Source organism: Enterococcus sp. DIV1307a (assembly GCF_050537425.1).
GTDB lineage: Bacteria > Bacillota > Bacilli > Lactobacillales > Enterococcaceae > Enterococcus > Enterococcus faecalis.
This window is the reverse complement of record NZ_CP172914.1, coordinates 1,356,542-1,414,212: the sequence shown is the minus strand read 5'-3', so window position 1 is coordinate 1,414,212 and position 57,671 is coordinate 1,356,542. Positions and strand designations below refer to the sequence as shown.

The window sequence follows — 57,671 nt, the reverse complement described above, 5'->3', positions numbered from 1 at the left end:
CCCATCAAAAAAATAATGGTCGTTATTCCCCAGCAGTCCTTAAAATTGCCCAAGAAAAAAAGATTGATTTAACACAAGTTACAGGGACAGGTCGTGATGGTCGGATTACTAGAAAAGATGTTACAAACTTTACACCAACACAGGCAAGAACACCTGATAAAACAGTGAGTCCAGGAACTAGCCCTTCAAATTCAGAGGAGCCAGTTGCTTCGCAAAATGAAAGCGCCGCAACAGCTAGTCCAACTGAAACAACCACAGATAAAATTGTCTCTGCAGATCCTGTACGTAAAGCGATTGCTAAAAAAATGGTCCAAAGTGTCAACGAAATCCCTCACGCTTGGTTAATGGTGGAAGCGGATGTGACCAACTTAGTCCAACTTAGAAATTCATTAAAAGATGAATTTAAACAACAAGAGGGCCTATCTCTAAGCTTCTTCCCATTTTTTGCCAAAGCAGTCATTCAAGCGTTAAAGAAAAATCCAAAAATCAATACATCTTGGGATGATGGCTCAATTATTTATCATAAAGATGTTAATTTATCCATAGCTGTAACGACAGACGAGCATCTTTACGTGCCAGTGATTCAACAAGCGGATAACTATTCGATTGCAGGGCTAGCTAAAGAAATCAATCGCTTGGCACAAGAAGTCCGACAAGGAACGCTAGCAAGCAAGGAAATGCAAGGAGGGACCTTTACTCTTAATAATACTGGAACACTAGGTTCCGTCCAATCGATGGGAATTATTAACCATCCACAAGCTGCGATATTACAAGTAGAGTCAATTAATAAACGCCTTGTGCCAACCGCAGATGGAGGCTTTAAAGTGGCAGATATGGTTAACTTATGTCTTTCTATTGATCATCGAATTTTAGATGGACAACAAGCAGGTAAGTTCTTGCGAGATGTTAAAGATAATTTAGCGAAATATAATGCGGATACGGATGTATATTAAAAATCGTTCCTTGCTTTAGTTAAATAAAAAGCGCCTCAAAGAAATAAGCGCTCTTCTTTGAGGCCGCTCTTTATCTAACAGAAAGTTCAATCATTCTCAAACTTGTTTTAAAAAAACAAAAATAATCAATAGGAGTGTTGAAAATGCCCACTGATAAACTGGATGCTCAATTAACCCCAAGAATATTTTTTAACAAAGTGTTAGCTGGAACAGCTTCCGGCACCATTATCGCCTTAATTCCCAATGCTGTATTAGGAGCCATTTTAAAATATTTTGCAGAATACAAGATTATCGAAATGATTATTCATGCGGCGCAAATTTTCCAACTAGCCACCCCTTTAATTATTGGTGGACTGATTGCTTTTCAATTTGGCTTAACGCCACAGAAAATGATGATTGCTGGCGGTGCAGCATTTGCTGGCTCTGGCGTGATTAAATTTAATTCAGAAGTGAAAGGCTTTATTGGTGCAGGTACTGGTGACATCATTAATATTATGATTACCGCTTCTGTTGCAGTCTTACTTTTATTAGTCATTGATAAAAAATTCGGTTCAGTGGAAATCATTGCTTTACCGATCGTTGTTGGAGTAGGTGCAGGCTTGTTTGGCATGTTGATTTACCCATATGTGACACAGATCACGGTTGCCATTGGGAAAGTGATTAACAATTTTACTGATTTCCAGCCAATTATCATGAGTATTTTAATTGCTTGTTCATTTGCTGCACTGATTATTTCACCAATCACTACTGTGGCAATCGGTTTGGCGATTCAGTTGAATGGCTTGTCTGCAGGTGCTGCCGCAATGGGAATTGCAGCCACAACTGTTGTTCTTGTGATTAATTCTTGGAATGTCAACCAATCGGGAGTGACACTGGCTGTCTCTTTGGGCGGTATGAAAATGATGATGCCTAACTTATTTAAATACCCAATTATTTTAATTCCTTGTTTATTTACAGCGACTATTTCAGCAATTCCTGTGGTTCTATTCAACATTTCAGGAACCCCACAATCGGCTGGATTTGGCTTGGTTGGACTCGTGGGGCCACTTGCTTCATTGGATGCGGGCTTAGGGATCTTACCTTTACTCTTTTCTTGGTTTGTTGTTCCAATTGTCGCGGGTTTATTCTCAAAATTCTTATTTGAAAAAGTGTTGAAACTTTATGATAGTAAAGTCGTCTTTGCTTATCAAGGCTAGGCTATCCATTAATTTTCTTTAATGATTTGGATAAAATCTCTAACATCTTCTGTCAGACTAAAATCGCGGCGCAAAGCAATGCCGATGGGGAAATAGTCAAACTTATCTTTTAAAGGAATCCATTTCAGTCCTTGACTTTTTCCCACTTCATAATATTCAATCGGCAGCAAACAAATCGAATTATTTTTTTGTAAACTATAAAGAAGTACTTGTAAATCATCGTTATGCAAAATGATATTCGGCTCATAACCGAAGCTCCGAGTCCGATCTAGTAGTAGGCGACCAATCATAAAATTATCACTTAACGATGAAAATCGTTGATCTTTCAAATCTTTAAAAGTTAATTTTTCATATTGGGAGAGAGGATTTGATTCTGGTACCACGACATAAACATGGTAGCCTTTGGTAGTCGTTTCTAAAGGTTCAATATGAATAATTTCAGGTAAGGTATTTGGGAAAGAAATTAGTCCCATATCAATTTCTTTATTTGCTAACATCGTTTGTAATTTTGGCGAGCCGTCTTGCTGTAATATTAAATTCACATGTGGATGGGTTGTTAAAAATCGTGAAATTTCTTTCATAAATTGTACAGCAAATAAAGTAGTTAACCCTAAACGCAATTGCTTTTTAACTGGTTTCTGGTTCATTTCACGAATATCTGTTACCAATTGATCGAATTGAAAAACAACTTCTTGGCCATGTTCATATAAATAAACACCAGTATCGGTCAATTGAAACGGTTGATCAGAATGATCAAACAACGCTGTGCCTAACTCAGATTCCATTTTTTTCAATGCTAAAGAAAGTGTTGGTTGGGTGACAAATAAATTGCGAGCGGCCGCCGATAAACTGCGGGTATTAACAATTTCAATGAAGTACTTTAAAAGCTGAATATTCATCAGAAACTCCCTTTCTTTTTAAAAGCGCTTACACAAATGTGCTTGGATAAAAAATAACAAATAGATCACTTATAATATAACATATGTTTTGCCTTTTTATTGCTATAAAAGTAAGAGATAGAGATTTTCTTAGCAGATTTTTACCTAAAAATAAAAAATTGAACGGAGGAAAAGAAATGAAGATTATTATCGCAGGTGCTGGCGCTATGGGCAGTCGCTTTGGACTAATGTTACATCAAGCAGGAAATGACGTTATTTTTGTTGATGGTTGGCCAGAACATATTGAAGCAATAAGAAAAAACGGGTTAGTTGCTGATTTTAATGGCGAAGTGATGACCGCTAAAATTCCTATTTATCCTCAGACAGAAGTAGCAAGCATCGATTTTACAGCAGACTTAGTTATCCTATTTACAAAAGCAATGCAACTGGAAGGAATGCTTGAAGCATTAGAACATTTCCTTAATAAAAATACGAAAGTTTTATGCTTGTTAAATGGAATTGGTCACGAAGATATTATCAAAAAATACGTGCCATACGAAAATATTTTATTAGGAAACACAATGTGGACCGCTGGGTTAGAAGGACCTGGCAAAGTAAAATTATTTGGCAATGGTTCGATTGATTTACAAAATTTAGGAGCGCAAAGTGAACAAGCGGCAGAAGCAGTCATTAAGGTATTAAATAACGCTGGCTTAAATGCACGTTATTCTGAGAATATTTTATCATCCATTTATAAGAAGGCCTGTGTGAATGGAACAATGAATGGTTTATGTACTTTGTTGGATTGTAATATGGCAGACTTTGGCGAAACAGAGCAAGCAGATCAAATTGTTCAACAAATAGTTAATGAATTTTTAGCAGTCGCTGAAGCGGAACAAGTTACGTTAGATAAACAAGCAGTCCTTCAACAAATCCGCTCGTGTTATAATCGAGAAACAATTGGTCTGCACCATCCATCGATGTATCAGGACTTAATAACCAATCATCGTTTAACCGAAATTGATTATATCAATGGAGCAATTGTTCGCAAAGGGAAAGTCTATGGGATTGCTACACCGTACTGTCAGTTTTTAACAGAGTTAATTCATTGTAAAGAAAATTTACTTCATGCTAAATAACAAGTAAAAACAGAAATATTTTTGAGTCAGTCTTGAGAAGAGCTTGACCTACTAATTTCTATACTTTGCCAGTGTACAAGGCTGAGACAAAATCCAAAGTGATTTTGTCTCAGCTTTTTTGTTTTTTTAAGAACACTGCAGAAAATAAATCAAATCCGTGAAAAATATGTTAAACTAGAGAAGGTGTTTTTTCGCAAGAATCTACGCGGAACACAGGACTCGTTGAAGAATTGAATCAAAGAAACAATGTGTTAAAGAAGGGATTTGAACAGATTATGACCATTCAATGGTTTCCCGGCCATATGGCCAAAGCAAGAAGAGAAGTTTCTGAAAAAATCAAATATGTCGATATTGTATTTGAACTAGTTGATGCGCGGTTACCGCTTTCTTCCCGTAACCCAATGATGGACCAAATTGTCCAACAAAAACCACGATTAGTCCTTTTAAATAAAGGGGACTTAGCAGATAACGACCAAAATAAAAAATGGCAACATTACTTTCAAAAGAAAGGGTACCAAACCCTAGTCATCAATGCCCAACAAAATAAAGGAATCAATAAAATTGTGCCAGCAGCCAAGGAAGCGTTAAAAGAAAAATTGGCTCGTGAACAGGCGAAAGGCTTGAAACCGCGTGCGATTCGCGCCATGTGTATTGGGATCCCCAATGTTGGTAAGTCAACCTTAATGAATCGTTTAGTCGGAAAAAAAATTGCGCAAACTGGGAACAAGCCAGGTGTGACAAAAGGACAACAATGGTTACGCTCTGGTTCCCAATTGGAATTACTGGATACACCAGGAATTCTTTGGCCAAAATTTGAAGATGAAGAAATTGGGAAAAAATTAGCTTTAACTGGCGCTATAAAAGATCAATTATTGCATTTAGATGATTTGGCGATTTATGGATTAGAATTTTTTGCACGTTTTTATCCGCAACGTTTGACGGAACGATATGGTTTAACAGAGGAAGAGCTATTTTTACCTGCCCCAGAACAATTGATGTTAATTAGCCAAAAACGTGGTTTTAGAGATGATTATAATCGAGCCAGCGAAATGATTATTTTAGAAATTCGCAGTGGAAAATTAGGTACGTATACTTTGGACCGCTGGGAAGAACTAGGAGACGAATAACATGGCAAAAGAGTCGATTCAGGCAATCAAAGAAGCGTTGCTAACTGTCACTGATGCAACCGATGAACGATTAGCAAGCTGGCGAGAAGATGAACGTTCAGGAGTGCAACAAGCGATCAAACAATGGGAACGTCGCCAGTTAGCCAAAGAAAAAGAATGGCAACTTTTTAAAGAAATGAGTCAATTTGAGGAAGCGGCCTATAAAAAAGGCCATCGTTTAATTGCGGGAATTGATGAAGTAGGCCGCGGACCATTAGCTGGCCCTGTTGTGACAGCTGCAGTTATTTTGCCGAAAGATTGTCAATTATTAGGCTTAAATGATTCAAAAAAACTATCTGCTAAAAAACGGGAAACGTTATATAACCAGATTCAAGAACAGGCTGTCGCTATCGGGTTAGGTATCGCTGATCAAGGAGTCATTGATCAAATTAATATTTATCAAGCAACTAAACAAGCGATGAAAATGGCAATTGACGATTTAGCTTTTGCACCAGATTATTTATTAATTGATGCAATGCAGTTAGACGTTCCCCAACCACAAGAAAGTTTGATTAAAGGGGATGCGCGCTCCATTTCGATTGCAGCAGCCAGTATTATTGCAAAAGTAACAAGAGATCGATTAATGGAAGAATATGATGAATTATATCCTGGATATGGATTTAAAAACAATGCAGGTTATGGAACAAAAGAACATCTTCTCGGGTTAGAAAAATACGGTGTAACACCCATTCATCGACGTACGTTTGCGCCAATAAAAGATATGATTTAAAAATAAAACACTTTTTTTACGTATTCTTATTTTAAGAAGATGTGAAAGAGGTGTTTTTTGTTGGAAATTTTACAACGACAATTATTATTTAAATTAGCGGTATGCCAAGGAATTGGCAATTTAGGGATCTTAAAAGTGTTACAAGAAGCTATCGCACAAAAGCGTGTTGATTTTTCCAGTACAGAAATTATTAGAATTGCTGAAATCAAGAAATATCGTGAATTATTTGAACAATCTTGGTTACACCATACGATTCATAGTGAAGCGTTATATATACGACAATGCCAACACCAATTTATGACAATTTTAGATGCCGTCTATCCTAAATTATTACGAGAAATTTATAATCCACCAGCAATTCTTTTTTATAGAGGAAATTTACAATTGTTAAGCAGAAGGAAAATTGGCATCGTCGGCGCTCGCTATGCCACTTCGTATGGGTTAAGAGTGACTGAAGCTCTGGTTCCTAAAATAGTCAAAGAAGGGTTCACAATCGTCAGTGGTCTTGCCAAAGGTATCGATAGTCGTAGCCATGAGATGGCCATCCAGAACGGGGGTCAGACAATTGGAATTTTAGGCACTGGATTAGATGTATATTATCCGTATGAAAAGAAAGAATTACAGCAAACTATGAAGCAGAATCAGCTTGTTTTAACAGAATATGTGAATGGGAGTGGGCCGAAAAAATATCATTTTCCTGCACGTAATCGCATTATTGCTGGATTATCTTTAGGGGTCTGCGTGATGGAAGCTCGTAAGAATAGTGGCTCTTTAATTACTGCACAAGCGGCGATGGATTACGGGCGCGAGGTATTTGCCGTACCGGGAAGTATTTTCCAGTCTTTTTCAACAGGCTGCCATGAATTAATTCAGGACGGCGCTAAATGTGTTCAGACAATAGATGATATTTGTGAAGAATTGTGACTTTTACTAATTGTGAATTGACAACCTACGTTCACTTCGGTACTATTTAATCAGATTTTAATCTTTTGGTTGTTAGTTAGGAGTGTCTAAATGGAAACGGTTGTTAGAAAAAGATGGTTGTTTGGTATGCAGCTACTGGGCTTTTTGGTTTTGGATCAAATTCCTTTGATGATGGTCTCAGTTGTTCAAGTTTCTACAGAAAACTTTTGGTTTCGCTTTGTTAGTGGATTAGTGGCTGTTGGACTTGGTGCCTATTTCGTCTATCTATTTGTTGCTTTTTTGAAAAAGAAAAAGCTCATAACTTGGACTTTTTTAGGAATCAAAGAAACCTTGCCAGTGGCCTTGTTAGGTTTGGTGATAATCTTTTGTGTGGGAATATTTGGTGATTTCTTATTACGTCTGGAAGGACTAGAGACGACCTCTAACCAACAAAGTGTTGAAGAAATTGTTCAAGCCATTCCTAAAGGGCTTATACTTATTTTTGCAGGTGTGATTGGGCCAATTTTCGAAGAGGGAATTTTTCGTGTCGGGATTCAAGCGTTTTTCAAGCCAGCTTCAAAAATAGGCATACTCGTTTCTTCTATTTTATTTGCACTTGTGCACACGCCCACAGATATAGGTAGTTTTATTATTTATTGGGGCATGGGTTTAGCGTTAAGTTGGGTCTATCTACGCACGGGTCGCTTTGAAGCTGCTGTCTTGACTCATTTTATTTGGAATGTTTTGGGTATTTTAATGCTTTAGGATAAAATCTATAAATCATAGGCATTTTTTATTTATAAATTCGGACAGTCAAACAGAAATGACAGAAATGTTAGAAAGCCTAGTCTTGACAAACCTGTTCTATATAGCATATGATGTATTACGATTTGTGCGTTTTTTACATATATTATATAGTAGGAAAGCGAACGCGAAAGGAGCTAATTGAATGGCCTATAAGTATCTCGTGATTGTAGAATCACCTGCCAAAGCCAAAACAATTGAAAAATATCTAGGAAGAAACTACAAGGTGGTTGCCAGTGTTGGTCACATTCGCGATTTACCAAAAAGTAAAATGGGGATTGATATTGAAAATAATTATGAACCTCATTATATTTCGATTCGCGGAAAAGGCGATGTCATCAAAAGTTTAAAAGCGGCTGCAAAAAAAGCTGAAAAAGTCTATCTCGCAGCCGATCCGGACCGAGAAGGTGAAGCAATTGCTTGGCATTTAGCTTATCTTCTTGGCCTTGATTTAAAAGATAAAAACCGTGTGGTATTCAATGAGATCACTAAAGAAGCGGTAAAAGCGGCATTTAAAGAACCTAGAACCATCAACGTTGATTTAGTTGATGCACAACAAGCACGGCGCATTTTAGACCGTTTAGTTGGATACTCGATTAGTCCTATTTTATGGCGTAAAGTAAAAAAAGGTTTGAGTGCTGGTCGTGTGCAATCTGTTGCTTTAAAAATGATTATTGATCGAGAAAATGAAATTCGAGAATTTAAACCTGAAGAATATTGGAGCATTGATGGGAATTTCCAAAAAGGTCGCAAGAAATTCAAAGCAAATTTTTGGGGCGTAGATGGTAAAAAGAAAAAATTACCAAATGCAGAAGCGGTGAAAGAAATCACTTCTCGAATTGACGGTAAAGATTACGATGTTACAAAAGTTGAGAAAAAAGAACGGAAACGTAATCCTGCATTACCTTTTACAACCAGTAGTTTACAACAAGAAGCGGCACGTAAATTAAATTTCCGTACCCGTAAAACCATGATGGTTGCGCAACAATTGTATGAGGGAATTGCTTTAGGGAAACAAGGCACTGTGGGGCTGATTACCTACATGCGTACAGACTCAACCAGAATTGCTGATTCCGCCAAAGCAGAAGCTGCTGAATTCATTGAAAAGACCTACGGAGATGAGTTCTCAGCACATGGCGGCCGCAAAGCAAAAAATACGCAAGGTGCACAAGATGCCCATGAAGCGGTTCGTCCGTCAAGCGTTTTAAGAACACCTGATGAAATGAAGAAGTATTTAGATAAAGATCAATTAAAATTATATACTCTTATTTGGTCGCGCTTTGTTGCTAGTCAAATGACACCAGCGATTTTAGATACCATGAAGGTCACGCTTCAACAGAACGGCGTAACGTTTATTGCCAATGGCTCCAAAGTGAAATTTAAAGGGTTTATGCAAGTATATGTTGAAGGACGCGATGATGGTAAAGAAGACAAGGAAAATATTTTACCTGAATTAGTAGAAGGTGACGTTGTTAAATCGGTCGATATCGAACCGAAACAACACTTTACTCAACCACCGGCTCGTTTTAGTGAAGCCACGTTAATCCGGACTTTAGAAGAAAATGGTGTGGGCCGACCATCAACATATGCGCCAACATTAGAAACCATTCAACGGCGTTATTACGTGAAGCTAACCAATAAACGGTTTGAACCAACGGAATTAGGTGAAATTGTGAATTCCCTAGTTTCAGAGTTTTTCCCACAAATTGTCGATACACATTTTACAGCGACAATGGAAACGGACTTAGATAAAGTCGGTGAAGGCCAAGAAAAATGGGTTGAAGTTGTCGATCGCTTCTACAAGCCCTTCGAAAAAGAATTAACAAATGCCGAAGAAAAAATTGAAAAAATCCAAATTAAAGATGAACCAGCAGGCTTTGACTGCGAACTATGTGGACATCCAATGGTGATTAAACTGGGTCGCTACGGAAAATTTTATGCATGTAGTAATTTCCCAGATTGTCGGAATACAAAAGCGATTGTCAAAGAAATTGGCGTGACGTGTCCTGTGTGTCACGAAGGGCAAGTTATCGAACGCAAATCAAAGAAAAATCGGATTTTCTATGGCTGTAGTCGGTACCCAGAGTGTGACTTCACTTCTTGGGACAAACCAGTAGGCCGACCATGTCCAAAATGTGGGCAATATTTAGTAGAGAAAAAAGTTAAAGGCGGCAAACAAGTCGTTTGTATCAATGGTGATTATGAAGAAAACGTCCAAAAATAAGAAAAATTGAGACCGAAGAATTTACTTCGGTCTTCTCTTTTAGTAAAATGAATTGAGTTTGTAAGAGACAGCTCTTAACTTCTTGACATAGAAAGGAATTTTTATACATGACAAAAAAAGTCACAATTATTGGTGCCGGTTTAGCTGGAAGTGAAGCGGCATGGCAAGTGGCCAATGCTGGCGTACCAGTTGATTTATATGAAATGCGCCCTGTCAAAAAGACACCAGCGCATCAAACAGAAAATTTTGCAGAGTTAGTTTGTTCTAATTCATTACGTGGAAATAGTTTAACCAATGCGGTAGGTGTTTTGAAAGAAGAAATGCGCCGTTTAAATTCAATCATTATTGGTAGTGCAGATCAAACCGCTGTACCAGCTGGCGGCGCCTTAGCAGTTGACCGTGATTCTTTTTCTGAAACAATCACTGAAAAAATTAAAAGTCATCCATTAATTACAATCAAAAATGAAGAGATCACCGATATTCCGGAAGGGATTGTAATTATTGCAACGGGTCCCTTAACCTCTGAAAGCTTATCTCAAAAAATTCAAGAATTTAATGGTTCTGAAGGCTTTTATTTTTACGATGCAGCAGCACCAATTATTGATAAATCAACAATTGACATGGATAAAGTTTATTTAAAATCTCGTTATAACAAGGGCGAAGCGGCTTACTTAAACTGTCCGATGACTGAAGAAGAATTCAATGCTTTTCATGAAGCACTAGTCAATGCAGAAGTGGTTCCTTTACGCACGTTTGAAAAAGAGAAGTTTTTCGAAGGCTGTATGCCCATCGAAGTAATGGCGCAACGTGGCATTAAAACCATGTTGTTTGGTCCGATGAAACCTGTCGGACTAGAAGACCCTAAAACAGGTAAACGCCCTTATGCTGTAATTCAATTACGTCAAGACAATGCTGCAGCTTCTTTATACAATATTGTTGGTTTCCAAACGCATTTAAAATGGGGTGAACAAAAACGAGTATTCCGTATGATTCCGGGATTAGAAAATGCTGAATTTGTTCGCTATGGCGTCATGCACCGTAATAGTTTTATGAATTCTCCAGAGTTGCTAAAACCAACCTACCAATCAAAAAAACGTGACGATCTGTTTTTTGCTGGACAAATGACTGGTGTTGAAGGATATGTTGAAAGCGCGGCAAGTGGTTTACTCGCAGGTATTAACGCAGCTCGTCTTGCCAAAGGGGAAGAGCCGATTGAATTCCCTCGCGAAACGACTTTAGGAAGTATGGCTTATTATATTACACATGCAGAAGGCAAACATTTCCAACCAATGAATGCAAACTTTGGGCTTTTCCCAGAGTTACCTGAACGAATTCGTGACAAAAAAGAACGCTATGAAGCAATTGCTAATCGGGCCTTAGATGTCCAAGCTCAAGTTATCCAATCTTTAGACTAAATTAGAAAAAATATGAGAAAAGACCGAGCATCATTGCTAAGAAATGCGATGATACTCAGTCTTTTAATTTTTAGAAAAAAATAACAAAAGCTAAAGAATAGTTAAAATTGTGAACATATTTAGAAATATTGATTAAATTCTGACAACTTAATTGTCTTTTGAAAAAGGTTATGCTAAAGTTACTTTGTAATCGAATGAGGAGGGCTATCACATGGAAGAAAAGAATTGGCCTGAGTTATTTGCTCGTTATCTTATTGTCGAAAGAGGCTATTCAGAAAAAACAAAAAAAGCATATCAAGAAGATATACAACATTTTTTTTCGTTTTTAAAGACTTCAGGTAATGACAATTATTTGACTGTGGAACATTTGGATGTTCGGGCTTATTTGAGCGAATTGTACGATCAGGAATATAGCCGTAATTCGATTAGTCGAAAAATTGCCAGTTTGCGTTCTTTTTATCAATTCTTATTAAAAAATGAAGCAATCCAAGAAAATCCTTTTTCCTATGTTCATATGAAAAAGAAACAGTTACGGTTGCCCCGTTTTTTTTATGAAAAAGAAATGGATGCATTATTTGAGAGCGCACAAGGGGAGCAACCGCTTGATTTGAGAAATCAAGCATTACTAGAAGTTCTGTATGGGACTGGTATTCGGGTCAGTGAATGTGCGAACTTAACGGTGGACGCAGTTGACTTTCAAGCTTCTGTTTTATTGGTTCACGGAAAAGGAAATAAAGACCGTTATGTGCCTTTTGGTTCATTTGCACAAGACGCCTTAAAGGATTACTTAGAGAATGGCCGCGCGCTATTAATGACAAAATATCAAAAAAAACATCCGTATGTCTTTGTTAATCATCATGGTGAACAAATCACGCCAACAGGGATTGAATATGTCTTAAACCAACTAATTAAAAAAAGTTCATTAAATGCGGAAATTCATCCCCACATGTTACGCCATACATTTGCGACACATTTATTAAATAATGGCGCCGATATGCGGACAGTTCAAGAATTATTAGGACATGCTAATTTATCAACAACTCAGATATATGCGCATGTGACAAAAGAAAGTTTACAAAAAAATTATCGAACGTTTCATCCTCGTGCATAATGGAGGGAAACGTCTAGGAGGAACAACAATGGTTGAATCACAATTTCACTCTACAACAATTTGTGCAGTCGAAAAAGATGGAAAATTTGCAATGGCTGGTGACGGCCAAGTAACAATGGGCGAATCTGTCGTTATGAAAGGTACAGCCAAAAAAGTGCGCCGTATTTACAATGATGAAGTCGTTGTCGGTTTTGCAGGAAGTGTGGCAGATGCCTTTACATTAGAAGAAAAGTTTGAAGGGAAATTAAATGAATACAACGGAAACTTAACGAGAGCTGCGGTTGAGTTAGCCCAAGAGTGGCGTACACAACAGTCTATGCAAAAATTAGAAGCTATGCTGATTGTGATGAATAAGGAAGAAATGCTCTTAGTTTCAGGAACTGGGGAAGTCATTACACCAGACGATGGTATTTTAGCAATTGGTTCTGGCGGTAATTTTGCTTTGTCCGCTGCAAGAGCCATGAAAAACTTTGGTGATAAAGAAATGCCAGCGAAAGAGATTGCTAAAAATGCCTTAAATATTGCTGCAGATATCTGTGTATTTACGAATCATAATATCATTGTAGAAGAATTATAAGCGAGGGAAAATCCATGAATGAATTAAACAAAACACCAAAAGAAATAGTCAAAGAACTAGATCAATATATTGTTGGACAGCAAGCTGCCAAAAAATCAGTGGCGGTAGCTTTACGTAACCGCTATCGTCGCTTGCAATTAGAAGAAAATATGCAACAAGATATTACGCCTAAAAACTTACTAATGATTGGACCAACAGGTGTTGGTAAAACTGAGATTGCTCGTCGTCTCGCAAAAATTGTCAATGCGCCTTTTGTAAAAGTTGAAGCAACCAAATTTACAGAAGTAGGGTATGTCGGTCGGGATGTCGAATCAATGGTTCGGGATTTAGTAGAAAATGCGATCCAAATTGTTGAAAAACAACAATACAGTCGCGTGTACGCGCAAGCGTTGAAAAAGGCCAATCAACGTTTAGTCAAAGTATTAGTGCCTGGAATTAAAAAAGAACAAAAACAGGCTGGCGGTAATCAATTTGAACAAATGATGAATATGTTTAACATGGCTCAGCAACAGCAAGAAGCACAAGAAGAAGTAACGGAAGATATTCGAACGAATCGCCGAACAATTTTGGAACAGCTGGAAAAAGGTCTATTAGATAATCGTGAAGTAACAATTGAAATTGAAGAACCGAAGAAAACGATGCCAGCTATGAACAATGGCCTAGAACAAATGGGCATCGACTTAAATGAAACGTTAGGCGCTCTGTCACCAAAGAAAAAAATCGAACGTACTGTAACGGTGAAAGAAGCACAAGAATTATTAGTGAAAGAAGAATCAGCAAAAATTGTCAATGACGCTGATATTCATAGTGAAGCGATTCGTTTAGCTGAATCAAGCGGAATTATTTTTATCGATGAGATTGATAAAATCACCTCTAAAAGTCAACAAAGTTCGGGCGAAGTCTCTCGTGAAGGAGTACAAAGAGACATTTTGCCGATTGTTGAAGGCTCTCAAGTTAACACGAAGTATGGTCCTTTACAAACGGATCACATTTTATTTATCGCTTCAGGTGCTTTTCACTTGTCAAAACCAAGTGACTTGATTCCAGAATTACAAGGCCGCTTCCCAATTCGAGTTGAATTAGATGATTTAACGGCGGATGACTTCGTAAGTATCTTAACTGAGCCAAATAATGCTTTAATTAAACAATATGTAGCATTAATTGGCACAGAAAATGTTTCAGTCATCTTTACCAAAGAAGCAATTGAACGGTTAGCACACATCGCTTATGATGTAAACCGTGATACAGATAATATTGGGGCGCGTCGTTTACACACAATTTTAGAACGTTTATTAGAAGATTTATTATATGAAGCACCAGATATGCAAATGGGTGAAATTACGATTACCGAAGCATATGTCAATGAAAAATTGAATGACATTGTTCAAAATGAAGATTTAAGTCGTTACATCTTATAAAAAAGGCTGGAGGAGAAAAGATGGCTACATTATTAGAAAAAACACGTCAAGTGAACGAGCTTTTGCAAAAAAATAATCTGTTTGACGTACAAGCAGAACTTCCGTACAACAAAATGGCAATGATTTTAGGGGATATTTTAGAAAGTAATGCGTATATTATTAGCAGTTCAGGAGATTTGTTGGGGTATACTGAAAAATTAGATGTTAATAATGCCCGTATCAAAAATATGTTTAAAGAGAAAAAATTTCCTCAAGGATACACCGAGGCCGTGGATATGCTCAAAGTAACCGAAGCCAATATTCCAATAGATAGTGATTTAACTGCATTTCCTTTTGAATCACGAGAGCTGTATCCGTTTGGTTTAACCACTATTGTGCCTTTGTACGGTGCCGGCAAACGCTTGGGTACGATTATTTTAGCGCGTGTTGAAAAATCCTTTAACGAGGATGATTTAGTGTTAGCTGAATATAGTGCGACCGTTGTCGGCATGCAAATTTTGTATCATCAATCCAGAACAATTGAAGCAGAAGTTCGCAGTGCGACTGCCGTGCAAATGGCCATCAACACTCTTTCCTATAGTGAATTAAAAGCCGTCCATGCCATTTTTGAAGCCTTAGATGGCGAAGAAGGTCGTTTAACTGCTTCAAGTATTGCAGACGAAATAGGCATTACTCGTTCCGTAATTGTGAATGCCTTAAGAAAATTAGAATCAGCTGGAATTATTGAATCACGTTCTCTTGGTATGAAAGGGACTTATTTAAAAGTGTTAAATCAACAATTTATTAAAGAGTTGGAAAAATAAGCAATTGCTCGTATCAACTAGGAGGACAACGCAATGACTGTACAAATTGAAAATGAATTTCTAATCGCAACATTTGCTGAAGAAGGAGCAGAATTAGTAAGTTTACAATCAAAAGAAACCGGCATTGAATATATTTGGCAAGGAAATCCTGAATTTTGGGCCCGCCATGCGCCCGTACTTTTTCCGATTGTCGGTCGTCTAAAAGAAGATACGTATATGTACCAAAATCAAGCGTATCATTTAACTCAACATGGTTTTGCTCGTGATCAAGTATTTGATGTGATTGAAAAGGGTGGAGAAGAAGTTTCTTTTTCACTAAAATCAACAAAAGAAACCAAGAAGAAGTATCCTTTTGATTTTGAACTAGTGATTACTTATACATTAGAACACCAAGAATTGACTGTAAACTACCAAGTAGAAAATACAGGGAAAGAAGAGATGTATTTTGGGATTGGTGGTCATCCAGCCTTTAATGTACCTTTAGAATCTTCACTAACGTTTGAAGATTATTATCTAAGTTTTTCACCTAAAAAATCACGGACACAAATTCCCTTAGCAGGCCCGTTTATTGATTTAGCGAATAAAACGCTAGCCCAAACGAATACCAGCTTTGACTTAACGCATCAATTATTTGAAAATGATGCAATGATTTTTGAAACAAAAGGTCAAACAGCAATTACGATTGCCACAGACGAAAGTGACCATCAAGTCACTTTGAGTTATCCAGAAATGCCTTTTGTGGGGATTTGGTCACCGACACCGAAAGAAGCGCCTTTTGTCTGTATCGAACCTTGGTGCGGGATTGCTGATGCTGTCGACGCAACTGGCCAACTTGCTGAAAAATTTGGCATCAATAAGTTACCAGCTAACGAACTATTTAAAACACAGTATATGATTAGTGTAAAATAAAGAAAAAGGCTGTGAACATTATTTGTTCACAGCCTTTTTCTTTATTTTTTTGCACGTAAGCCAAAAGAGAGGCGACTTTCTGTTCCATTTTTAATTCGCTGAATGTTTTCACGATGACGGACAAAGATAAAAGTAGTCAAAGCAATCGCAATCACGGTTAATAACCAGTTAAATGTTGGTAAAATAGCTGGGACAGTGAAAGGCAAAATAATAGTAGAAAGTGTAATTAGTACAGCGCTAATCATACTTGTTAAACTCACCATACTGGTTAGATACAGACAAATCACAAAAATAAGAGCAGAATAAATAAAAAATGTGGGGCTGTATGCTAATAACATGCCAGCGCTAGTGGCTACGGCTTTACCACCTTTGAAATTGGCAAAAATAGGGAAGGTATGCCCTAAAACAGCTGCTACCCCAAAGAAGAGCGGATTCACGCCTTGTAAACCAAACAAATAGGGTAATGAAGTGGCTAACGTTCCTTTCAAGATATCCATTAATAATACCGTAATTCCGGCAGGTTTCCCTAAGACACGAAATGTATTGGTTGTTCCTGTATTCCCACTCCCAAATTGGCGTATATCTTTTTTAAAGAAAAGTTTGCCAATCCAAACACCTGAGGGAATCGAACCTAATAAATAGGCAACAAGTAACAAAATGACGATTTTCATCAAGTTAACCTCTTTCTTATTCAAACTAGGATTTATTTTATCATGAATAGAAAAACGGAACAACGTCTAATAACTAAAACAAGAAAAGTTTTTCTTTTGCTTGAGGAAGCGTTGACAAATGGTTGATAACCGTTATAATAAATGTGTGTCATTAGACAAAGACGTCTAATCACTGGTTTGAAAATTAGTTATCAACGAAGATACAATATATATGTACTTATGAAGTGTCAGGGAAAGAGGTGCGAATCCTCTACAGACCTACCTACTGTATGGTGGATGAAACCAATAAGACCACAGATTATTCTGGAAGGATTGGGAGTAAGAAGAAGCTAAGTCAGGATACCGGCTTGATAAGTCTAATCATTCTTTTGTAGGAAAAAGAAGGGGCTTTGAAGATAACTGGCTGAGTATATCATTAGCATAGTTAAGTGACTGCTTTTTTTCTATTGGAGAAAAAAGTGGTTTTTTTGTATTGTTTTGACGTTGAGACAAAGGAGGTTCATTTCAGAAAATTTTCCCCAAAATAAAATAGACGAATGCGAGGATGAAAAAATGAAAAAATTTACTTTAACAATGATGACTTTAGGTTTAGTAGCAACACTTGGCTTAGCAGGATGTGGTAAACAGGAAAAGAAAGCAACTACCTCTTCTGAAAAAACAGAAGTAACGTTACCAACCAAAGACCGTAGCGGCAAAGAAATTACTTTACCCAAAGAAGCAACCAAAATTATTTCCCTAGTGCCATCAACAACAGAAGTGATTGAAGACTTAGGTAAAACCGACCAATTAATCGCAGTTGATACTCAAAGTAGTACAATGATGACTGATTTAAAAAAATTACCACAAATGGATATGATGGCTGTCGATGCAGAAAAATTGATTGCCTTGAAACCGCAAATTGTTTATGTGAATGACATCAATTTAGCTAGTTCAGAAAGTGTTTGGAAACAAGTGGAAGATGCTGGAATTACAGTCGTTAATATCCCCACTAGTACAAGTATCAAAGCAATCAAAGAAGACGTCCAATTCATCGCGGATAGCTTATCCGAACATGAAAAAGGACAAAAGTTAATCAAAACAATGGATCAAGAAATCGACGAAGTAGCCAAAATTGGGAAAACTATTAAAAAACCAAAAACTGTTTTGTTTGAAGTGGCTGCCTTACCAGACATTTATAGTTTTGGTAATGGGACATTTTTAAATGAAATGATTGAAACAATTGGGGCAAAAAATGTTTTGGCAAATGAAAAAGGCTGGTTACCAGTGACAGAAGAAGCGGCCATTGCTGCAAAACCAGAAGTCATTTTAACCAATGTTAACTATATGAAAGATCCCGCCAAAGAAATTTTAGCTCGTAAAAACTGGGAAAACGTTCCTGCAGTTCAAAACAAAGAAGTTTTCGAAATTGATAACATGTCTAGCTCTTTACCAAATAACCACATTACCAAAGCATTAAAACAAATGGCAAAAGCTGTTTATCCAGAGGAATACAAGGATTTAAAAGATGAGTAAAAAAACGTGTCTCATACTGATGCTCTTGATCAGTATGAGCATGCTCTTTTTGGGTATTAAAATTGGAAGTGTTCAGATTTCGTTAACGGATTTGCTTCAAATTTTAGTGAAAAAGACGGTTTCAGAAGACGGGATTTTAGAGGGAATCATCTGGAATGTTCGGTTACCGCGTGTCGTGATGGCCTATCTCGTGGGCGCAGGCTTAGCAGTAAGTGGCACGGTGATGCAATCACTCTTGGGTAATCCTTTAGCTTCTTCGTATACTTTGGGCGTATCAGCGGGAGCATCCTTAGGCGCTGCGTTAATCATGGTAACTGGAGTAACTGCTTCGATCTTAGGGGCATTTTTATTGCCTTTAACTGGTTTTATCTTTGGCTTAGCAACGGTCTTTTTAGTTTTGTTATTTACGCAAACAATGGATAGTCAAATGTCCAATCAAACAGTTGTTTTAGTAGGAATGATTATGACCTTGTTTGTCGGTGCTATTTTGACGTTGATTACAGCACTTTTCCAAGATTATTTGAAACAATTAGTCTTTTGGCAAATGGGTAGTTTTTCTGGCAGTAATTGGCAAAAAATTGCTATTTATTGTCCAATCTTGCTTGTCAGCAGTCTGTTTCTTTGGTTTGATGCCAACGCATTGGATGTTCTTGGCTTAGGAGAAGAACATGCGATGTTAGCGGGAGTAGAAGTCAAAACAGCAAAACTACGCATTATTCTTTTGGCTAGTTTATTAGCAGGAAGTGCGGTTTCATTTGTCGGTGTGATTGGTTTTGTTGATTTAATAGCACCACATATTGTCCGTCGCTATTTAGGGGCGACTCATCGCTGGCTGATTCCCGGTTCAGCAATCTTAGGTGGGACCATCATGGTAATAGGGGACACAATTGCCCGCACGATTTTATCACCAAGAGAAATTCCCATTGGGGCCGTAACAGCCTTGATTGGAGCGCCATTCTTCTTGTATATTTACTTTAAAAAAAGGGGCGTTGCTGCATGATTGAATTAAAAGAAACAGCTGTAACGCTCCAACAAACCCCCATTTTAAAAGATATTTCCCTCGTTTTTCCGACAGGTAGTAAAACTTGTATTTTAGGTCCAAATGGTTGCGGTAAAACGACACTTTTAAAAACGATTGCCGGACTTGTCCCTTATAGTGGTTCTGTTTTAATTGATGGTCAAGAAGTTCATGGACAAAAGCGGAAGGAATTGGCAACGAAAGTAGCGATGATGAGTCAATTCACGACAGTTGCTTTTGATTATACGGTTTACGAAACAGTTTTGATGGGGGCGTATCGACAACAAGCACAACGTTTTTTACCCATTGTTTCTAAACAAGAAAAAGAACGAGTCCTTTATTATTTAGAACGCACGGGTTTATTGCCTTTAAAAGATAAAGTTGTCAATCAGCTTTCAGGAGGACAACAACAACGAGTATTTTTGGCTAAATTATTTGTACAAGATCCAGAAATTATTTTATTGGATGAACCCAATAATCATTTGGATATTCGGTATCAACAAGAATTGATTCAGCAGTTAAATGAGTGGAGTGCGCAAGAAGGGAAAACGTTAATCGGGGTGTTTCATGATATCCGTTTAGCGTTAACGCTAAGTGAAAAAATTGTGTTTATGAAGCAAGGGAAAGTGGCCGCGCAAGGTGATTTTCAAACGTTGGCTTCCAAAGAATTTTTACAAACAATTTTTGAAACAGATATTGTCTCCTATTTTCAGAAACAACATAAAGTTTGGAAAACTATTCAATAATTTTGACAAGTTTTTTGGAAACAGGTAAGATAAAGGCAAAGAATCAGAAACACAATGGCGTGTTTTAACAAATCGGCAAAGGAGCCCAAGACTAAGTACGTGATGGTACTTGCTTTGGGCTCCTTTTTTATGGAGGTAGCGATGAAACGAATCATTTTAATGGGAGCTATCGGTTGTGGCAAAACCACGTTATGTCAAGCTCTGCAAGGCAAAGAATTAATTTATGATAAAACACAGGCGGTGGAATTTCATACAGAAATGATTGATACACCAGGCGAGTTTATTTTGCATCGGCAATATTATAATGCGTTAAACGTCACAGCGGCAGAAGCAGATGTGATCGGTTTGGTTCAAAGTGCTGTAGAAACACAACAAGTTTTTTCACCAGGATTTGGTAGTATTTTCCCGAAAGAAATCATTGGTATTTTAACCAAGATTGATTTAGCACAAGATTCTCAGCAGTTAGAGATTGTTCGGCAACAATTAAAAAGTGCGGGTGCAACAAGAATTTTTGAAATTTCTTCTGTTGAAAAAATTGGCTTGCAAGAATTAGTAGATTATTTAGAGGAGGATGAAGCAGAATGAAAATTTATACAAAAACTGGCGATAAGGGAATGACGAAATTAGTCGGCAGCTCAACCGTCGCTAAAGATTCTGATCGAGTTGAAAGTTATGGAACGATTGATGAATTGAATTCTTGGGTCGGCTATATTATCAGCCAACTTCCACAAGAAAATCAAGAAATTAAAGAAGAACTAGAAGCTTTACAACATTTACTTTTTGATGCGGGAACAGATTTGTCAACACCGATTGAAGCACAACGACCATTTAAATTACAAAAGGCAAGTGTGCATTGGCTAGAACAGCGGATTGATTTCTACACTGCACAATCACCAGATATTGATCGTTTTATTTTACCTGGCGGAACCCCAGCAGCCAGTATGGTTCATGTGGCTCGGACGATTGCACGGCGCGCAGAACGCATCATTGTTCGTTTAAATTGGACAGCCAAAATTAACGAAGAGGTATTAATTTTTACCAATCGTTTATCAGATTATTTTTATGCGTTGGCTCGCTATTTAAATGTTCAAGCACAACGACCTGATGTTTTTTATGAACGAAGCGAAAAAGTTTTCCACAAAATTAAAGAAGATGGATTGTAAACAGTTGCTTTTCTAAAAAACTTATGGTAAATTTCAGATAGATTAAACGAATATTTTATGAAAATATGAATGGAAGCCAGTGAGAATCTGGCACGGTCCCGCCACTGTGAAGAAGCAAGGTTGCTTTTAAGTCAGGTCTTTTCATTTTTTCATTATTGGGCATGCTGTTTCGAGGCAAAACAGGATGTTTCTTAACAACGCTTGTGTTGAAAATCCAGCCCAAGATATTTGTATTAATCCAATTAATGGCACGAGGAAGTGCTTTTGGGAATTTTGGGCTGGTCTTTCAATGTTGAAGGAGATTTCAGGTACAATGACGTACTGCTATATTCCCTTTTTTTATTGACAATTAATTAAAGGCGTTGTACTCTATGGATAAGGTTTCGTGTACAATGGCGTATACATAAGGAAGCAAAGACGCTTCAGACAGATGATTTTTCGTTTGTTTGAAGTGTCTTTTTGTATTTTATTAAGGAGGAATTGAGATGAAAACAATTCATTTCCCTACCGAACTATGGGTAGGAGAAGGCGCATTAGCCAATTTGGAAACACTTCATGATAGACGTGTTTTCATTGTCACAGATCCATTCATGGTTGACTCTGGATTTGTGAATGAAGTGACAAAGCATTTAACAAAAAGTGAATGGCAAATTTTTAGTGACATCATCCCCGATCCACCAATTGATAAGATTGCTGCGGGAATTAAGCAGTTAGCGACATTTCAAGGAGATACGATATTAGCTTTAGGTGGGGGATCCGCTATTGATGCGGCCAAAGCAATGAAATTTTTTGGCAAACGTACTTTGCAAACTCAGATTGCTGAGTTTATTGCGGTTCCTACAACTAGTGGGACTGGTTCAGAAGTTACGAATTTTTCAGTGATTACGGTTGCTGAAACTGGTACCAAAATCCCGCTTGTAACGGATGAAATTCAACCAGAAATTGCTATTTTAGATACAAATTTAGTGATGAGTGTGCCACCAAAAATCACAGCGGATACAGGAATGGACGTCTTAACGCATGTTATTGAAGCGTATGTTTCAACAGAAGCAAATCCGATTTCAGATGCGTTGTGCGAAAAAGTCGTTCGCTTAGTATTCGACAATTTAGAAATAGCCTTTAATCAGGGTAGCAACCAACAAGCCCGTGAAAATATGCATTTAGCTTCATGTATGGCAGGGATGGCGTTTAATGTTACTTCGTTAGGCTTGAATCACGGTATTGCTCATGCGGCCGGTGCGCGTTTACATGTGCCACATGGACGAATGAATGCAATGCTCTTACCTGAAGTCATTGCATATAACAGTGGCTTAGCGAATGGCAAAGTCACCAACGAACCAACAGCTAAACGTTATGCGCAGTTAGCAAATTGTCTAAATGATACACAGACAACCAATGCACGAATTGGTGTTCAACAATTTATTCGACAAATCAAGCAACTCCGTCAAAAATTAGACATGCCTGCCACTTTTAGTGATTATGGTTTACCAAAAGAAGAAGTCCAAGCTGCGATCCCAAAAATAGCTGAAGGCGCATTGATGGATGGCTGCACCAAAACAAATCCTGTCCAACCAACAGCAGCAGAAGTGACAAAAATTTTAAATTCTATCTTATAAGCGATTGACAGGATGAAATCGATAACATATAATGTGGGTAGCACAACGGCGTGCTTCAAAATTTAAGAGCAAAGAAGCTCCTTAGTAGAAAGCGAAAGTGGAACCTTTACGTTTTTTATTGAGGATTTTTTATTTGCTAAATTAAAGGAGCGAGTCTGGTTGGAAGAAAAACAACGAATGATTCAAGAATATGTTCCTGGGAAACAAGTAACGTTAGCGCACATCATTGCTAGTCCTAATAAAGAAATTTATACAAAATTAGGGTTGCCAGAAGGCACCAGCAATGCACTAGGTATTTTGACAATCACTCCGAGCGAAGCGGCAATTATCGCTGTTGATATTGCGACTAAAAGCGGAGATATCCAAATCGGTTTTATTGATCGTTTTTCTGGATCGGTGGTCATTTCTGGTGACGTAAGCTCAGTGGAAGCAGCCTTACAAGCGGTGATTGAAGGTTTACAACAGATTTTAAACTTTTCTGTAACTTGTAAAATTACCAGAACATAGCGTTGAAAGGACAAGGGCGTGAAGAAAATGGATGGACGAATTGTAATAGTCGATGATGAACCTATTACGAGACTTGATATTCGTGATATTGTGATAGAAGCAGGGTACGAAGTAGTCGGTGAAGCAGCTGATGGTTTTGAAGCAATTGAGGTATGTAAAAAAACACAACCTGACCTAGTATTAATGGACATTCAAATGCCAATTTTAGATGGTCTAAAAGCAGGTAAAAAAATTGTTCAAGACCAACTAGCCAGTAGTATTGTCTTTTTATCTGCATACAGTGACGTACAAAATACGGACAAAGCTAAAAAATTAGGCGCACTGGGTTATTTAGTTAAACCTCTAGATGAAAAATCATTAATACCTACAATTGAAATGAGCATTGAACGAGGCAAACAAACGCAGCTGTTACTAAATCAAATCGATAAATTAAGTTTAAAATTAGAAGAACGTAAAATTATCGAAAAAGCCAAAGGTATTCTTGTAAAAGAAAATCATATATCGGAAGAAGAAGCCTACCAAATGTTGCGTACGTTAAGCATGAACAAACGCGCACGTATGAGTGAAATTGCAGAATTGATTGTAATGGATGATGAATAAATGAAACGATTAGAGCAATTATGTCACCAATATACCAATCTTTCAGAATCAGACATTAAAGAATTACAACGTACAGCACGTTATCTTTCTTCGACGACACTCTATCAAAGTGCAGATGTTTTTATTGATGTGTATAAGGAAATGTCACAGCAAGCACTAGTCGTTTATCATAAGCCGCCTGCGAAGACAACTTCTTTATATAGCGGAGATGTCGTCGGGATGGAAGCTTTATTAAAAAATGAACCTGGTGTTCTGCGTACCATGCAAACTAGCTTAAATAGCATTGGTTTGTTAGCAGTGACTCAGGAAAATCGTTTGATTAAGCAAAATATCTATCCCATTCGCAATGAACATCGAACGATTGGTGTCATTATTGTCGAGATTGCGGCAGATGAAGAGATTCAAGCGGACTTACAAAAAGAGGAGCTAAATAACTGCCAGTTAGCAAAAGTAGCGAAATCAACTAGTCAAGTCGACGCATTATTTATTGATCAATTGGCAGAAGCCGTTTTGATTTTTGATGCGGCGGGTCACTTATTAATTACCAATCACAATGCACAAGAGCTTTATCGCAAACTTGGTTATCGGGACAATATCATTGGAATGAGTTATGACAATTTGTCCATCGATTATACAACTTTTGAATATGTGTTGTATCAAATGAAATATAAAATGAGTAATCAACCAATTGAAAGCAAAACGACCTACCTTAATTATTATTTTAAGGTTCGGAAAGTGTGGTTGGCATCAGAAGAACAACTGATTATGATTATTCAAGACAATACAGAATTTAAAGAAAAAGAAGCGGAAATTATTTCCAAATCTGTTGCGATTCGTGAAATTCATCATCGTGTTAAAAATAACTTGCAATCGGTGGTTTCCTTATTGCGTATTCAAGAAAGGCGAACGCAAAGCCCCGAAGCAAAGAAAGTCCTTCATGAAAGTGTCAATCGAATTATGGCGATTGCAGCCACCCATGAATTGCTGTCAAAACAAGTCAAAGATGACGTTGCTTTACGGCAAACATTGGAAGCAGTGATGTATAATTTTAGACATCTTTTTCAAGGCGCACAACCCATTGAGATGATGATGGATGTTGATCCAGCCATTATGGTTTCTAGCGAACAAATGGTCACCATTTCCCTTGTTGTCAACGAACTATTACAAAACATTTTTGATCATGCATTTGAGCCACAAACAAGTGGCGTTGTTAAACTTAGTGGAACATTAGATAATAAAATGATTACCATTACTGTTACAGATAATGGTAAAGGCTATGACGTTCATCAAAGTAACGAGACCAGTTTAGGTTTGATGATTGTCAAAAGCTACGTAAAAGATAAATTAAAAGGAAAAATTACAATTGAATCCAATAAACAGGGAACTAAAACCTGTTTCTATTTCGAACAGAACACCAGTGATGTTGTTCATTGATTAAGCAAAGGCGCTTAAAGAAAAGTAGAAAGAAATTTTCTAACGATTCTTTAAGTGCCTTTTTGTATGCAAAAGGAGGCGAGTCAGGCGATGTCGAAGGAAACACTTTTAACCGTAGGGATTGATTTAGGGACGTCTACAACCCAATTAGTCTTGTCAGAATTAACTGTTGAAAATTTTGCCTCTGCGTTTACAGTACCACGTATCAGCATTTCTGATAAAAAAGTCATTTACCGAAGTGACATTATCTTTACACCCTTACTTAACCAATCAGAAATTGATGCAGAACCTATCAAAGCGTTTGTAGCGGAGCAATATCGCCAAGCAGGTATTCATAAACAAGATATTCAAATGGGTGCGGTAATTATCACAGGTGAAACTGCTCGAAAAAGCAATGCCAACAATGTGCTACGAGCACTTAGTGGCTATGCAGGTGATTTTGTCGTTGCTACGGCTGGACCTGATTTAGAAAGTATCATTGCCGGGAAAGGCGCTGGGGCTCAAACCTATTCTGAAACGAAACGCAAACCAGTGGTTAATTTAGACATTGGTGGTGGAACGACAAATTTAGCTGTCTTTAAAGATGGCGAAGTGATTGACACGGCTTGTTTTGACATTGGCGGACGCTTAATTAAATTAGATCAACAACAAAAAATCACCTATATAGCTCCGAAGATTCAAGAAATTATAAATAAAAAAGGGCTAACCTTGCACCTTGGTGACCAAGCCACCGAACAAAACTTACTGCCAATTATTTCGGAATTAGTTGCCGTGTTAGAAAATAGCATTGGCTTGGGGACACAAAGTCCGTTCTACCAGTTATTAGTAACCAACCATCCACTACGAAAAGCTGAGGAATTACCAATTGTAACATTTTCTGGTGGTGTGGCTGATTGCTTAAATACGACAAGTACGAATCTCTTTAAATATGGGGACATCGGCTTACTTTTAGGGAAATACTTGAGAAAGTCACTGATTTTTTCGGAAAAAGAAGTCTTAGAAAGCGCAGAAACAATCCGAGCGACGGTCGTCGGAGCAGGTTCACATACTGCTGAAATTAGCGGAAGTACGATCGCTTACCGTGAGCAAATTTTGCCGGTAAAAAATATCCCAATTCTAAAATTAGCGCAAGAGGATGAAACCCTTACTGTGACAGAATTAGGCCAGCGAATCCAAGAAAAACTCAATTGGCATCGTATTGAAGAAACACCCCAGATTGCCCTAGCAATTAGAGGCATGAGCAATCCAACATTTGCTGATATTCAACGCTACGGTCAAGGGATTGTGGAAGGATTAGCTAGTTTAGTTGCTGAACAAATTCCCATTATTGTTATGGTGGATGAAGACATGGCGAAAGCTTTAGGGCATGCCTTAAGTGCCCATCTGCCAAAAGACTATCCGTTTATCTGTCTTGATTCGGTCAAAGTAGAAAACGGTGATTATGTAGATATCGGTTTACCAGTGGCAGAAGGAGCCGTCCTTCCAGTCATTGTTAAGACCTTAGTATTTAATTAAAAAGGAGCGACACAAAGATGATTTTAAAAACCAAACTATTTGGCAAAGTCTATCAATTTACATCCGTTAAAGAAGTCTTAGCCAAAGCCAATGAAGAAAAGTCTGGCGACAAGTTAGCTGGCGTAGCTGCTAATTCAGCCGAAGAACGCGTGGCAGCAAAAGTCGTTTTATCGGAATTGTCCTTAAATGACTTGTTTAACAATCCCGTTGTTGATTATGACGAAGACGAAGTGACGCGCATTATTATTGATCAAGTCAATATGCGAATTTTTGAAAGTATTAAACATTGGACAGTTGCAGAATTACGCGAATTTATCTTATCTTCGGAAACAACCGATTTTGATATCAAACGAATTTCCCGTGGACTCACTTCTGAAATGATTGCTGCTGTCTGTAAATTAATGTCCAACATGGATCTAATTGTTGGCGCAAAAAAAATCAATATTGAAAAAACCGCCAACACAACAATTGGCCGTCCCGGAACTTTTTCAAATCGTTTACAGCCGAACCATCCAACCGATAATGTCGATGGCATTATGGCATCAGTTATGGAAGGTCTTTCTTATGGCGCCGGTGATGCGTTAATTGGTTTGAATCCTGTTGATGATTCTACAGAAAGTGTTAAACGGATCTTAAACAAATTTGAAGAGTTCCGCAGCGAATGGGAAATTCCAACACAAACTTGCGTGCTTGCTCACGTAACGACACAAATGGAAGCCATGCGTCAAGGCGCGCCAACTGGCTTAGTCTTTCAATCCATCGCTGGTTCAGAAAAAGGGAACACAGCATTTGGTTTAAATGCAGAAATTTTAGCTGAAGCACAAGATTTAGCGCTTCACAGTGGTCAAGCAGCTGGTCCTAATGTGATGTATTTTGAAACAGGTCAAGGCTCAGAACTTTCTTCTGAAGCGAACTTTGGCGCAGACCAAGTCACAATGGAAGCGCGTTGTTATGGCTTAGCCAAAAAATTTGATCCGTATATTGTAAATACCGTTGTCGGCTTTATTGGACCAGAATATCTTTACGATTCAAAACAAGTCATCCGCGCTGGTTTAGAAGATCATTTCATGGGCAAATTAACTGGAATTTCAATGGGCTGTGATGTCTGCTACACCAACCATATGAAAGCTGATCAAAATGATATGGAAAACTTAGCAATGTTATTAGCAACAGCTGGTTGTACGTATATCATGGGGATTCCTCATGGCGATGATGTCATGTTAAATTATCAAACAACTGGGTTCCATGAAACTGCGACGATTCGTGAAACATTAGGCTTACGTCCAATTAAAGAATTTGAAGAATGGATGGAAAAAATGGGCTTAATGGAAAACGGAAAATTAACAAGTCGCGCTGGCGATGCATCTGTATTTATTAAATAAACGAGGTGAGAATACAAATGAACGAAAAAGAATTAAAAGAAATGATTGCCGGAATTTTAACAGAAATGGTCGCTGACAATCAAGCGGTTTCGACTGCCACTGTGACTGCTGAAGAAAAACCAGTCACAACACACGTCACTGAAACGACAGAAATTGAAGAAGGCCTAATTCCTGACATTACTGAAGTAGATTTACGTAAACAATTACTATTGAAAAATGCCGTTGATCCTGAAGCACTATTAAAAATGAAAGCTTTCTCGCCAGCTCGTTTAGGCGTTGGTCGTGCAGGGACACGTTATATGACTAGTTCAACATTACGTTTCCGAGCGGACCATGCGGCAGCACAAGATGCGGTCTTTTCAGACGTAAGCGAAGACTTGGTAAAAGAAATGAATTTTATTTCTACAAAAACAATCTGTAACAGTAAAGATGAATATTTAACACGTCCAGATTATGGTCGTCAATTTGATGAAGAAAATAGTGAAATCATTCGGAAAAATACGACACCAAAAGCCAAAATCCAAATGGTCGTAGGGGATGGCCTTAGTTCAGCTGCTATCGAAGCGAATATTAAAGAAGTCCTACCAGCAATTAAACAAGGATTAAACATGTACAACTTAGATTTCGACAATGTAGTTTTTGTTAAATATTGTCGCGTGCCAGCAATGGATAAAATTGGTGAAATCACTGACGCTGATGTTGTTTGCTTGCTAGTTGGCGAACGTCCTGGTTTAGTAACAGCTGAATCTATGAGTGCCTACATTGCTTACAAACCAACTGTCGGTATGCCAGAAGCACGGCGGACAGTTATTTCAAATATTCACAAAGGTGGGACACCGGCTGTTGAAGCAGGGGCCTACATTGCCGAAATTATTAAAAAAATGTTAGACAAGAAAAAATCTGGTATTGATTTAAAAGAAGCTGAATAAAGGAGGATTTCTCATGAAAAATGATCGTCTAGGCGCAAATGTCCTAAGTATGAAAGTCATTCCCAATGTCGATCCGGCATTAGCAAAAGAATTATCATTGAAACCAGAACATCGCTCATTAGGAATTGTTACTTCCGATTGTGATGATGTCACTTATGTTGCATTAGATGAAGCAACCAAAGCCGCCGATGTTACTGTAGTTTACGGTAAAAGTATGTATGCTGGCGCAGCAAATGCTTCAACCAAATTAGCCGGTGAAGTGATTGGCATTATTGCTGGTCCGAGTCCTGCCGAAGTCAATAGTGGCTTGAGTGTCATTACGCAAGTCATTGAAGAAGAAGCCAGCTTCTATAGTGCTAACGAAGATGACAGCATTGTTTATTTTGCACATGTAGTGTCAAGAACGGGTAGCTTTTTATCTGAACAAGCGAATATTCCTGAAGGTGAAGCGATTGCTTATCTGATTGCACCACCGCTAGAAGCAATGGTTGGTTTAGATGCAGCAATGAAAGCTGCCGATGTTCAAATGGGTGTCTTTTATGGCCCACCTTCTGAAACGAACTTTGGCGGCGCTTTATTGACAGGTAGTCAATCTGCATGTAAAGCTGCTTGCAGTGCGTTTGAACAAGTCATTCAAAATATCGCTGACAATCCGTTGAGTTATTAAGGATGTGACCTGAATGAAAGCATTAGGAATGGTCGAAGTCAAAGGATTTTTAGGTGCCATTAGTGTGGCCGATGCGGCATTGAAAGCCGCCGACGTTACTTTGTTAAAAGCTGAAATTATTAATGGCGGTTTAACAACTGTGGAACTGATTGGTGACGTTGCCGCGGTTCAAGCTGCCGTTGAAGTAGGCACGGAAGTAGCTAAAGAATTAAATTGTTTAATTGCTCATCATGTGATCTCACGGGTTGATGCTCAAACGGAAGTAATTTTATCAGATCAAGAACCCAAGTCAGCACCTGAACCGATGGAACAAATAGAAGTAATTGAAGAAGAGATTGAAACACCAGATTTGGAAGAACACACTGGCACACGCCAAAAATTAGAAACACAACGCGTGGTTGATTTACGCAAACAAGCCTACAAAATGAACCTAAGTAGTTTAAAGAAAAGTGAGATTAAATTTGCCAATAAAGAAGCTTTAATTCAAGCAATCATGGCTGAAATAGAAAGAAGTGAAGACGAGTGGAATTAGTAGATAAAGACTTACGTTCCATCCAAGAAACAAGAAATTTAATCAGAAAAGCCAAAGAGGCACAGCAAGTATTAGCAACATTTTCGCAAAAACAAATCGATGCGATTGTCCAAGCAGTTTCAGAGGCTACGTTTAACCAACGAGAAAAGTTAGCGAAAATGGCCAATGAAGAAACAGGATTTGGTATTTATGAAGATAAAATCATCAAAAATGCTTTCGCTTCAAAAGTAGTATATGACGAAATGAAGGACAAAGCTACAGTTGGTGTGATCCATGATGACGCTGCCAAAAAAGTCACTGAAATTGCTGTCCCAGTTGGTGTAATTGCAGGATTAATTCCTTCTACCAACCCGACATCAACAGTCATTTACAAAGCATTAATTTCATTAAAAGCGGCCAACAGCATTGTTTTTTCACCACATCCCAATGCGTTGAAATCGATTATTGAAACAGTGGAAATTATCCAAAAAGCGGCTATTGCTGCAGGGGCACCAGAAGGTTGTGTCTCGGTCATCAAAACGCCAACCATGCAAGCGACCAGCGAATTAATGAAAAATAAAGAAACAAATTTAATTTTAGCTACTGGTGGAAACGCAATGGTTAAAGCAGCGTACTCTTCTGGAACACCAGCAATCGGTGTCGGGCCTGGTAATGGACCAGCCTACATCGAACGAAGTGCAAATGTTCCCCATGCAGTGAAACAAATAATGGATTCAAAAACTTTCGATAACGGTACAATTTGTGCATCGGAACAATCAATTATTGTTGAAACTGTCAACCGTGAAGCGGTCAAAGAAGAGTTAATTAAGCAGGGAGCGTATTTCTTAAGTCCAGCCGAAGCCGACAAATTAGCTAAATTTATTTTACGACCAAACGGTACAATGAACCCGCAAATCGTAGGACGTTCCGTTCAACATATTGCTTCATTAGTCGGTTTATCTATTCCAAAAGATCGCCGCTTAATTGTTGCCGAGGAAACACATGTAGGCTTGAAATATCCATTTTCAAGAGAAAAATTGGCACCGATTATTGCTTTCTATACAGTTGAAAACTGGGAAGCAGCTTGCGCGTTATCAATTGAAATTTTGAAAGGTGAAGGTGCGGGTCATACGATGGGTATTCACACAGAAAACAAAGAAGTCATTCGTGAATTTGGCTTAAGAAAACCCGTCTCTCGTTTGCTTGTTAACACCTCTGGTACACTTGGCGGAATTGGTGCTTCAACTAACTTAGTGCCAGCATTAACACTAGGTTGTGGCGCAGTTGGTGGCAGCTCAACTTCTGATAATATTGGGGTTGAAAATCTGTTCAATTTACGTCGTGTTGCTTATGGCGTGCGTGATTTAGAAGAGATTCGTCAAGAATTTGGTCAAACATCAACCACATCTGTGGCTACTTCTTGCGAAACAACCAATCAAGAAGAACTAGTAAATGCCGTGGTGGCTCAAGTTTTAGCTCGCTTAAACTAACAAGAAACGAGCGAGTAAGAGTAAAACAAATAAATTATTGGATTTAGGGTTTGGGACCTAAGTCAAATTGATAATTGTCCCAAATTTTTAAAAATAAAACATACATCTTAGGAGGAAATTATAATGTCAAGTACAAATGCTTTAGGAATGATCGAAACTCGTGGTTTAGTAGGTGCTGTTGAAGCAGCTGATGCAATGGTGAAAGCGGCAAACGTTACTTTAATTGGAAAAGAACAAGTCGGTGGCGGTTTAGTTACAGTAATGGTTCGCGGTGACGTTGGTGCTGTAAAAGCAGCAACAGATGCTGGTGCTGCTGCAGCAGAACGTGTTGGTGAATTATTATCTGTCCATGTAATTCCACGTCCACATACAGAAGTAGACGCTATTTTACCACACGCAACAACTGAATTATAATTTTGATTTTTTGGGGCAGAGGTAGGTTCATTACTTCTGTCCTAAACTTTCATTGAGGAGGGGTGTTATGACAGTTATTACAGAAGATATGCTTCGCAACAAAAGGCTTAAAAAAGAACTAGAAGATGGCACGGATTTTGTGTTTCCTGTAGGCAGTTTTCTGACGCCAGCCGCCAAAAGCTATCTACGCGAGCATCGGATTAATAGCAGCTTCTCTTCAACAAACCCATTGCTTTCTGAGGTTCATTCAGTGAAGGCCTCCTCACAAAAACAAAAACAAGAACATTTATCAAAAGAAACAATTTATGAGATTCGGCACTTAAGCCATCTATTGTATTTGCCTTTCTTAACGAATGAAGCGTTATCAACAGAAGGTTGGTTATATTTCGAACAACAACAACAGTGGTTAGAGAAGTTTATTTTAGAACAGTCGATTGTAATGGAACCAGTCATTTCGGAATCAAAGGTAACTATTCTAACTAACCAACAGAGACAATGGCGCTATTCCTCAAAAGAAATTCAATTACAACTAGATAAAATTATTCTCCAGTTAAAAGGAGAATCACAACTGTTCGGCCTTTTTCAATCTTGGGCTACAGAATTAATTAGCACCATGGCTGAAATATCACGAAACTAGGAGATGAACAAATTGGATTCAATGAATGAAATTGTTGAAGAAGTTGTTAAACGAATTCAGCAACAACAACAAAATACTTTTGAAGTTGAAGCATCTGGCCGACATGTTCATTTGTCTCGTCAAGAGATTGATGCATTATTTGGACCAGGATATCAACTAACAAAAGTGAAAGATTTATCACAACCTGGACAGTTCGTTTGTAAAGAACGAATTACGGTTGCTGGACCTAAAGGACTTTTTCAAAATGTGGTTATTTTAGGCCCTGAACGTAGCGAATCACAAGTCGAAGTTTCTATGACGGATACGCGTATTTTAGGAATTAATGCCCCAGTTAGAGAGAGTGGCAAGACAGAAGGGACACCTGGCGTCACGCTGATGAACGGATCAGCAGTTGTGACATTAAGTCACGGCTTAATTGTTGCCAAACGTCATATTCACATGACACCAGAAGATGCCTTAAAAAATAAAGTAAGCAATAGCCAAATTGTGCAAGTCAAAGTGGAAGGCACACGTCCGTTAATCTTTGATGATGTAGTTGTACGAATCAGTCCGCGATTTGCAACGTACATGCACATTGACTACGATGAAGCCAACGCTTGCGGCTTAACCAAAGGAGCTCGTGGCTATATTCTTAAGTAAAAGGAGGAAGGACAATGAACGTTTCTGAAATGGAAAATTTGATTCAACAGATTACTGATCAAATTTGTCAACAATTGCTGTCGTCGTCTTATTCAGTGGCTTTAGCAGAAGCAAAAGAAGCATTTCCTGAAGAAATGTTTGTTCGTTTTCCTGATGTAAATTGGGTAACCAAGGAGCAGAAGCTAGCACGAGGCTTGGTTGTAAAGAGGCTAACGATTTCCCAAGTAAATGCGATTGCGCATTTACAGGAAACGGATGAATTAGTCAAAAACATCTTAGCATTCTTATTTGAAGGTAAGCCGGTATTGGTTTTAACCCCAATACCTTCAGTGAGTAAAAATTCACGATTGAAGTATCGTTTGAAACAAACGATTCAGGAAAACGTGGACATGTGCCAACAGTTTGGGCTGATTTTTTATCATGATTCAGAAAATTACGCTGTGTTTCAGGCGGCCTGTCAAAAACAACTTCGTTCTTTGGCTGAGACCAAACGAACCTACATTACTGAAAAACAATTGATAAGAATGACAGAATCAGGTGTTTCTTTAAGTAAAAACGCCTATTTAACCCCGTTAGCGAAAGATTATGCTAGGAAACATCAATTGCTGACGTAAGGAGGAAAAACGATGCTTTTAGGAAAAGTGACTGGTAGCCTTTGGTCAACAAGAAAAGATGAAAAATTAAATGGCTGGAAATTTATGATGGTTGATATTTTGAATCAAGAGGACGAAAAGCAAGGATTTTTAATTGCTGCTGACAACGCTGGAGCTGGTGTCGGGGACAAAGTGTTAATTAGTCAAGGCAATGCTGCCCGTATTTCGGCAGAAGATCCGAATGTCCCAATTGATGCAATGATTGTTGGTGTCATTGATTCTACAGAGGAAGAATAGGGAGGACGAGACATGAGCATTAATGAAATTATTATGTATATTATGGTTCTTTTCATGATTATTGGAGGAATCGATAAATGTATTGGCAACAAACTAGGTTTAGGGGAGCAATTTGAGGAAGGGATTATGGCTATGGGTTCTCTAGCGCTTTCTATGGTAGGGATTATCACTTTAGCGCCTGTCTTAGCCAATCTTTTAAGTCCGATTGTCGTTCCTGTCTATGAATTACTAGGGGCTGATCCAGCAATGTTTGCCACAACCTTATTGGCCAATGATATGGGCGGCTTTGCGTTAGCGCAACAATTAGCCAATGATCCGCAAGCTGGTTTATTTGCGGGGGCAATCTTAGGTGCAATGATGGGACCAACGTTAGTCTTTACAATTCCAGTAGCGCTTGGCATTATCCAAAAAGACGACCAACAATTCTTAGCAACAGGTGTTTTGAGCGGGATTATTACAATTCCTTTTGGTTTATTAGCAGGTGGTTTAACAGCTGGCATGCCATTGTCATTGATTATTCCTAACTTAATTCCAATTATTATTGTTGCCGCTTTAATTATTTTAGGTTTATGGTTAGCGCCAAAGGGCATGATTAAAGGCTTCCAAATTTTTGGTCAAGGCGTAGTGATTGTCGCTATCTTTGGTTTAGTTGTGGGGGCGATTCAACTATTATTAGGAATTACAGTGATTCCTGGCATTGCACCAGTTACTGAAGGAATTGAAGTCGTTGGCGGGATTGCTTTAACTTTAGCTGGCGCTTTCTGTTTAGTAGCTGTGATTACGAAAGTCTTTAATAAACCATTGATGAAACTAGGAAAAGTTTTAGGAATGAATGAAGTAGCGGCTGCAGGAATGGTTGCTACATTAGCTAACAATATTCCCATGTTCCAAATGTTAAAAGACATGGATAATCGAGGGAAAATTATTAATATCGCTTTTGCTGTTTCGGCTTCTTTCGTTTTAGGTGACCACCTTGGTTTTACTGCAGGCGTAGCAAAAGAAATGATTTTTCCAATGATTGTTGGCAAATTAGTTGGAGGGATTACCGCCATTTTTGTGGCTATCTTTATGGCAAATCGAATGCTAGGGAAACCCGAAACAGAAGTGAAATAATGAGGTGTAAATATGACAGAATTAAATCGTGAAATGATTGAAACGCTTGTTCGACAAATTGTCACAGAAAAATTAATGCCGACTAAACAAGTGGATCCAAGTGGAATTATGTCCATCAAATTACCCGAAATCGACGTAACAGAAGACGACCGCTTAGATACAGGCAACCCAGCGGACATTGTTTACACAAAAGATCTGTTTTCTTTAGAAGAAAGTCCGCGCCTTGGTTGCGGTTTAATGGTGATGAAAGATACCACCTTCGACTGGACACTAGAATACGATGAAATTGATTATATTATTTCAGGACAATTAGATATACTGATTGACGGACGTAAAATTTCTGCAACAGCCGGCGAAATTATTTTAATCCCGAAAAGTAGCAAAATTCAATTTTCAGTGACGGGTGATGCCCGCTTTGTCTACGTGACTTATCCAGCAGATTGGCAAAGCCAATAATTATTTTATCGGCAGTCAGAGAATAATTTTGCCAAAACCCTTTACTCAGCGTTATAATAAATAAGAACGAAAAAAGGGGTTGAGTGAATGACATTTGAGAATCCAAGTCAAAATCAAATTTTTGATATTTTAAAACAAGCAAAAAATATTGCGGTGGTTGGTTTGAGTAACAAGCCCGACCGCACAAGTTACAAAATTGCGGAAATTTTACAGCAACATGGCTATCGTGTATTGCCTGTCAATCCAGTTTTAAAAGGTGAAACGGTGCTTGGCGAAACGGTTTATGGGACATTAACAGAGATTCCTGAAAAGATTGATATTGTTGACGTCTTTCGGCGGAGTGAATTTTTGCCAGAAGTGGCCGCAGAAACATTGAAAACAGAAGCGCCTGTCTTTTGGGCCCAACTAGGTTTGGAAAACGAAGAGGCAGCGAACTTGTTATTAAATGAAGGTCGTCAAGTTATTATGGACCGTTGTATTAAAATTGAATTGGCAAAAATGGCAGATGCTGAATAAACACGTGTAATTTTATAAAGAAAGAGCGTCCTGAACGGAAAGCTCTTTTTTTTTTGACCCAGATAGAGTATTATTGTAATGATGGTTTTAGAAGGAGCGAACGGAAAACGCAAGAAACCGGCTCACTCTTCTTCTAATTCTTTAAGAAATAGTTAATGTACGCTTATTAACTAAACGAGAATCTAAGTATAAGGAGTTTTTTCTTTGGCTAAAAAAATTAACAATGAGTACAATGATGCCTCTATCCAAGTCCTAGAAGGATTGGAAGCAGTGAGGAAAAGACCTGGTATGTATATCGGTTCAACCGATAGCCGTGGACTCCATCACTTAGTCTATGAAATTGTCGATAACGCAGTCGATGAAGCGTTATCTGGCTACGGGAATGAAATCAACGTAACTATCCAAAAAGATAATAGTATTTGTGTTGCAGACTCTGGCCGCGGAATGCCAACAGGGATGCATGCTTCTGGTATCCCAACAGTAGAAGTAATTTTTACTGTCTTACATGCGGGTGGTAAGTTTGGCCAAGGTGGCTATAAAACTTCAGGCGGACTCCATGGGGTAGGTGCCAGTGTTGTTAATGCCTTATCTAAGTGGTTAGAAGTTCATATTGTTCGTGATGGCGTAGAATACATGGAACGATTTGAGGACGGCGGTAAACCAGTTGGTACCTTAAAAAAAATCGGCAAAACAAAAAAACGCAACGGTACCTCCGTTACTTTTTTACCTGACGACACCATTTTCTCTACGACAAATTTTTCTTACGAAATTTTAGCAGAACGTTTGAGAGAATCAGCTTTCTTATTAAAAGGCGTCAAAATTACTTTAACAGATGAACGTGGGGAAGAACCCAAAGAAGAAGTCTTCCACTACGAAGAAGGTATTAAAGAATTTGTTGCCTATCTAAATGAAGAAAAAGATACATTAACACCCGTTGTTTATTTTTCAGGAGCCAAAGAAGGTATTGAAGTTGAATTAGCTTACCAATACAACGATGGCTATTCTGAAAATGTTTTATCTTTCGTTAACAATGTCCGCACAAAAGATGGCGGTACCCACGAAGTCGGTATGAAAACGTCAATGACGAAGGCGTACAATGAATATGCACGGAAAGTGGGACTATTAAAAGAAAAAGATAAAAATTTAGAAGGTAGCGACTTCCGTGAAGGCTTAGCAGCCGTCCTTTCTATTCGAGTACCAGAAAACTTACTACAGTTTGAGGGCCAAACCAAAGGAAAATTAGGTACACCTTTAGCAAGAACCGTTGTCGATAACGTCGTAGGCGAACAAATGGGCTTCTATTTACAAGAAAACAGTGAAATGAGTCAATCATTAATTCGGAAAGCGATTAAAGCCCGTGAAGCCCGTGAAGCGGCTCGTAAAGCCCGTGAAGAAAGCCGGAACGGTAAAAAACGGAAAAAAGGTGAATCGTTACTTTCTGGAAAATTAACACCGGCTCAATCCAGAAATCCTAAGAAAAATGAACTATATCTTGTCGAAGGAGACTCGGCCGGTGGCTCAGCAAAACAAGGGCGCGACCGGAAATTCCAAGCCATTTTACCGCTACGAGGAAAAGTCATTAATACGGAAAAAGCGAAAATGCAAGACATCTTGAAAAACGAAGAAATCAATACTATGATCTATACGATTGGCGCAGGCGTTGGTCCTGAATTTTCAATTGAAGATTGTAATTATGATAAAATCATCATCATGACCGATGCGGATACCGATGGTGCCCATATTCAAGTGTTGCTATTAACGTTCTTCTATCGTTATATGAAACCATTAATTGAAGCCGGCAAAGTCTACATTGCCTTACCACCACTTTATAAAGTCTCTAAAGGAACTGGAAAAAAATCAGTCATTGAGTATGCTTGGACCGATGGTGAATTGGCAGAAGTGATTGATAAAGTTGGTAAAGGCTATATGCTCCAACGCTATAAAGGTCTGGGGGAAATGAATGCAGAACAACTTTGGGAAACAACGATGGATCCTGAAACTAGAACCTTAATTCGTGTTCGGATTGATGATGCAGCTCAAGCAGAACGCCGTGTGACCACATTAATGGGCGACAAAGTCGAACCTCGTCGAAAATGGATTGAACAACATGTTCAATTTACGTTGGAAGAAGATGGCAGTATTTTAGATCGTTCAGAAGAAGACACTTCTGCACCAACAGGAGAAAGTCTTTTAGATGCGGAAAAAACAAAAGAAGCAGAACAAACCGATGACACTGAAATCAGTTTGTTTGACATAGAGTAGGGAGTGACAATTTTGGAAAAACGCCAAGAAGTTCAAGAATTAACCCTTGAAGAAGTAATGGGCGATCGTTTTGGAAGATATTCCAAATACATCATTCAAGAACGGGCCCTACCAGATATTCGAGATGGGCTAAAACCAGTACAACGCCGCATTCTCTTTTCAATGAATAAAGACGGCAATACCTTTGATAAAGGCTTTCGTAAATCAGCAAAATCTGTCGGAAACATTATGGGGAATTATCATCCCCATGGCGACAGCAGTATTTATGAAGCGATGGTGCGTCTAAGTCAAGACTGGAAATTACGGGAAGTACTAATTGAAATGCACGGAAACAACGGAAGTATGGATGGCGACCCACCAGCGGCGATGCGTTATACAGAAGCTCGTTTATCACAGTTAAGTGGTGAGTTGTTAAAAGATATCGACAAAAATACCGTCGATTTCGTCTGGAATTTTGACGATACAGAAAAAGAACCCACTGTTTTACCAGCCAAATATCCTAATTTATTGGTAAACGGCTCAACGGGGATTTCAGCAGGCTATGCAACAGAAATTCCTACGCATAATTTAGCGGAAATCATTGATGGAACTGTGTATTTAATTGATCATCCTAATGCAAGTTTAGAGAAATTAATGGAATACATTCCAGGACCAGATTTCCCAACAGGTGGGATTCTACAAGGAAAAGCAGAAATTAAAAAAGCCTACGAAACCGGCCGTGGTAAAGTAATTTTACGTGCGAAGACAAAGATTGAGCCTTTAAAAGGCGGCAAACAACAAATTGTCATTTCTGAAATTCCTTATGAAGTCAACAAAGCAACGCTAGTGAAGAAGATGGATGAAATCCGTTTAAATAAAAAAGTAGACGGCATTGCCGAAGTTCGTGACGAAAGTGACAGAACTGGCTTGCAAATTGTTGTTGAACTAAAAAAAGATGTCAATGCAGAAGGTATTTTAAATTATCTATTTAAAAACACTGAATTGCAAATCAATTACAACTTTAACATGGTAGCCATCGACAACATGACCCCGCAACAAGTGGGCCTAAAACGGATTTTAGAAAGTTACATTACGCATCGCAAATCAGTTATCATTAACCGTTGTCAATTTGAGTTGGACAAAGCTCGCAAACGTGAGCACATTGTTGCTGGTTTAATTAAAGCATTGTCTATCTTAGATAAAGTGATTGCAACAATCCGTGGCAGTAAAGATAAAAAAGATGCGAAGAAGAACTTAGTATCCGACTATGCGTTTACTGAAGAACAAGCTGAAGCAATCGTTACTTTACAGCTATACCGTTTAACCAATACGGATATTACTGATTTACAAGAAGAAGCGAAAACTTTAGAACAACAAATTGCTGAGTTATTGAACATTTTAAACAATGAAAAAGAACTATTCTCAGTCATGAAAAAAGAACTTCGCGAAGTTAAAAAGCAATATGGCAATCCGCGCTTAACTCAAATTGAAGAGGAAATCCAAGAAATCAAGATTGAAACAGCCGTGTTAGTTGCGCAGGAAGACGTGGTCGTAACCGTGACGCACGAAGGCTATATCAAGCGGAGTAGTATTCGTTCTTATACAGCATCAAAACCAGAAGAAATCGGCATGAAAGAAGGCGACTTTTTATTATATGCTGGCGAAGTCAATACATTAGATCATCTTTTACTAGTAACAAATAAAGGGAATATGATCTATCGCCCCGTCCATGAGTTGCCAGATTTACGCTGGAAAGAAATTGGCGAACATATTTCTCAAACCATTTTAAATCTTGCTATCGATGAATCGATTATTGCTGTATATCCTTATAAAGAGTTAAGTCCGACAAAAACCTTTGTTTTCATTACAAAAGCTGGCATGATTAAACAAACCAAAATGGCTGATTTTGAGCCTTGGCGCACTTATAAGAGCCGCCCGACATCTTGTATGAAATTAAAATCAGACCAAGATGAAATTACCAATGTTTATTTAACAAATGATCAAGACTTATTGGATGTTTTCCTCGTTAGCAATCGCGGTTTTGGCTTACGTTATCCATTATATGAAGTACCAGTCGTGGGTAGTAAAGCGGCTGGAGTTAAATCAATGAACCTCAAAGAAGACGATTATGTCGTTAATGGTTTGCTGGTTCATTCTGAAGGGGATACACCGATTGTCATCGTTACCCAACGTGGCGGTGTTAAACGCATGTTAGCCCAAGAATTAACACAATTAGGACGAGCAAAACGTGGATTAATGGTCTTACGGGAATTGAAGAAAAATCCACATCGTGTTGTCTTTATGTCTGAAAGTACCGATTTAGATTTATTAGTTACTACGCAAAAAGGCACACAAGAAGTTATTCAGTCGAAAAACTATCCAATCAGTGAACGAACATCCAACGGTTCCTTTGTCATCGATGAACAAAAAGATGGCCAAGTAATGGAAGTCCACGAGATGCATTCTGCAGTGATTGAAGAAGAACAAACAAACTAAACTGTGTTATAAATATCTCCACAGCAGCCATCTGTATTAATACAGATGGCTGCTGTTTTTAATACAGAAGTACATTTTTCACAAGTGATAACAACTATAAATCGTTCTTATTTTCACAAGTATAAATGTTTATATATCAGCATTTAGAATCTTTTCTCCTCATTTATTTATTAAGAAAGTGCAATAAATAATAAAAAAACGCTTGCATCTAAAAGGTTATGTGTTATACTAATCACATAAAGCTGTTACATACAATCAAGTAGCAGTTAACTAAGGAGGCAAACACTTCATGAAACAATGGGAAGGCTTTAAAGGCGACAAATGGAGAACAAGCGTTGACACTCGTGATTTTATTCAAAACAACTACACAGAGTACAAAGGCGACGACAGTTTCTTAGAACCAATCGCTCCGAGCACTGACAAATTATGGACAAAACTACAAGAATTATTTGAAATCCAACATGAAAAAAATGGCGTTTATGACATGGATAGCGATATCCCAGCAACTATTACGTCACATGAACCTGGTTACTTAATCAAAGAAGAAGAAAAAATTGTCGGTTTACAAACAGATGTACCATTAAAACAAGCATTTATGCCATTCGGTGGTATTAAAATGGCGAACAATGCCTTAGTTTCAAATGGTTATGAAACTGACGAAGAAATGACAAAAATCTTCACAGAATACAGAAAAACACATAACCAAGGTGTTTTTGATGCCTACACAGCTGAAATGCGTTTAGCACGTAAAAACAAAATCATTACTGGTCTTCCAGATGCTTATGGCCGTGGCCGTATTATCGGTGACTATCGTCGTATCGCATTATATGGTATCGACTACTTAATGGAACAAAAGAAAAAAGATCATGATAACACTGGTAACAAAGAAATGACAGACGATGTTATTCGCTTACGTGAAGAAATTTCTGAACAATACCGTGCGTTAAATGACTTAAAACAAATGGCTGCTTCTTATGGTTTCGATATTTCTCGTCCTGCTGCAAATGCGCAAGAAGCAATCCAATGGTTATACTTTGGTTACCTAGGTGCCATTAAATCTCAAAATGGTGCGGCAATGTCAATTGGTCGTATCTCAGCATTCTTAGACATCTATATCCAACGTGACTTAGAAGCTGGTTTAATCACTGAATTTGAAGCACAAGAAATGATTGACCATTTAATCATGAAATTACGTATGGTTAAATTTGCACGGACACCAGAATACAACCAATTATTCTCTGGTTATCCAATTTGGGCAACATTATCTATTGCTGGTATGGGTATTGACGGTCGTTCATTAGTTACCAAAAATGACTTCCGTATCTTACACACCTTAACAAACATGGGACCATCTCCAGAACCGAACTTAACTGTATTGTATTCTTCTCACTTACCAGAAGGCTTCAGAACATATGCAGCTAAAATCGCGAAAGAAAGCTCATCTATCCAATTTGAAAACGATGACTTATTACGTGAAAACTGGGGTTCTGACGACTGCGCAATCGCATGTTGTGTTTCTGCAACAGTTATGGGTAAAGATATGCAATTCTTCGGCGCTCGTGCGAACTTAGCGAAAGCTGTTCTTTATGCAATTAACGGCGGAGTCGACGAAAAAACTAAAATGCAAGTAGCACCAAAATATCGTCCAATGACTGGTGACAAATTAGATTACCACGAATTCATGGAACGCTATAAAGACATCTTAGACTGGTTAGCTGAATTGTACGTTAACACATTAAATATTATTCATTACATGCATGATAAATATGCATATGAAGCACCACAATTAGCTTTAATGGATACTGATTTACAACGGACATTCGCAACTGGTATTGCCGGAATCTCTCATGCGACTGATAGTATCATGGCAATTAAACACGGTGAAGTAGAAGTAATCCGTGACGAAGATGGTATGGCAATTGATTATGTACCAACAAAAGAATTCCCAACATACGGAAACGATAACGAAGAAGCCGATGCAATGGCTAACTGGATTTTAGATTACTTTATGACACAAATTAAACGTCAACACACATACCGTAACTCTAAACCAACGACTTCATTATTAACAATCACTTCAAACGTTGTTTATGGTAAAGCAACAGGGAACACGCCTGACGGACGTCGTGCCGGCAAACCTCTTGCACCAGGTGCGAACCCAAGTTATCAAGACGGTAAATTCTTAGGTGAGAAAAATGGCTTGTTAGCTTCATTAAACTCAACAGCTCGTTTAGAATATACAATCGCTTTAGATGGTATTTCTAATACACAAACCATCAACCCTAATGGTTTAGGTAAAGACGACGATACAAGAATTAACAACTTACGTAACGTATTAGATGGCTACTTCGATAAAGGTGGTTACCACTTAAACGTAAACGTATTTACAAACGAATTATTATTAGATGCACAAGCACATCCAGAAAAATATCCAAACTTAACTATCCGTGTATCTGGATATGCCGTGAAATTCCGTGACTTAACTCCTGAACAACAAGCAGACGTTATTTCAAGAACTTCACACGACAGACTATAAAAAACATTTACATTATTTAACTGAAAGGGTGACATTTAACGTGTCATCCTTTTCGTTTGAAAGAAGAGGGATCATTATGACAACACCAGTTACAGGTAGAATTCATTCAACAGAAAATTTTGGTACCGTTGATGGCCCAGGTGTCCGTTTTATCGTATTTACACAAGGGTGTCGCATGAGATGTCAATTCTGTCATAATCCAGATACTTGGAAAATTGGTTCCGGTGGTCGTGTGGTGACGACTGACGAAGTATTAGAGGAAGCATTACGTTTTCGCTCTTATTGGGGCGAAAAGGGTGGTATCACTGTCAGTGGTGGTGAGCCGCTATTGCAAATGGACTTTTTGATCGATTTATTTAAAAAAGCCAAAGCACAAGGCATTCATACAACCTTAGATACGTGTGGCAAGCCTTTTACTCGGGAAGAACCCTTCATTAGTCAATTTGATGAATTGATGAAGTATACAGATTTACTCTTATTTGACATCAAACATATTGATAACGAGCAACATAAACTGTTAACAACGCAATCAAATGATAATATTTTAGAGATGGCTACCTATTTATCTGAAATTGACAAACCTGTTTGGATTCGCCACGTATTGGTGCCTCAACGTAGTGATTACGACGAATATTTAATCCGTCTGGATGCCTTCATAAAAACATTAAACAATGTAGATAAAGTTGAAGTGCTTCCTTACCATACGATGGGCAAGTACAAATGGGAAGAACTAGGTATTCCTTATCCATTAGAAGGAATTGAGCCTCCTAAAAATGATCGTGTTGAAAATGCGAAAAAACTACTACATGTCGAGGACTATCAAGGTTATCTAGCACGTTAACAAACGAAAAAATAGAAAAGAAGACAATTTTTTTGTTGTTTCTTTTCTATTTTTTGTTATCATTAAGAGTGAATCAAAACCAAGGAGTGTGTATTATGTCAAAAATTTTAGTTTTTGGACACCAAAATCCTGATACAGATGCTATCGGAGCAGCAATTAGTTTTGCTTACTTACAAAAAGAATTAGGAAAAGAGACAGAAGCTGTCGCTTTAGGAACACCAAGTGAAGAAACTCAATATGCCTTAGATTATTTTAATATTGAAGCACCACGTGTTGTCACTGAAGCAGCTAGCGAAACAAACCAAGTCATGTTAGTGGATCATAACGAATTCCAACAAAGCATTTCAGATATCGCTGAAGTAAACATTTTAGCAGTAGTGGATCATCACCGGATTGCCAACTTCGAAACAGCAGATCCATTGTATTATCGTGCAGAACCAGTAGGGTGTACCAGTACAATCATCTATAAAATGTTTAAAGAAAATAACGTGACAATTCCAGCTCAAATTGCTGGTATGATGGTCTCAGCGATTATTTCTGATACATTATTATTTAAATCACCAACTTGCACACAAGAAGACATCGATGCAGCGCACGCCCTAGCTGATATTGCTGAAATCAATTTAGAAGGCTATGGTCTTGACTTATTAAAAGCAGGAACAAATTTAAGCGATAAATCAGCTGAAGTCCTTTTAGATTTAGATGCTAAGAGCTTCCCAATGAACGGCAAAACAGTTCGCGTTGCCCAAGTAAATACCGTCGATTTAGCAGAAGTTTTAGATCGTCAAGCTGAATTAGAAGCAGCTATGGCCGCAGAAAATGCAGCCAATAATTATGACTTGTTTGTCTTAATTATTACGAATATCCTAGACAGTGATTCTGAATTATTAGCGATTGGTGCGGAACAAGCCAAAATTGAAGCAGCGTTCAATGTAACATTAGTTAACAATCGTGCGTTCTTACCCGGCGTTGTTTCTCGTAAAAAACAAGTAGTACCACAATTAACAGAAGTCTTTAACTAAAACCGTAAGCGCCTAAGCAACGCGATAAATTCCTTGTTGCTTAGGCGCTTCAATAGTAAAGGGGCGTTAACATGAATGATTTAGCAATTTACTATCATTCTCCGCAACAAACGAAACAATACAATCATTTGCTCAACCAATCACTTTTTTTCCCTCTTGTTACTTTTATGTATGAACATCGGGAAGAAAGAATCATTTTAAGACAATTAAAAGCGGCCTTTGCAACAGAAGCCAAGTTAGAACAATTTTTATCAGAAATGATTGATTGTCAGTTAATCATTCGGGAAAATCGTCAATATCGTTTGAATTTTCCTATTTATACGGCAGCTGAAGTTGCGAGTTTGCCCTTGGCTGAAGACGAACTTCCTAAGTTTAAAGGAACTGTAACAGAGCAATTATTTTGGCTAGCTGAATCTTTTTGGCCACAAGTGTTTCCAGAAGAGGAAGACTATTTTTTTGGCGTGAGCGGTGGCCTCACATTTTATCAAAAACAAAGATTGGCCTCGGCACAACTATCTATAATTACGCTTGAAAAAGAAAAGACAGAGGTTCCAACAATGCCTCGTTATTTTGATTACTTGGGCAAAGAGCAATCCTTGCCAGAAGCCTTCAGCGCTTTATATGACTTGCTAGGGGACGTAAATCCTGAATACTATCTTTCGCAAGCGAGAAGAGTCATTAAACAAGCTCTGCGAGGCCGCAAAGTCAGTACTGTGCCTAATATTTTTCAAGAAAGTTTGCACTTGACCCAAGTGATTACGATTGACCAGGACCACTTAAAACTCCTTTTACCAGTAGCAACGGAACAAGCCGAGCCTTTAGAAGCACAGTCGGATATTCTAGCATTTTATTATGAAAAAATTGCTAACCGATCGGCCATCGAACGCTTAGTTTTTATGCAACAATTGATTGAGCAACTAGGTACGAACTCTCTAAGTTATCTTAGAATAAATTAAAGTTACGATAATTTTATTATGTAAACTAAAAATCAATAACAAGAAATGGCGCCGCTTCTTAGTGAGAAATGGCGTCATTTCTTTTGCGAACTTTTTTCGTCCAAAAACCACCGGAAATGAACTTAGGCTCATAGGAAATGATAAATGCTCTCGGCTCTAATTGATTGATTAATTTGTACAATGTACGTTCGTTTTTTCTTGGGGAAAGGATTTCTAAAACCATTCGTTCTCCTTCGCGTCCGTAGGCGACACTTTGCGTAACACCATAGCCGTGTTCACGAAGTGTTTCTGGTAAATGAAATTGTTCAGTAGTAGAAGGGAGGATAACCGATACCATAATATAACCCAAGGCCAAATAGTCTTCGATTTTAATTCCTACACTAATGCCAACAGCGTAACCAAGCGCATAAACAAGTAAATTTAAAGGATTGTCTAACCGATTCAGAACCATACTCAGCCCTAAGACATAAATTGTTATTTCAGCCATACTAACCAGCGGTGCAATAACCCGATAACCTTTCATCGTTAACATAAAACGAATAGTATTTAAGGTAATATACGCAAAATTAATGATAAAAATCATAGCTAACATTTTCAAATCAACGACCATAAAATAAGTACCTCTTTTCAAAATCTTTACATCCAGCCCTCATTATAGTACAGAAAAACTGAGAATCAAAGGCGAAACACTTATAGAAATGAATTCTTTTTTGAATACTCGCTCATATTATTCGCCTAATTTAACTGTTATTTGATATAATCTTAGTATGAAGTAAGAAGGAGGTAAGCGATGAAAATTTTTGTTTGGATTTTGTTATTTTTATTAGTAATTAACGTTATTGCTGCCTTAATTACTGTTTTTAGAAAACCTCGTAGTATTTCCAGCGTTTTAGCATGGATGATGACGTTGATTTTCTTGCCTGGTATCGGCTTTATTATTTACTTATTCTGTGGGCGAGGTATCGATGGACAAGAAGTTTTTAAATTGTCTGATGATGAAAAACAAATGGTTCAACGAATTAAAGAAAAAGTGGACGTTGATAACAAAAAAGCAGGGCGCGATAAACGTTATGATTTACTTTATGATGCGAAAGTTTTAAATCGTTATTTCCGGAATATGGACGCATCACCGTTGGCCAAAAGAAATAGTTTGCAATTATTCACAGATGGCCAAGAAAAATTCCAAGCATTATTTGAAGATATTCGTGCAGCGAAAGAAACCGTTCATGTGGAGTATTATGCGTTTTTTAATGACACAATTGGCAATCAATTTTTAGATGTATTAATCGAAAAGTTGCATGAAGGCGTGGAAGTTTACTTAATTTACGATCCTTGGGGTTCACCCGGCGCAAATAAAAAGTTTTTTGCTCGTTACGTTGACGCTGGAGGAAAAGTAGCTCCCTTTATTACTTCTCGTGATATGATCCGTAAAACACGTCTAAATTATCACTTGCATCGAAAAATTGTTGTCATCGATGGGAAAATTGGCTGGACCGGCGGGTTCAATGTTGGGGATCAATATTTGAATGGCACCGAAAAATTTGGTTACTGGCGAGATACCCATATTCGTTTGGTCGGGACGGCCGTATTTTCATTGCAAGAGATATTTATCATGGATTGGAATGCTTCAGTCAAATATCCTGAAGAACGTATGACGTATCATGAAAAATATTTTAAATTACCAGAAGATCATGAAGTGGAGCATTTGTCCTTACAAGTTGTTTCAGATGGTCCTGATTCAGAAGAAGAAATTTTGAAAAGCGGGTTTGTTCGGATGATTTTCTCTGCAGAAAAGAGTGTCTGGATTCAAACACCGTATTTAATCCCTGATGATAGTATGATTAATGCGTTGTTAGTGGCGGTTCGTTCAGGTGTCGACGTGCGAATTATGATTCCTTGTATGCCTGACCATCCCTTTATTTACCGCGCGACACAATATTACGCAAATTACTTACACAAACGCGGCATTAAAATTTATATTTATGATAGTGGGTTTATTCATGCAAAAACAATGGTGATTGATGATGAATTAGCTATGGTTGGGACAACAAACCAAGATATTCGCAGTTATTCATTGAATTTTGAGGTAAGTACGTTTATTTACAATCCCGACATTGCGTGGATGTTAGCGCAAGTCTTTGAAGAAGATATAGAAAAAAGTGTCTTACTAACCGACGAGATAATTAAAAAACAAGGGTACTGGCTACGATTCAAGCAAAACTTTTCACGCTTGTTGTCCCCAGTCTTGTAATCAAATAAATCAGCAGTGAATGTAGTAAACTACTATTTTCACTGCTGATTTTAGTAACAAAACACTGAGTTGCTCTACCTAATTCATTGATAATCCCTCTAAATAATGGTAAATTAAAAATAAATTCAATCAGCTATTCTATCGTGAGAAACATAGTTATTACGTAGATCAGATCAAAGGGACATTCACGACGAGCAAATATTGAGTGTGTTTGCTGAAACGTGCATGTGTGATTTGGTCTTTTTTATTGAGCTGTTATTTTATAGATAAGGAGTGGTCACCATGGACTACCAAGCAATAGCAAAAGAAATTTTGAAAGACGTAGGTGGCAAAGACAATATCGTGGATGTCACACATTGTTATACACGATTGCGTTTCGTATTGAAAGATACGAAACAAGCGAACAAAGAAGCCTTACTACAAACAGAAGGTGTCATTTCTGTTGTTGAAAGTGGCGGGCAGTATCAAGTGGTTTTAGGCAATAAAGTTGCGCATGTCTATAATGCTCTAGAACCTTTGTTGGCTCAGCAACTTACGACCAAAACATCCACAAAAGAAAAAAATTCATTAGGTAATCGAATTTTAAATACTGTTGCCGCGATTTTCACACCTGTCGTACCAGCAATTGCCGCTTCAGGCATGTTAAAAGGAATTCTAGCCATTGCTGTGATGGTCGCAAACAATTTTTACCAGGTCGATTTAAAACCTTTGAATACGTATATTATTTTAAGCGCCGCTTCCGATGCACTTTTTTATTTTATGCCAGTTATTTTAGGTTATTCAGCTGCTAAGGTTTTCAAAACAAACGAATATATCGCTATGGTAATTGGTGCCACCTTATGTTATCCGACCATCGTTTCATTAATGACTGAAGAATCAGCGGTTACCTTGTTTGGATTACATGTGACCAAAGCCAATTATGTTTCCACGGTAATTCCTATTATTCTTGCAATTTTTATGTTAGCTTATGTGCAACGCTTTTTGGAAAAAGTGATTCCAGAAGTTCTAAAAATTATTATGGTTCCTACGCTATCATTACTTTTAATGATTCCAGCCACTTTATTATTATTTGGACCGATAGGGATTTATTTAGGTGACGGCGTAAATTGGTTGTATTATTATATAATGAATTTGAGTCCCATCTTGTTAGGCGGTTTTATCGGTGGAATTTGGTGTGTCTTAGTCATTTTTGGGGCTCACCGCGGACTTGTACCAATTGGGATTAATGATGTCGCTCGAACAGGGCGGCAAAATTTGCTAGCGTTTGCTGGTGCAGCGAACTTTTCTCAAGCGGGCGCCGCATTTGGCGTGTTTGTCCGCACAAAAAATAAAGGCTTGAAAGCCGTTGCTGCCTCTGCAACAGTGACTGCATTATTTGGTATCACAGAACCAGCCATTTATGGGGCAAACTTGCGGCTAAAAAAACCGATGATTTATGCGGTGGCTAGCGGAGCAGCAGGTGGGGCCTTAATGGGCTGGGGCGGCTCCTATGGGACAGCCTTCGCTAACCAAGGACTCTTGACCATCCCAGTTTATGCAGAAGCAGGAACCAAAGCCTTTATTTGTTATTTATTAGGTTGTGGCATTGCTTTTTTTGGTGCATTTCTATTAACGATTTTTCTAGGCTTTAATGATTTACCGCTTGACGATTCACGTCAAGAACCCGGCATAAAGACAGTGGCAACGACAGTCAAAGAAAAGCAACGGATTCAAGCACCTGTTCAAGGACAACTCGTATCTTTAGACCAAATCAACGATGAAGTCTTTGCTTCTCAACAAATGGGAAAAACGCTAGCTATTTATCCGACAGAGGAACAAATTGTTTCACCAGGAAATGGGCAAGTGACGGCTTTATATCCAACTCATCATGCAATTGGCTTAAAGTTAGACAATGGTGCTGAAATCCTCCTTCACATTGGAATCAATACAGTCGAATTAAAAGGGCGGGGATTTGAAACGTTCGTAAAAGTAGGAGAAAGGGTCAGACTAGGACAAAAACTGCTCTCTTTTGATAAACAAGTTATCCAAGCTGCTGGTTATGATCCAACCGTCTTAGTCATCGTAACAAATACTGTGGAAATGGCTATAATTGAGACAACCAAACAAACAGAGATTACACCACAAACAAATTTATTTTTCATGCAAGTAAAGGAGCAAAACTAATGGTTAAACAATTTAAGAACGATTTTTTATGGGGAGCTTCTTCCTCCGCTTTTCAAATTGAGGGCGCTTGGAATGAGGACGGCAAAGGCCTAACAGTTGCTGATTACAATTCTTTTAAAAAGTCAGCTGTACAAGCAGATACGAAAATCGCCAGCGATTTTTACCATCATTTCAAAGAGGACATTGCGTTAATGAAAGAATTAGGCTTAAAAACCTATCGTTTTTCTCTTTCATGGGCACGAATCATTCCAACAGGTGATGGCGAAATCAATCAAGCCGGCATCGATTTTTATAATGCTGTCATTGATACACTTTTAGAAAACGATATTTTGCCGTTTGTCACACTTTATCATTTTGATTTACCTTTTGCGTTGGTGGAAAAATACAATGGTTGGGCGGATCGTCGCTGCGTTTCCGCATTTCAACGCTATGCGCAAGTCTGTTATCAAGCATTTGGTGATCGAGTCAAAAATTGGCAAGTTACGAACGAACAAAACTTAATGATTCGTGTTGATGAACGAATGAATATGTACGATGTTGCACCAGAAAATGTTGAAAAAATTCGTGCACAAATGGATTACCATATGTTTGTTGCCCATGCGTTAGCGACGAATGATTGTCACCAATTGGTCGCTGGGGGAAAAGTCGGTCCCTCTGTTTCCTCAACGATGACTTATCCTAGTTCTAATAAGCCTGAAGATGTTTGGGCAGCTCGTATGAATGATAACTTTAAAACGAATTACGCTCTAGAAATGTATTGTTTTGGCGAATACCCTGGTTACTATCAAGAGTATTTAACCAAATGCGGCATTTATCCCGAAACACAGCCAGAAGATCAAGCAATTTTGAAAGCCGCTAAACCAGATTTTATCGCTCTTAATTATTATCGGACGTTAGTCGCTAGCTATTTACCGACAGATGAGCAACACCCATTGGGTACGAAAGAAAAGGACATTGATTTTGATCTATACGGTTATTTTAAAATCGAAAAAAATCAACATTTAAAAACCTCTAAGTATGGTGCCCAAATTGATCCAACTGGTCTACGTTTAGTTTTAAATGATTATTATCGTCAATACCGTTTGCCGTTAATCATTACAGAAAACGGCTTAGGCACACCAGATCACCTAACAGAGGACGGAAAAATTCATGATGATTATCGAATTGCGTATTTGCATGATCATATTGCTGCTTGTCATGCGGCTATTTCTGACGGTGTTGAGTTGTTTGGCTATTGCCCTTGGTCGGTCATGGATATTTTAAGTTCCCATCAAGGATTCAAAAAACGCTACGGTTTTATTTACGTTAATCGTGAAGACCATGAGTTAAAAGATTTACGACGCATTAAAAAAGATAGTTTTTATTGGTACCAATCAGTTATTAAAAATAATGGGTTATCAGAAGAATAGTGCCCAAAAAAGGATCATCCATTGCATAAGCGGGTGATCCTTTTGTTTTCAAGTTCTCTCATTCCGTGTTAGGCTTAAGTTAATAAACCCATTAAAGGTGGTGAGAGAGATGAATAATTACGATTTATGGAAATGGGCTGCCGGGAAACGAACCGAAAAAAATAAAAATGAAACCTATAGCGCCAAAAATTGGTGGTATGTTTTACTAATGCTCGGTGTATTTGTAGGGATCATGTTGTTGTATTATTTAATCTCTGTGCTTTGGAATTAAGGGAAAATAGGCAAATGAGGAATTAAGAATAAAAAAAGACACCTGAAAAGGTGTCTTTTTTAACAGGATTCAGACAATGATAGCTGAATCGGAATAGGATAATTTTCCCCAAGTGCAACATCAGGATCCTTCATTCTACGAAGCAGTAAGTCAATCATAACGTCACACATCTCGTCGATTGGCTGCACAATGGTTGATAGTTGTGGGGCAATTCTTTTGATTAATTTTGTCCCATCATAACCAATTACTTTTAATTCTTCAGGAATGGATATCTTCAATTTTTGAGCAATATTCATAACTGTAATTGCTGTCAAATCATCTGTACAAAAGATGCCGTCTACAGTTTTATTTTGAAGCAAACGTTCGATTTCTAGATTTTTTAATGTTGTTGAGGTCCCATTATCAATTTGTAGAATCGTTTTTTCTGCGCCATATTTTTCCATTGTTTGTTTATAACCAGCCAATCGATAATCGCTAGGTGCGCCTGTGTTATTAGCACCAGTAATAATTGCAATCTTTTGTGCACCACTTGCAAATAAGGCTTCAGTGGCTTTTTGGCCCCCTTGAAAGTTTTGCGAAGAGACAATTGGAATGCCAGGTGCCAAGAAACGGTCAAAGGAAACAATAGGTAGTGAAACATTTTCATATTCGTTAATAGCTAAGTTATGGCTACCAGTGATTACACCGTCCACTTTATTTGCAGCGAGCATTCGTAAATAGGCGCGCTCTTTTTCTGGATCTTTTTCACTATCACATAAAATCACTTTATATCCTTGAACAAAGAGCTTTCTTTCCAGTGTTTCAATTAATTCACCAAAAAATGGATGACTAACAGAAGGGAAGACTAAACCAATCAGCTGCGTACTTTTTCCTTGGAGGCTTCTGGCTAATCCATTAGGTTGATAATTTAATTCTTCCATCGCTTGATGAACTTTATCAATTGTTTTTTGACTAAGATAACCATAATTATTAATCACGCGGCTTACCGTTGTCGGGCTCACCCCAGCAAGCTTTGCTACATCCGTTAATTTAACCACCATCAAAATTCACCATCATTCCTAATTATTCGTATTTTCCAGCTCATAAAAACAAGCTTTTGCCGTCTTGGATAGATGAAGATACTGTTGCGCTTTATCTGGAAAGAAGCGACCAGTCATCGTTTTTTCACCTTTATTTACATAGATTTCTGCAACAGAGCAATCAACAAAAATAGTTAACTGAACTGACTTATTTTTCCTAATTTTAGTTTCACGAATTGTGCCATACTTTTCAGCAAAAGATTGGCCAGCAAATGTTCGATCAAGGGTTATTTTACCATGAATCGTATCAATTGTAATTAAAAGTCCTTTTGAACCCGTTTCGTTCGCTAAAAGCCGAATAAAAGCAATCTCATTTTTGGGAATATCCACTTCTAATTCAAAAGAAGCAGTAGATAAGAAATGGCAGCCATTTGATAAAGTAGTAGCGGATTGACGAAGCATTTCTGTTTCAGAAACTGGATATTGAAATAGTTTCCCGTTGTGAATTGTGAGTTCTTTAACCAGACTTAAGCCATTTGCCCAACCCTCCACATCACTTGGGTAAGTGATTTCTGGCAACCCAATCCAACTGACCGCAAGTGCACGACCATCTGGCGCATTAAAGGCTTGAGTGGCGTAGACATCAAATCCTTCATCTAAATTTTCAAAAGGCCCAGCCTGAACTAAAGAAAGATTCTCCAAATCAAACGTTTCGGCCAATGTGTACATATTCGGATAGATATTCTGATAACTTTTTACAGATGGAGATAGACCTTGTGGGCAAAATAATAAGACAGGCTGGCCATCAATAAATACCAAATTGGGGCATTCAACCATGTAGCCTAATTCTTGGTTGGTGAACGTCAATTCGCCAAGTTGATGAAAATTGTGTACATTTCGATCTTTAGAAAAATAGACCACAATTTTTCCTTGTCCATTTAAATCACTAGCACCAATTAATAAAACAAGTCCTTCTTGATAAGGAAATACCATCGGATCACGAAAATGGGAAGAATAATTGGGGTCAATAGGTAGGAATGGTGTTGATTCCTTTGTGATCGCACCTAAAGAATTCAGCCATGCAATATTTTGATATGCAAATCGTTGCCAAGTTTGATCACGAACATTTCCTGTATAAAATAAACATAGTTGGTTATCTATTGTTAAAGCTGAGCCTGAATAGACGCCATGAGAATCATATTCAGAGTCGGGATAAAGGGCAATTCCTTCATAATCCCAGTGAATTAAGTCGGAGGAAGTTAAGTGGGCCCAACTTTTTAGTCCGTGAACACTCCCGAAAGGAAACGCTTGATAAAATAAATGCCACTGGTTATTGAAATACGAAAAACCGTTGGGATCATTTAGTAGTCCTGTCTGTGGTTGAATATGATACTTAAAACGCCAACTAGATTGCGCGATAATAGAAGTTAGATTTTCGAGGTGAGCAGATGTCCAAGAAGAATAAGGCGCATAACGTAATTCATCCGTCCATTGGTTCATGATGCTTGACATAAGTAATGTCTCCTTTATTAGAAAATAGTAGTTAGTCTAATAGTATAAACAAATCAGAAAAAAGTCAAACGTATAACATATATAAATCTATTTAAATCAAAAGAATATTATAATTTACATTTATTTATGATAAACGTTTGACATATTACGCAAAAACGAGTATCATACAAAATGTAAAAACGGTTACAGAAAAAATTAACAGGACTAGTTTAAGAGTGAGGAGAACCAGAATGAACAGAAATTGGTGGCAAAAAGAAGTGGCCTATCAAATTTATCCACGTAGCTTTTCGGATAGTAATAATGACGGAATTGGTGATTTACAAGGCATTATTCAAAAACTGGATTACTTAGAAAATTTAGGAATTACGCTGATTTGGCTGAGTCCAATGTACCCGTCGCCAATGGCTGACAATGGATATGATATTTCAGACTATTATGGTATTTCTAGCGATTTTGGTACAATGGCAGACTTCGATGAACTCATTGAAGAAGCAAAAAAACGAAACATAAAAGTTATTTTAGATTTGGTGGTAAACCATACATCTGATGAACATGATTGGTTTCAAGATGTTTTAAAAAATCCTCAAAGTCGTTTTCGAGACTTTTATATTATAAAAGAAGGACGAGAAGCACCTACAAATTGGCGGTCTAACTTCGGTGGTAGTGTTTGGGAAAAATTACCTGGGGAAGATGCCTACTACTTTCATGCCTTTCATAAAAAACAGCCGGATTTAAATTGGGAAAATCCTGAACTACGCAAAGAAATCTATCAAATGATTCGTTTTTGGTTAAACAAAGGAATTGCTGGTTTTCGTGTAGATGCGATTAATTTTATTAAGAAAGATTTGACTTGGACAAACTTACCTGCTGATGGGGCAGATCAATTAGCCAAAGTAACAAAAGCTAGTAGAAACATGCCAGGAATGAGTGACTTTCTGAACGAATTAAAAGAAAAAGCTTTTGCTGGCTTTGATATTGTCACAGTTGCCGAAGCGGCCGGCGTCAATTATCTAAATTTATCAGAATTTATTGGAGAAACAGGGTATTTCGACATGATTTTTGACTTCAAATGGGCTGATTTGGATGTGAAATCAGGAAGCGAATGGTTTTATAGAATCGATTGGTCTTGGAATGATTTACGCACATTAATTTTCAAACAGCAAGAAGCCATGCAAGAGGCTGGTTGGAGTGCAAATTTTATTGAAAATCATGATCAACCTCGAGCGACAACGAAATATTTAAAAGAACAGGCTCAACAGCCAAATGCGGTTAAAACATTCGGCGCCATGTATTTCTTTTTAAGGGGCACGCCTTTTATTTACCAAGGACAAGAATTAGGAATGACCAATTTTGAAAGGGGTTCGATTGATGAATTCGATGATATTTCTAGCATTGATCAATACTATCGAGCAATAAAAGAAGGATTTACGCCCAAAGAAGCCTTGTCACTTGTCAATTTGCGTAGTCGAGACAATGCCCGCACGCCTTTTCCATGGAATGATTCTATGTATGGCGGTTTTTCAAGCGTCAAGCCTTGGTTAGGAATGGTGGATAATTATAAAGAAATCAATGCCGAAGCAGAAATAAAAAATAGTCAAAGTATTTTTCATTTCTATAAGCGGATGATTGCATTTCGTCAAAAGAGTCCCTATACAGACATCTTACTTTATGGAACATTTGAGGGTCTGTCAAATCTTCCAGATAATGTTATTGCTTATAAACGCAAATTAAATGAAAAAACGATTTACGCCTTTTTTAATTTTGGTGAGGCGGTTCCAATCCCTCATTATTTAGTTAATGGCACAGTTATTTTTGATACACAGTCTGAAGAACGAGAGCAATTAGTTCAGCAGGGAACATTATTAAAAAGCTATCAAGGACTATTGATTACTATAAATGAGTAGCTAGGAGGAGTATAACATGGCAGAAAATTATCAGCAGGCAGCCAAAGACATTATTCAATTAATCGGTATGGATAACATTATATCGGTCACCCATTGTCAAACGCGGTTACGTTTTATTTTGAAGGACCATGAACAAGTAGATGGTAAACAACTAGAAAAAATCGATTTAGTCAAGGGGGTTTTTTATAATGGTGGTCAATACCAAGTGATTTTAGGAACTGGTATTGTGACTAAAGTGTATGATGAAATAGAAAAACTTGGAATCAATGTTGTGTCAAAAGCAGAGCAAACAGCAATTTTAAAAAATAATGAAACAGGCATGCGCAAAACAATGCGCATTTTAAGTGAAATATTCATTCCAATTGTTCCAGTAATTGCAGCAACAGGATTGTTCCTAG

53 protein-coding genes, 1 pseudogene and 2 riboswitches (1 of these 56 cut by a window edge) are annotated in these 57,671 nt (G+C 37.9%); of the genes and pseudogenes, 49 read left to right on the top strand and 5 right to left on the bottom strand.

Annotated features, from left to right (window positions below; all coding sequences use genetic code 11):
- Window positions 1-20: 20 nt before the first annotated feature.
- Together IGL90_RS06870 and IGL90_RS06865 are read left to right on the top strand one after the other, a co-directional pair.
- A pseudogene (locus IGL90_RS06870) lies at window positions 21-953 on the top strand (dihydrolipoamide acetyltransferase family protein); the annotation flags it as partial.
- A gap of 143 nt (window positions 954-1,096) precedes the next feature.
- Complete coding sequence (locus IGL90_RS06865) at window positions 1,097-2,149, top strand: PTS sugar transporter subunit IIC (RefSeq protein WP_002384478.1); 1,053 nt, start codon at window positions 1,097-1,099, stop codon at window positions 2,147-2,149.
- A gap of 8 nt (window positions 2,150-2,157) precedes the next feature.
- Here IGL90_RS06865 and IGL90_RS06860 read toward each other — a convergent pair whose 3' ends face one another.
- Window positions 2,158-3,048: a LysR family transcriptional regulator gene (locus tag IGL90_RS06860; protein WP_002369350.1), complete on the bottom strand. Its 891-nt coding sequence runs from the start codon at window positions 3,046-3,048 to the stop codon at window positions 2,158-2,160.
- A gap of 176 nt (window positions 3,049-3,224) precedes the next feature.
- Here IGL90_RS06860 and IGL90_RS06855 point away from each other — a divergent pair, with 176 nt between their 5' ends.
- The 12 genes from IGL90_RS06855 (at window position 3,225) to IGL90_RS06800 (ending at window position 16,226) form a co-directional block, all read left to right on the top strand.
- Window positions 3,225-4,166: a 2-dehydropantoate 2-reductase gene (locus tag IGL90_RS06855; RefSeq protein WP_048736835.1), complete on the top strand. Its 942-nt coding sequence runs from the start codon at window positions 3,225-3,227 to the stop codon at window positions 4,164-4,166.
- Between the two features lie 275 nt (window positions 4,167-4,441).
- Window positions 4,442-5,293, top strand: coding sequence for a ribosome biogenesis GTPase YlqF (ylqF, locus tag IGL90_RS06850; RefSeq protein ID WP_002357480.1), 852 nt, complete (start codon window positions 4,442-4,444; stop codon window positions 5,291-5,293).
- Between the two features lies 1 nt (window position 5,294).
- Window positions 5,295-6,062 (top strand): ribonuclease HII, encoded by a 768-nt coding sequence (locus IGL90_RS06845; RefSeq protein ID WP_002357481.1) that lies wholly within the window; start codon window positions 5,295-5,297, stop codon window positions 6,060-6,062.
- A gap of 60 nt (window positions 6,063-6,122) precedes the next feature.
- The gene (gene dprA / locus IGL90_RS06840) at window positions 6,123-6,986 is read left to right on the top strand and encodes a DNA-processing protein DprA (protein WP_002382350.1); all 864 of its coding nucleotides are present in this window, start codon (window positions 6,123-6,125) and stop codon (window positions 6,984-6,986) included.
- Between the two features lie 90 nt (window positions 6,987-7,076).
- Complete coding sequence (locus IGL90_RS06835; RefSeq protein ID WP_048736833.1) at window positions 7,077-7,730, top strand: CPBP family intramembrane glutamic endopeptidase; 654 nt, start codon at window positions 7,077-7,079, stop codon at window positions 7,728-7,730.
- A gap of 184 nt (window positions 7,731-7,914) precedes the next feature.
- Window positions 7,915-9,993, top strand: a complete 2,079-nt coding sequence (gene topA, locus IGL90_RS06830; protein ID WP_002357484.1) for a type I DNA topoisomerase — start codon at window positions 7,915-7,917, stop codon at window positions 9,991-9,993.
- A gap of 107 nt (window positions 9,994-10,100) precedes the next feature.
- Window positions 10,101-11,408: an FADH(2)-oxidizing methylenetetrahydrofolate--tRNA-(uracil(54)-C(5))-methyltransferase TrmFO gene (trmFO, locus tag IGL90_RS06825; RefSeq protein ID WP_002357486.1), complete on the top strand. Its 1,308-nt coding sequence runs from the start codon at window positions 10,101-10,103 to the stop codon at window positions 11,406-11,408.
- Between the two features lie 211 nt (window positions 11,409-11,619).
- Window positions 11,620-12,519: a tyrosine recombinase XerC gene (gene xerC / locus IGL90_RS06820; protein WP_002357488.1), complete on the top strand. Its 900-nt coding sequence runs from the start codon at window positions 11,620-11,622 to the stop codon at window positions 12,517-12,519.
- Between the two features lie 28 nt (window positions 12,520-12,547).
- A complete protein-coding gene (hslV, locus tag IGL90_RS06815; protein WP_002357489.1) occupies window positions 12,548-13,096 on the top strand; it encodes an HslVU peptidase proteolytic subunit in 549 nt (182 codons plus the stop codon).
- Between the two features lie 14 nt (window positions 13,097-13,110).
- On the top strand, window positions 13,111-14,514 hold the full coding sequence (gene hslU / locus IGL90_RS06810; RefSeq protein ID WP_002396306.1) for an ATP-dependent protease ATPase subunit HslU: 1,404 nt from the start codon (window positions 13,111-13,113) through the stop codon (window positions 14,512-14,514).
- Between the two features lie 20 nt (window positions 14,515-14,534).
- Window positions 14,535-15,317 (top strand): GTP-sensing pleiotropic transcriptional regulator CodY, encoded by a 783-nt coding sequence (gene codY / locus IGL90_RS06805; RefSeq protein WP_002357492.1) that lies wholly within the window; start codon window positions 14,535-14,537, stop codon window positions 15,315-15,317.
- A gap of 33 nt (window positions 15,318-15,350) precedes the next feature.
- The gene (locus IGL90_RS06800) at window positions 15,351-16,226 is read left to right on the top strand and encodes an aldose 1-epimerase family protein (protein WP_002363997.1); all 876 of its coding nucleotides are present in this window, start codon (window positions 15,351-15,353) and stop codon (window positions 16,224-16,226) included.
- A 41-nt stretch (window positions 16,227-16,267) separates the two neighbouring features.
- Here the strand turns inward: IGL90_RS06800 and plsY are convergent, their stop codons facing one another.
- On the bottom strand, window positions 16,268-16,897 hold the full coding sequence (gene plsY, locus IGL90_RS06795; protein WP_002360243.1) for a glycerol-3-phosphate 1-O-acyltransferase PlsY: 630 nt from the start codon (window positions 16,895-16,897) through the stop codon (window positions 16,268-16,270).
- A gap of 205 nt (window positions 16,898-17,102) precedes the next feature.
- Window positions 17,103-17,262: riboswitch (cobalamin riboswitch) on the top strand.
- A gap of 118 nt (window positions 17,263-17,380) precedes the next feature.
- Between plsY and IGL90_RS06790 the strand changes: the two genes are divergently transcribed.
- From IGL90_RS06790 to IGL90_RS06650, 29 genes are all read left to right on the top strand, one after another.
- Window positions 17,381-18,409, top strand: a complete 1,029-nt coding sequence (locus tag IGL90_RS06790; RefSeq protein ID WP_002384486.1) for an ABC transporter substrate-binding protein — start codon at window positions 17,381-17,383, stop codon at window positions 18,407-18,409.
- Window positions 18,402-19,409: a FecCD family ABC transporter permease gene (locus IGL90_RS06785; protein WP_002361862.1), complete on the top strand. Its 1,008-nt coding sequence runs from the start codon at window positions 18,402-18,404 to the stop codon at window positions 19,407-19,409. Before IGL90_RS06790 ends, IGL90_RS06785 begins: the two co-directional genes overlap by 8 nt.
- Window positions 19,406-20,173, top strand: coding sequence for an ABC transporter ATP-binding protein (locus IGL90_RS06780; RefSeq protein WP_048736830.1), 768 nt, complete (start codon window positions 19,406-19,408; stop codon window positions 20,171-20,173). Before IGL90_RS06785 ends, IGL90_RS06780 begins: the two co-directional genes overlap by 4 nt.
- A 141-nt stretch (window positions 20,174-20,314) precedes the next feature.
- The gene (locus tag IGL90_RS06775) at window positions 20,315-20,758 is read left to right on the top strand and encodes a EutP/PduV family microcompartment system protein (protein ID WP_002363995.1); all 444 of its coding nucleotides are present in this window, start codon (window positions 20,315-20,317) and stop codon (window positions 20,756-20,758) included.
- Window positions 20,755-21,336, top strand: a complete 582-nt coding sequence (locus tag IGL90_RS06770) for a cob(I)yrinic acid a,c-diamide adenosyltransferase (protein WP_002365686.1) — start codon at window positions 20,755-20,757, stop codon at window positions 21,334-21,336. The genes IGL90_RS06775 and IGL90_RS06770 overlap by 4 nt, the downstream gene beginning before the upstream one ends.
- Before the next feature lie 44 nt (window positions 21,337-21,380).
- A riboswitch (adenosylcobalamin (AdoCbl) riboswitch) is annotated at window positions 21,381-21,529 on the top strand.
- A gap of 292 nt (window positions 21,530-21,821) precedes the next feature.
- A complete protein-coding gene (locus IGL90_RS06765; protein WP_048736826.1) occupies window positions 21,822-22,952 on the top strand; it encodes a 1-propanol dehydrogenase PduQ in 1,131 nt (376 codons plus the stop codon).
- 159 nt (window positions 22,953-23,111) lie between these two features.
- A complete protein-coding gene (eutS, locus tag IGL90_RS06760) occupies window positions 23,112-23,459 on the top strand; it encodes an ethanolamine utilization microcompartment protein EutS (RefSeq protein ID WP_002345864.1) in 348 nt (115 codons plus the stop codon).
- A 27-nt stretch (window positions 23,460-23,486) separates the two neighbouring features.
- On the top strand, window positions 23,487-24,059 hold the full coding sequence (locus IGL90_RS06755) for an ANTAR domain-containing response regulator (protein WP_002357503.1): 573 nt from the start codon (window positions 23,487-23,489) through the stop codon (window positions 24,057-24,059).
- The gene (locus IGL90_RS06750) at window positions 24,060-25,493 is read left to right on the top strand and encodes a sensor histidine kinase (RefSeq protein WP_002357504.1); all 1,434 of its coding nucleotides are present in this window, start codon (window positions 24,060-24,062) and stop codon (window positions 25,491-25,493) included.
- A 66-nt stretch (window positions 25,494-25,559) separates the two neighbouring features.
- The gene (eutA, locus tag IGL90_RS06745; protein WP_016617362.1) at window positions 25,560-27,008 is read left to right on the top strand and encodes an ethanolamine ammonia-lyase reactivating factor EutA; all 1,449 of its coding nucleotides are present in this window, start codon (window positions 25,560-25,562) and stop codon (window positions 27,006-27,008) included.
- A gap of 17 nt (window positions 27,009-27,025) precedes the next feature.
- Complete coding sequence (locus IGL90_RS06740; protein WP_002357506.1) at window positions 27,026-28,390, top strand: ethanolamine ammonia-lyase subunit EutB; 1,365 nt, start codon at window positions 27,026-27,028, stop codon at window positions 28,388-28,390.
- A 17-nt stretch (window positions 28,391-28,407) separates the two neighbouring features.
- Window positions 28,408-29,319 carry an ethanolamine ammonia-lyase subunit EutC gene (gene eutC, locus IGL90_RS06735; protein WP_002363986.1) on the top strand — a complete coding sequence of 304 codons (912 nt, stop codon included), beginning with the start codon at window positions 28,408-28,410 and terminating at the stop codon, window positions 29,317-29,319.
- A 13-nt stretch (window positions 29,320-29,332) separates the two neighbouring features.
- Window positions 29,333-29,986 (top strand): ethanolamine utilization microcompartment protein EutL, encoded by a 654-nt coding sequence (gene eutL, locus IGL90_RS06730; protein ID WP_002357509.1) that lies wholly within the window; start codon window positions 29,333-29,335, stop codon window positions 29,984-29,986.
- A gap of 13 nt (window positions 29,987-29,999) precedes the next feature.
- A complete protein-coding gene (locus IGL90_RS06725; protein WP_048736824.1) occupies window positions 30,000-30,518 on the top strand; it encodes a BMC domain-containing protein in 519 nt (172 codons plus the stop codon).
- Complete coding sequence (locus IGL90_RS06720; protein ID WP_002357511.1) at window positions 30,509-31,987, top strand: acetaldehyde dehydrogenase (acetylating); 1,479 nt, start codon at window positions 30,509-30,511, stop codon at window positions 31,985-31,987. The genes IGL90_RS06725 and IGL90_RS06720 overlap by 10 nt, the downstream gene beginning before the upstream one ends.
- Before the next feature lie 123 nt (window positions 31,988-32,110).
- Window positions 32,111-32,401 carry a BMC domain-containing protein gene (locus IGL90_RS06715; RefSeq protein ID WP_002357513.1) on the top strand — a complete coding sequence of 97 codons (291 nt, stop codon included), beginning with the start codon at window positions 32,111-32,113 and terminating at the stop codon, window positions 32,399-32,401.
- Window positions 32,402-32,468: 67 nt separating this feature from the next.
- A complete protein-coding gene (locus IGL90_RS06710; protein ID WP_048736822.1) occupies window positions 32,469-33,038 on the top strand; it encodes a hypothetical protein in 570 nt (189 codons plus the stop codon).
- A gap of 3 nt (window positions 33,039-33,041) precedes the next feature.
- Window positions 33,042-33,677, top strand: coding sequence for an ethanolamine utilization phosphate acetyltransferase EutD (gene eutD / locus IGL90_RS06705; protein WP_002357516.1), 636 nt, complete (start codon window positions 33,042-33,044; stop codon window positions 33,675-33,677).
- A gap of 14 nt (window positions 33,678-33,691) precedes the next feature.
- Window positions 33,692-34,291, top strand: coding sequence for a TIGR02536 family ethanolamine utilization protein (locus tag IGL90_RS06700; protein ID WP_002382339.1), 600 nt, complete (start codon window positions 33,692-33,694; stop codon window positions 34,289-34,291).
- A 12-nt stretch (window positions 34,292-34,303) separates the two neighbouring features.
- Window positions 34,304-34,567 (top strand): EutN/CcmL family microcompartment protein, encoded by a 264-nt coding sequence (locus IGL90_RS06695; protein WP_002357519.1) that lies wholly within the window; start codon window positions 34,304-34,306, stop codon window positions 34,565-34,567.
- A 12-nt stretch (window positions 34,568-34,579) separates the two neighbouring features.
- Window positions 34,580-35,680, top strand: coding sequence for an ethanolamine utilization protein EutH (gene eutH, locus IGL90_RS06690; RefSeq protein ID WP_002357520.1), 1,101 nt, complete (start codon window positions 34,580-34,582; stop codon window positions 35,678-35,680).
- Window positions 35,681-35,692: 12 nt separating this feature from the next.
- Window positions 35,693-36,136 (top strand): ethanolamine utilization protein EutQ, encoded by a 444-nt coding sequence (locus tag IGL90_RS06685; protein WP_002357522.1) that lies wholly within the window; start codon window positions 35,693-35,695, stop codon window positions 36,134-36,136.
- A gap of 87 nt (window positions 36,137-36,223) precedes the next feature.
- The gene (locus IGL90_RS06680) at window positions 36,224-36,652 is read left to right on the top strand and encodes a CoA-binding protein (RefSeq protein WP_002365680.1); all 429 of its coding nucleotides are present in this window, start codon (window positions 36,224-36,226) and stop codon (window positions 36,650-36,652) included.
- Between the two features lie 204 nt (window positions 36,653-36,856).
- Window positions 36,857-38,914 (top strand): DNA topoisomerase IV subunit B, encoded by a 2,058-nt coding sequence (gene parE / locus IGL90_RS06675; protein WP_002381887.1) that lies wholly within the window; start codon window positions 36,857-36,859, stop codon window positions 38,912-38,914.
- A gap of 12 nt (window positions 38,915-38,926) precedes the next feature.
- Window positions 38,927-41,389, top strand: a complete 2,463-nt coding sequence (parC, locus tag IGL90_RS06670) for a DNA topoisomerase IV subunit A (RefSeq protein ID WP_002357527.1) — start codon at window positions 38,927-38,929, stop codon at window positions 41,387-41,389.
- Between the two features lie 289 nt (window positions 41,390-41,678).
- Window positions 41,679-43,925, top strand: coding sequence for a formate C-acetyltransferase (gene pflB, locus IGL90_RS06665; RefSeq protein ID WP_002357529.1), 2,247 nt, complete (start codon window positions 41,679-41,681; stop codon window positions 43,923-43,925).
- 76 nt (window positions 43,926-44,001) lie between these two features.
- Entirely contained in the window at window positions 44,002-44,766 is a 765-nt protein-coding gene (gene pflA, locus IGL90_RS06660; RefSeq protein ID WP_002357530.1) for a pyruvate formate-lyase-activating protein, read from the top strand.
- A 95-nt stretch (window positions 44,767-44,861) separates the two neighbouring features.
- Window positions 44,862-45,788, top strand: coding sequence for a manganese-dependent inorganic pyrophosphatase (locus IGL90_RS06655; RefSeq protein ID WP_002360265.1), 927 nt, complete (start codon window positions 44,862-44,864; stop codon window positions 45,786-45,788).
- 71 nt (window positions 45,789-45,859) lie between these two features.
- A complete protein-coding gene (locus tag IGL90_RS06650) occupies window positions 45,860-46,744 on the top strand; it encodes a DUF1803 domain-containing protein (protein ID WP_002379467.1) in 885 nt (294 codons plus the stop codon).
- A gap of 58 nt (window positions 46,745-46,802) precedes the next feature.
- Here the strand turns inward: IGL90_RS06650 and IGL90_RS06645 are convergent, their stop codons facing one another.
- The gene (locus IGL90_RS06645) at window positions 46,803-47,354 is read right to left on the bottom strand and encodes a DUF2179 domain-containing protein (protein ID WP_002361848.1); all 552 of its coding nucleotides are present in this window, start codon (window positions 47,352-47,354) and stop codon (window positions 46,803-46,805) included.
- Between the two features lie 180 nt (window positions 47,355-47,534).
- Here IGL90_RS06645 and cls point away from each other — a divergent pair, with 180 nt between their 5' ends.
- The 4 genes from cls (at window position 47,535) to IGL90_RS06625 (ending at window position 52,838) form a co-directional block, all read left to right on the top strand.
- A complete protein-coding gene (gene cls / locus IGL90_RS06640) occupies window positions 47,535-48,995 on the top strand; it encodes a cardiolipin synthase (protein ID WP_048736819.1) in 1,461 nt (486 codons plus the stop codon).
- Window positions 48,996-49,277: 282 nt separating this feature from the next.
- Window positions 49,278-51,158, top strand: coding sequence for a beta-glucoside-specific PTS transporter subunit IIABC (locus tag IGL90_RS06635; RefSeq protein WP_048736817.1), 1,881 nt, complete (start codon window positions 49,278-49,280; stop codon window positions 51,156-51,158).
- Window positions 51,158-52,567, top strand: coding sequence for a glycoside hydrolase family 1 protein (locus tag IGL90_RS06630; protein ID WP_048736816.1), 1,410 nt, complete (start codon window positions 51,158-51,160; stop codon window positions 52,565-52,567). The genes IGL90_RS06635 and IGL90_RS06630 overlap by 1 nt, the downstream gene beginning before the upstream one ends.
- Before the next feature lie 109 nt (window positions 52,568-52,676).
- A complete protein-coding gene (locus IGL90_RS06625; RefSeq protein WP_002357537.1) occupies window positions 52,677-52,838 on the top strand; it encodes a hypothetical protein in 162 nt (53 codons plus the stop codon).
- 59 nt (window positions 52,839-52,897) lie between these two features.
- Here the strand turns inward: IGL90_RS06625 and IGL90_RS06620 are convergent, their stop codons facing one another.
- On the bottom strand, window positions 52,898-53,878 hold the full coding sequence (locus tag IGL90_RS06620; protein ID WP_430604669.1) for a LacI family DNA-binding transcriptional regulator: 981 nt from the start codon (window positions 53,876-53,878) through the stop codon (window positions 52,898-52,900).
- A gap of 18 nt (window positions 53,879-53,896) precedes the next feature.
- A complete protein-coding gene (locus IGL90_RS06615; protein ID WP_002382334.1) occupies window positions 53,897-55,357 on the bottom strand; it encodes a sucrose-6-phosphate hydrolase in 1,461 nt (486 codons plus the stop codon).
- Window positions 55,358-55,599: 242 nt separating this feature from the next.
- On the opposite strand from IGL90_RS06615, the gene IGL90_RS06610 reads away from it, so the two are divergent.
- Both IGL90_RS06610 and IGL90_RS06605 read left to right on the top strand, forming a co-directional pair.
- Window positions 55,600-57,273, top strand: coding sequence for a glycoside hydrolase family 13 protein (locus IGL90_RS06610; protein WP_048736814.1), 1,674 nt, complete (start codon window positions 55,600-55,602; stop codon window positions 57,271-57,273).
- A 16-nt stretch (window positions 57,274-57,289) separates the two neighbouring features.
- On the top strand, window positions 57,290-57,671 hold the 5' portion of the coding sequence (locus IGL90_RS06605) for a sucrose-specific PTS transporter subunit IIBC (RefSeq protein ID WP_002360285.1). 1,547 nt of this gene lie beyond the right edge of the window; 382 of the gene's 1,929 nt are visible here — the first part of the coding sequence; the start codon lies at window positions 57,290-57,292; its stop codon lies beyond the right edge, outside the window.

What these genes read in the sequence shown, in the direction of transcription:
- IGL90_RS06865 (WP_002384478.1), top strand. Translation starts at nt 1,097, where the DNA reads ATGCCCACTGATAAACTGGATGCTCAATTAACCCCAAGAATATTTTTT.
- IGL90_RS06860 (WP_002369350.1), bottom strand. Translation starts at nt 3,048, where the DNA reads ATGAATATTCAGCTTTTAAAGTACTTCATTGAAATTGTTAATACCCGC.
- IGL90_RS06855 (WP_048736835.1), top strand. Translation starts at nt 3,225, where the DNA reads ATGAAGATTATTATCGCAGGTGCTGGCGCTATGGGCAGTCGCTTTGGA.
- ylqF (WP_002357480.1), top strand. Translation starts at nt 4,442, where the DNA reads ATGACCATTCAATGGTTTCCCGGCCATATGGCCAAAGCAAGAAGAGAA.
- IGL90_RS06845 (WP_002357481.1), top strand. Translation starts at nt 5,295, where the DNA reads ATGGCAAAAGAGTCGATTCAGGCAATCAAAGAAGCGTTGCTAACTGTC.
- IGL90_RS06835 (WP_048736833.1), top strand. Translation starts at nt 7,077, where the DNA reads ATGGAAACGGTTGTTAGAAAAAGATGGTTGTTTGGTATGCAGCTACTG.
- topA (WP_002357484.1), top strand. Translation starts at nt 7,915, where the DNA reads ATGGCCTATAAGTATCTCGTGATTGTAGAATCACCTGCCAAAGCCAAA.
- trmFO (WP_002357486.1), top strand. Translation starts at nt 10,101, where the DNA reads ATGACAAAAAAAGTCACAATTATTGGTGCCGGTTTAGCTGGAAGTGAA.
- xerC (WP_002357488.1), top strand. Translation starts at nt 11,620, where the DNA reads ATGGAAGAAAAGAATTGGCCTGAGTTATTTGCTCGTTATCTTATTGTC.
- hslV (WP_002357489.1), top strand. Translation starts at nt 12,548, where the DNA reads ATGGTTGAATCACAATTTCACTCTACAACAATTTGTGCAGTCGAAAAA.
- hslU (WP_002396306.1), top strand. Translation starts at nt 13,111, where the DNA reads ATGAATGAATTAAACAAAACACCAAAAGAAATAGTCAAAGAACTAGAT.
- codY (WP_002357492.1), top strand. Translation starts at nt 14,535, where the DNA reads ATGGCTACATTATTAGAAAAAACACGTCAAGTGAACGAGCTTTTGCAA.
- IGL90_RS06800 (WP_002363997.1), top strand. Translation starts at nt 15,351, where the DNA reads ATGACTGTACAAATTGAAAATGAATTTCTAATCGCAACATTTGCTGAA.
- plsY (WP_002360243.1), bottom strand. Translation starts at nt 16,897, where the DNA reads ATGAAAATCGTCATTTTGTTACTTGTTGCCTATTTATTAGGTTCGATT.
- IGL90_RS06785 (WP_002361862.1), top strand. Translation starts at nt 18,402, where the DNA reads ATGAGTAAAAAAACGTGTCTCATACTGATGCTCTTGATCAGTATGAGC.
- IGL90_RS06780 (WP_048736830.1), top strand. Translation starts at nt 19,406, where the DNA reads ATGATTGAATTAAAAGAAACAGCTGTAACGCTCCAACAAACCCCCATT.
- IGL90_RS06775 (WP_002363995.1), top strand. Translation starts at nt 20,315, where the DNA reads ATGAAACGAATCATTTTAATGGGAGCTATCGGTTGTGGCAAAACCACG.
- IGL90_RS06770 (WP_002365686.1), top strand. Translation starts at nt 20,755, where the DNA reads ATGAAAATTTATACAAAAACTGGCGATAAGGGAATGACGAAATTAGTC.
- IGL90_RS06765 (WP_048736826.1), top strand. Translation starts at nt 21,822, where the DNA reads ATGAAAACAATTCATTTCCCTACCGAACTATGGGTAGGAGAAGGCGCA.
- IGL90_RS06755 (WP_002357503.1), top strand. Translation starts at nt 23,487, where the DNA reads ATGGATGGACGAATTGTAATAGTCGATGATGAACCTATTACGAGACTT.
- IGL90_RS06750 (WP_002357504.1), top strand. Translation starts at nt 24,060, where the DNA reads ATGAAACGATTAGAGCAATTATGTCACCAATATACCAATCTTTCAGAA.
- eutA (WP_016617362.1), top strand. Translation starts at nt 25,560, where the DNA reads ATGCAAAAGGAGGCGAGTCAGGCGATGTCGAAGGAAACACTTTTAACC.
- IGL90_RS06740 (WP_002357506.1), top strand. Translation starts at nt 27,026, where the DNA reads ATGATTTTAAAAACCAAACTATTTGGCAAAGTCTATCAATTTACATCC.
- eutC (WP_002363986.1), top strand. Translation starts at nt 28,408, where the DNA reads ATGAACGAAAAAGAATTAAAAGAAATGATTGCCGGAATTTTAACAGAA.
- eutL (WP_002357509.1), top strand. Translation starts at nt 29,333, where the DNA reads ATGAAAAATGATCGTCTAGGCGCAAATGTCCTAAGTATGAAAGTCATT.
- IGL90_RS06725 (WP_048736824.1), top strand. Translation starts at nt 30,000, where the DNA reads ATGAAAGCATTAGGAATGGTCGAAGTCAAAGGATTTTTAGGTGCCATT.
- IGL90_RS06715 (WP_002357513.1), top strand. Translation starts at nt 32,111, where the DNA reads ATGTCAAGTACAAATGCTTTAGGAATGATCGAAACTCGTGGTTTAGTA.
- IGL90_RS06710 (WP_048736822.1), top strand. Translation starts at nt 32,469, where the DNA reads ATGACAGTTATTACAGAAGATATGCTTCGCAACAAAAGGCTTAAAAAA.
- eutD (WP_002357516.1), top strand. Translation starts at nt 33,042, where the DNA reads ATGAACAAATTGGATTCAATGAATGAAATTGTTGAAGAAGTTGTTAAA.
- IGL90_RS06700 (WP_002382339.1), top strand. Translation starts at nt 33,692, where the DNA reads ATGAACGTTTCTGAAATGGAAAATTTGATTCAACAGATTACTGATCAA.
- IGL90_RS06695 (WP_002357519.1), top strand. Translation starts at nt 34,304, where the DNA reads ATGCTTTTAGGAAAAGTGACTGGTAGCCTTTGGTCAACAAGAAAAGAT.
- eutH (WP_002357520.1), top strand. Translation starts at nt 34,580, where the DNA reads ATGAGCATTAATGAAATTATTATGTATATTATGGTTCTTTTCATGATT.
- IGL90_RS06685 (WP_002357522.1), top strand. Translation starts at nt 35,693, where the DNA reads ATGACAGAATTAAATCGTGAAATGATTGAAACGCTTGTTCGACAAATT.
- IGL90_RS06680 (WP_002365680.1), top strand. Translation starts at nt 36,224, where the DNA reads ATGACATTTGAGAATCCAAGTCAAAATCAAATTTTTGATATTTTAAAA.
- pflB (WP_002357529.1), top strand. Translation starts at nt 41,679, where the DNA reads ATGAAACAATGGGAAGGCTTTAAAGGCGACAAATGGAGAACAAGCGTT.
- pflA (WP_002357530.1), top strand. Translation starts at nt 44,002, where the DNA reads ATGACAACACCAGTTACAGGTAGAATTCATTCAACAGAAAATTTTGGT.
- IGL90_RS06655 (WP_002360265.1), top strand. Translation starts at nt 44,862, where the DNA reads ATGTCAAAAATTTTAGTTTTTGGACACCAAAATCCTGATACAGATGCT.
- IGL90_RS06650 (WP_002379467.1), top strand. Translation starts at nt 45,860, where the DNA reads ATGAATGATTTAGCAATTTACTATCATTCTCCGCAACAAACGAAACAA.
- IGL90_RS06645 (WP_002361848.1), bottom strand. Translation starts at nt 47,354, where the DNA reads ATGGTCGTTGATTTGAAAATGTTAGCTATGATTTTTATCATTAATTTT.
- cls (WP_048736819.1), top strand. Translation starts at nt 47,535, where the DNA reads ATGAAAATTTTTGTTTGGATTTTGTTATTTTTATTAGTAATTAACGTT.
- IGL90_RS06635 (WP_048736817.1), top strand. Translation starts at nt 49,278, where the DNA reads ATGGACTACCAAGCAATAGCAAAAGAAATTTTGAAAGACGTAGGTGGC.
- IGL90_RS06630 (WP_048736816.1), top strand. Translation starts at nt 51,158, where the DNA reads ATGGTTAAACAATTTAAGAACGATTTTTTATGGGGAGCTTCTTCCTCC.
- IGL90_RS06625 (WP_002357537.1), top strand. Translation starts at nt 52,677, where the DNA reads ATGAATAATTACGATTTATGGAAATGGGCTGCCGGGAAACGAACCGAA.
- IGL90_RS06620 (WP_430604669.1), bottom strand. Translation starts at nt 53,878, where the DNA reads ATGGTGGTTAAATTAACGGATGTAGCAAAGCTTGCTGGGGTGAGCCCG.
- IGL90_RS06615 (WP_002382334.1), bottom strand. Translation starts at nt 55,357, where the DNA reads ATGAACCAATGGACGGATGAATTACGTTATGCGCCTTATTCTTCTTGG.
- IGL90_RS06610 (WP_048736814.1), top strand. Translation starts at nt 55,600, where the DNA reads ATGAACAGAAATTGGTGGCAAAAAGAAGTGGCCTATCAAATTTATCCA.